Raw genomic sequence first — 44,018 nt, forward strand, 5'->3', positions numbered from 1 at the left:
CGATACATACGCTGGCCCACCACACCGAACGGGCACGCGATGAACCGCGATGCGGTCAGCCCGGGGCGGCGCCAGTACCCGACCCCCACGCCCTCGCCGGCCAGATACAGCTCGCCCACCACGCCGGCGGGGACTGGGCGCAGCCACCCGTCGAGCACACAGAGCGCGGACCCCGATGCGGGCGATCCGATCGGCGGCGCACCCGACCCCGCGATCAGGGGCACACTGTGGGACACCCACATGGTCGTTTCGGTGGGGCCATACACATTGACCATCACCCGGCCCGGCGCCCAGCGGTCCACCAGCTCCGGCGGACACGGCTCGGCCCCGACCACCAACGCCGTGAAATCCAGGCCGTCGGTGGGCAGCATCCCGGCCGCCGACGGGGTCTGGGTCAACACCGTCACACCCTCACCCACCAGCAGGGCATGAAACTCCTCAGGCGAGCGGGCCACCGCCTCGGGAACCACCACCAACCGACCACCATGCAGCAGCGCACCCCAGATCTCCCACACCGAGAAGTCAAAGGCATACGAGTGGAACTGGGTCCACACCTGCCCGGCCGACAGCTCGACACCGATATCCAGATCGTCGAACAGCTGCGCAACGTTGTGATGGGTCACCGCAACGCCTTTGGGCACACCCGTGGTCCCCGACGTGTAGATCACATGCGCCACATCAGCCGGCGCCGGCGCCGGCGGCGGGGTGCTCGGCTGGTCCGCCACCGCCGCATCGGCCACATCGATGACCACCCCACCAAACCCCTCGAGCCGATCCACCAGCTCGGCGGTGGTGACCGCGGCCATCGGGGCGGCATCGGTCAGCATGAATTCCACCCGCGCGGCCGGCAGCGCCGGGTCGATCGGCAGATACGCCGCCCCGGATTTGAGCACCGCCACGATCGCCACGATCGCCTCGGCCGACCGCGACAACAGCAGCGCCACAACCCCACCCGGGCCCGCACCGGACTCGACCAACAGATGCGCCAACCGATTGGCCGCCTCGTCAAGCTCCCGATAGGACATGGACCGGCCCTCGAACGTCACCGCCACCGCATCCGGAGTCCGCGCCACCTGCGCGGCGAACAACTCCACCACCGACACCGGCACCACCGCACGACCCAACGCCGACGCATTGCCCCACGCGGCCAGCCGGGCGTGCGCGTTCTCGTCCATCACATCCAGGGCCAGCAGCGGCCGGGTCGGGTCGGCCGTCATCGCAACCAGTAGCCGCTGCAGTAGTGCGGCAAGGTCGGGGGCGTCGAGGCCGGACCAGGGCGCCCACCTGCCCGCGGTGCTGAGGAAGAGTTGGTGGCCGTCACTGGTGAAGATGAGGCCGAAGCCGTCCGCCTGACCGGAATTCGTGTAGGAGGCCTCGGCCGTGACACCGCCGAAGGGCAACGTGAATGCCGACGGGATGAAGTTGACGCTGACCCGCTCCGGCGACTTCGTCAGGCCGCGGACCTTGCGCTCGAGAGCGTGCACCGGGAATCGCTGGTGCGCTACCGCCTCGGCGATGCGCGCCTCGACGTGTTTGCAGAACTCGGCGACCGTCGATGCCGGCGCGGCGGTGATCACCAGCGGCACAACGCCGGCAACCATTCCGGGGAGCGTCTTCAACTCCGGGCGCACGCGGCGGCTGACCGGGAAATCGAGCACCACCTCCGGACCGCCGGGGCACCAGCCGCGGACCAACAGGGCGCAGGCCGCGGTGATGACCGACGTCTGGGATACGCCCCACACGTCGGAGAACCGGTGCACCCGGCGCACCACCCCGGGGTCCAGCGCCACCGGAGCCGACGGCCACGGATTACGCTCCCCCGCGCCGTCGGAAACGCGGTGCTGCCCGTCGCGTTCGGGCGGCAGGTTCGCCAGCCAGTAGGCCTCGTCATCCCGGTACTCGGCGGATGCCTCGTAGCGAGATTCGCAGTCGACCAGCTCGCGCAGTGAGCCGAAGACGGCCGTCGGGATGGGTCCGGCGGACACGATCGCGGAGTAGATGGAGGCGATCCGATGGCCGACCAGCCCGACGCCGGTCCCGTCGATCACGATGTGGTGGCAGCAGGCGAACAAGAAGTACTCGTCGCGCCGGGTCTGAAAGAGAACGAACTTGAACAGCGGCCCGGTGAGCGGCATGGGCGTTCGCTGGATGGCCAGCGCTCTGCGCCGGGCTTCTTCGACGGGCTCGGGCAGGTCGCTCAGGTTGTCGAACGTCAGCTCGACGTTCGGGTTGTCGATCGGGCGCTGGACGACGTCGCCGTCGACCTCGACGAAGGCGACCCTGGTCGGTTCCGCTTCGTGCACGGCTTGCCGGATCGCCCACTGCAAGGCGTCGCGCTGGACCGTGCCGTTGATCCGCACGAACAGTCCCAGCTGCCACTCCGTGTCGGAGTGACCCGTCTGCTGCGCAAGCCATAGGTCTAGCTGTCCGCGAGTGAGCGGAAGCGTTCGGCCGTCAAGCTCCATCCATCTCCCCAACCACAGGGCGTTCCTTTCAACCCCCCGGTTGAGTGGGGCCGCTCGGGCGGGCGTTCGGGCCGTAGCCCGGTGCGCTGCTGCTCGAGGTAGCCCCGGCACTCGGCGCGGTCTACTTCGCGGCGCTTCACCCGGCGATCGGGCATAGCGTCGGCAAAGACCGACCGCAACCTCGGTTGCCGCTCGTCGTTGGCCGGGACGACTGGGCCGGGAAGCGCCGCCGCCACAACACGGTTGACGCTCACCCACTCCGATGACGTCGTAGTCAACATGAGTGCAACAGTTTGGAAGGCTAATAGACGACCACCCCGTTGGTCCAGGGTTATCCAAACTTGATGTCCTGTGAATCCCCCAAATGAATGGTTTTAACTCAGCCTTCAGGCCTTGATACATACCTCAAGTACTGGTTAAGATTCTCTCAGCACCATACGGTATGGCATGTTTTGGGGGGTTTCGGCGTTGGTCGCCACGCACTGCGGCATAGACCGTTATCGCCGCGTTATAGGCGATCAGGTCCCCGCCGCCGGTACCCGACCATCAAAACGAATCGCGCATGACACAAAAGCGGCGTGGCCCGGAAGGACCACGCCGCTTTCGGACTCCCCGGAGGGATTACAGCAAACCGAGCAGCTGCAGATCGGTGACGTACTTGACGATCACCGGCGCGCTGACATGCGGGATGTCGTTGTCGGACCCGACCTTCGCTTCCTGCACGGCGGCGCGGAAGCGATCCGTCGGCGCGAAGGCGCCCCGGGCCGGTTCGGCGGGTTGCAGGTTCTTCGGGTCGCGCAGCAGCAACATCAACATCTGCAGCACCGAGTTCTGCCGCTGCCGCTCCGGCAGACCCCGCAGGCCGGTCTCGAAGCGTTGCAGCCACTCGCCGAAGTCGTCGACGCGTTCGATCGGGTAGCCCGCTTCGATCAGCCAATCGACGTATTGGTCGAGGCCGATGCCGTCATCGTGCGGGTTCATCACGTGGTACGTCTCGAACCCGTCCATCACCTGGGCGCCCAGCTTGGCGATCGCCTCGGCGACGAACTCGACGGGCAGGCCGTCGAAGTGCGCGCTCTGCCGGTTGCCATCGGCGTCGAGCTGATAGAACGACTTGGGCGCGACGCCGGTGGCCACGACGCTCAGGATCATCCGGGTGAAGATGTCCGCGACGTTGAGCTGGCCGGCGTAGCTGGTGTCGGCCAGGATCATGTCGGAGCGGAACACGGAGACCGGCAGCCCGCACAGGTCGTGCGCCTCGCGCAGCAGGACCTCACCCGCCCACTTGCTGTTGCCGTACCCGTTGGCGTAACCGCCGTCGATGACGCGGGTGGCGCTGATGACCCGGATGTCGGCGTCCTCGGTGAACGCCGCCGGGTCGATCTGGCGGCCCACGTCTGAAGTCGACACGTACGCGTACGGCTTCTTCTTGGTGGTGAGCGCCAACCGGATCAGCTCCGCGGTGCCCCCGACGTTGGGGGTGAACAGCTCGTTGTAGGGCAGGACGCCGTTGACAACGGCCGCCGAGTCGACGATCAGGTCGACGGTGTCGGCCAGCCGCTGCCAGGTCGCGTCGTCCAGGCCGAGGTTGGCCTGGCCCTTGTCGCCGGCGACGACCTGCAGGTGCTCCTCGGCCAGTTCCTGGAAGTGCGCCAGCAGTTCCGGGTCGCCGCTGTTGAAGGTCTTCTCCAACCGGGCCCACGCGTCCTCGTCGGACTTGGCCCGCACCAGGCAGATCAGCTTGCCGCCCACGACTTCCAGCTGCTCGAGCCATTCGAGCACCAGGTAGCGGCCCAGGAACCCGGTGGCACCGGTCAGCAGGACCGTCCGGACCTCGGCGCTCGGCCCGGGCAGCGTCGGCGCGGTCGACAGCGTCGTCGCGTCGATGAACTTGTCCAGGGTGAGGTCGCGGGCGTGCACCTCCTTGGCGTCGGCGCCGTGCACCGCCGCAAAGCCGGGTCCGGCGGCGCCCTCGGTGTCGGCCCCACTGGTGATCCGCTGGCTCAGGCTGCGGACCGTTTGCGAGTCGAACAGGGTGCGCACCGACAGCGCGCCATCGACGGCGGTGTTGATCTCGGCGATCACCCGCATCGCGGACAGCGAGTCCCCGCCCAGCTCGAAGAAGGAGTCCTCCACCGACACCCGGTCCATGCCGAGGACGCGGGCGAAGACGTCGGCGACGATCTCTTCGGTGGGGTCGCCCGGCGCGACGTACTCGCCGCCGCGCTTCTGGTACTCCGGTGCGGGCAGGGCGCGCCTGTCCAGCTTGCCGTTGACCGTCAGCGGCAGCGCGTCCAACACCACCACCGCGGCCGGCACCATGTAGGCGGGCAGCCGGTCGGCCAGCTGGACGCGGATGCCGACCGGGTCGGCGGTTCCGGTGATGTAGCCGACCAGGCGCTTGTCGCCGGGGCGGTCCTCGCGGGCGATCACCGCGGCCTGCTCGACGCCGTCGAGCGCGGCCAGGGCGGCCTGCACCTCACCGAGCTCGATGCGGTAGCCGCGCAGCTTGACCTGCTCGTCGGCGCGGCCCAGGTACTCGAGCTGACCGTCGCGGCCCCAGCGGACCAGGTCGCCGGTGCGATACATCCGCGAACCCGGGCTGCCGAACGGGCAGGCGACGAAGCGCCCCGCCGTCAGGCCGGGCCGGCGTGAATACCCGGTCGCCACACCGTGACCGGCGATGTACAGCTCGCCGACGACACCCTCGGGTGCCGGGCGCAGCCACCGGTCCAGCACGAACAGCGCGGCGCGCGGCACCGGCGAACCGATGGGCGCCGATCCCGTGCCGCTCCTCAGCGGCGCGCTCATGGCTGCGTAGACCGTGGCCTCCGTCGGGCCGTAGGCGTTGATCATCACCCGTCCCGGCGCCCACCGGTCGACGACCTCGACCGGGCAGGCCTCACCGGCAACCACCAGCGCCGTCGACTCCAGGCCCTCGGGCGAGAGCATGCCGACCGCCGACGGGGTCTGGCTCAGCACGGTGACCTGTTCGGCGACCAACAGCGCGTGCAGCTCGTCGGGCGCGGCCGCGACCGACTCGGGCACCACCACCAGGCGGCCGCCGTGCAGCAGCGCGCCCCAGATCTCGTGCACTGAGACGTCGAAGACCAGTGAGTGCCACTGCGCCCACACCCCCGCCTCCGGCAGGTCGGCGTGCAGCGTCTCCACCAACTGCGCGACGTTCGCGTGCGTGACGGCCACACCCTTGGGGACACCGGTGGTTCCCGAGGTGTAGATGACGTAGGCGATGTTGTCCGACGACGGCATCGGCAGCGCCGTGCCGGGCTGGTTGGCCAGCGCCGGGTCGTCGACGTCGATGACCGTCGGGCTGCAGCCGTCCAGCCGCTCCCGCAGCGCCGAGGTGGTGACCACGGCGACCGGCTCGGCGTCGGTGAGCAGGAATTCGATCCGGGCGGCCGGCAGCGCCGGGTCGATCGGCAGGTACGCCGCCCCGGTCTTGAGCACCGCAAGGATGGCGACGATCGCGTCGGCGGACCGCGAGAACAACAGCGCGACCCGCTCGCCCGGCCCGGCGCCCTCTTCGGTCAGCAGGTGCGCCATCCGGTTGGCGGCCTCGTCGAGCTCCCGGTACGTCATCGTGCTGCCGTCGAAGGTCAGCGCCGGCGCGTCCGGGGTGCTGGCCACCTGGGCGGCGAACATCGCGGGGATCGACTTGGCGGTCGGCGGCTGGCTCAGCACCCCGCGGTTGCCGCGCTCGTCGAGCCAGGCGTGCTCGTGCTCGTCCACGACGTCCAGCGACATCAGCCGTCGGGTCGGATCGGCCGTCATCTCGGACAGCACCCGCTGGAACCGCTCGGTCAGCTTCTCGATGCCGGCCGCGTCGAACACGTCGGTGTCGAACTCGACGCGCAGGCCGAGTTCCCGGCCCGGCAGCGCCATCACCGACAGCGGGTAGTGGTTGTACTCGCGGTTGGTGACATCCGTGATGGCCAGCTCGTGGAAGCCCAACGGCACGCTGGTGTCGATCGGATAGTTCTCGTACAGGAACAAGGTGTCGAACAGCGCGTCGTGACCGGTCACGTGGTGGATGTCGCTCAGCGCCAGGTGCTCGTGTTCGAGGGTGTCGTTGTGGTGTTGCTGCAACTGCTCCAGCACGTCGGCGACGGTGGTCTCCGCGGTGATGCTGGCCCGCACCGGCACGGTGTTGATCAGCAGACCCACCATGGACTCGGCGCCGATCAGGTCGGCCGGCCGGCCCGACACCGCGGTGCCGAACGCGACGTCATGCTGGCCGGTCAGCCGCATCAGCAGCTGCGCCCACGCGGCCTGCAGCACGGTGTTGACGGTGGTGTGGCAGGTGCGGGCCAGCTCGCCCAGGGCGCGCGTGGTCTCCGCGGACAGCCGGTAGGACTCGACGGCCCGCCGGCCCAGCCGCATCCGGCCGGCCGGTCCCACCAGGGTGGGGGTGTCGAATCCGTCGAGCACCTGCCGCCACGCGGCTTGCGCGGCCGTGCGATCCTGGCTGGCCAGCCAGGTCAGGTAGCTGCGGTAGGTGGCCGGCGCGGGCAGCTGGTCCCCGTAGTAGTTGGCGAGGATCTCGCGCAGCAGGATGGGCAGCGACCAGCCGTCCATGACGATGTGGTGGTTGGTCAGCACGAACCGGTACCGGTTGTCCGCGGTGCGGATCAGCGCGGCGCGGAATGCCGGCCGGTTGGCCAGATCGCTGACCGCGGCACGTTCGGCGGCGCACAGCTCCTCGACCCGCTGTTCGGGGTCCAGATCCTCGGCGCCCAGCTGGATGTACCGCCAGGCCATGACCGGGTCGGCCGGGATGACCTGGACGGGCTCGCCGAACTGCGGGCAGAACCGGGCCGCCAGGTTGGGGTGGCGGTTGACCACGGTGTGCACCGCGTCGTGCAGGCGGTGCGAGTCCAGCTCGCCGGTCACGGTGATGCCGAGCTGCACCGCGTAGACGTCGTCGCCCGGGTCCTGCGCGAAGCTGGCGTGGAACAGCAGGCCCTGTTGCAGCGGGGTCAGCGGCAGGATGTCGGCGACCTGGTGCTGCTTGCTCAGCTCGTCGATCTGGCGCTGGTTCAGGCGCGCGGGTGCGATGTCGGACGGGGTCAACCCGCCGCCGCCGCCCTGCACGTGGGCGCAGATCCCGGTGAGGGCCTCGAACCACAGCTGGCTGAGCCGGCTGATCTGCTCGCGGTCCATCGCCGAGGCCGCCCACGTCCAGTTGGCGTGCAGGTGCGGGCCTTCCTCGGTGTCCATGGTGCCGGCGTTGAGGTCGACGGTGTGCATCAGCGGCATCGCGACCGCCGCGGCCGCGCCGCTCAGCGACAGGCTGTCCGGGCTCAGCCGCCACAACTCGCCGGGCAGGTCGGCGGCCGCGCCGAGCCGTCCCAGGTAGTTGAAGCCGATCACCGGGTCGGTTCCACCCAGGTCGATGTCGGGGTTCAGGTAGCGCAGCAGGCCGTAGGTCAGCCCGTCGGGCAGGGCACGCAGCTGCTCCTTGGTGGCCTTGACCGCCGCGCCCAGCGCGTGGTCGCCGGCGACCACGTTCGACCAGTCCAGGCCGTCGACCGTCAACGACACCGGGTATTTGGTGGTGAACCAGCCGACGGTGCGGGACAGGTCGACGTGCGGGCCCAGCTCTTCCTGGCGGCCGTGGCCCTCGACGTCGATGCCGATCGGCGTGCTCTTACCCAGGAACTGCGTCCAGGCCATCCCGAACGCAATCAACAGGATGTCCTGCACGCCGGCGTGGAACGCCGCGGGCACCTCACCCAGCAGCAGCCGGGTGGTCTCGACGTCCAGCGACACCGAGAGCTGCTCGGCGGTCTGGTAGGTGTCCTCCTCGGGGCGCACCGCGGGCAGCACGGCCGGGGTGGCGACGACCTCGCGCCAGGCGTCGGCCTGCTCGACCACCTCGGGGCTCAACGCGTGCTCGGCAAGCAGCGAGGACCAGCGGGCGAACGAGGTGCCGCCGGCGGGCAGCGCCACCGGCTGGCCGCTGTGGTGCTGCGCCCAGGCGATATTGAGGTCTTCGATCAGGGTCCGCCACGACACGCCGTCGACGGCCACGTGGTGGATGATCAACGCCAATTGGCTTGTCTCGCTTGCCCAGACGGCGCTCACCATGATTCCGGCGCCCGGGTTCAGTCGGGACCGGGCCGCCACCAGCGTGGTATCGGACAGCTCGTCGACGGTCTGCAGGCAGTCGCCGGCCTGCACGGTGCCCGGTTCGGGCGCGTGCAGCGACCAGCCGCCCTCGCCGTCGTCCTCGACGCGCAGCCGCAGCATGGGGTGCCGGTCCAGCAGGGCCTGCAGCACGACGACGACGACGTCGGAGGTGACGCCCGCGGGAGCGGCCAGCACCATGGTCTGGTTGAAGTCGTCGATCGGGCCTTGCACGGTTTGCAGCCAGTGCATGATCGGGGTGGCCAGCACCGGCCCGATCCCCTCGTCGACCACGTCGTCCTGGTCGGCGCCGTCGGTGGCCACGCGGGCCAGCCGGGCGACGGTCTGTTCGACGAACACGTCGCGCGGGCGGCACATCACGCCGGCCGCGCGGGCGCGGGCCACCACCTGCATCGACAGGATGCTGTCGCCGCCCAGATCGAAGAACGAGTCGTCCACACCGACCCGCTCCACACCCAGCACCTGGGCGTAGATGCCGGCCAGGATCTCCTCGGTGTGGTTGCTGGGGGCGCGGTACTGGCCGCCGCGCTTGTGGTACTCGGGCGCGGGCAGGGCGCGCTTGTCCAGCTTGCCGTTGACCGTCAGCGGCAGGCTTTCCAGCACGACGACCGCGGCCGGGACCATGTAGGCCGGCAGCCGCTTGCCCAGCTGGGTGCGCAGTTCGGTCGGGTCGGCGGTCCCGGTGATGTAACCCACCAGGCGCTTGTCGCCGGGGCGGTCCTCGCGGGCGATCACCGCCGCCTGATCCACGCCGTCCAGCGCGGCCAGCGCCGACTGGATCTCGCCGAGCTCGATGCGGTAGCCGCGGATCTTGACCTGCTCGTCGGCGCGACCCAGGTACTGCAACTGGCCGTCGGCGCCCCAGCGGACCAGGTCACCGGTGCGGTACATCCGCGCGCCCGGCCCGCCGAACGGGCAGGCCACAAAGCGCGAGGCCGTCAATCCGGACCGGCGGGCGTAGCCGGTGGCGACGCCGCGGCCGGCCACATACAGCTCACCGACCACGCCTTCCGGCGCCGGCCGCAGCCACTTGTCCAGCACGAACAACGCCGCGCCGGGAACCGGCGAGCCGATCGGCGGGGCCCCGGAGTCGCCCGCCAACGGCGTGCTCATCGCGGCGTACACGGTGGCCTCGGTCGGGCCGTAGGCGTTGATCATCACCCGTCCCGGCGCCCACCGGTCGACCACCTCGGCCGGGCAGGCCTCACCGGCCACCACCAGGGCGGTGTCGTCCAGGCCCTCCGGCGAGAGCATGCCCACCGCCGACGGGGTCTGGCTCAGGACGTTGACCTTCTCTGCGACCAGCAGGGCGTGCAGCTCATCGGGTGAGCCGGCGACGGACTCGGGCACCACCACGAGGCGGCCGCCGTGCAGGAGCGCACCCCAGATCTCCCAGACGGAGACGTCGAAGACCAGCGAGTGCCACTGCGACCAGACCTTTCCCGGCCCGGTCGGCAGATCGGCGTGCAACGTCCGCAGGAACTCGGTCACGTTGCGGTGGGTGACCGCGACGCCCTTGGGGGTTCCCGTGGTGCCCGAGGTGTAGATCATGTACGCGATGTCCTCGGGCGCCGGCCCGGGCAGCTCGCTGCTGGGCTGGCCGTCCGCCGCGGCTTCGTCGACGTCGATGACGGGCAGGTCGAATCCGTCCAGCCGGGTGCGCAGGCCGGCCGTGGTCACCACCGCGATCGGTGTGGCGTCGCCGAGCATGAATTCCATGCGCGCGGACGGCAGCGCCGGGTCGATGGGGAGGTAGGCGGCCCCGGTCTTGAGCACCGCGAGAATCGAGATGATTGCCTCGGCCGAACGCGAGAACAGCAACGCGACGCACTCACCCGGGCGCGCGCCCTGCTCGGCCAGCAGGTGCGCCAGGCGGTTGGCGGCCTCGTCGAGCTCGCGATAGGTCAGCGAGCGATCGCCGAACGTCAGCGCCACGGCCTGAGGGTCACGCGCCACCTGCGTCGCGAACACCTCGGGGATCGATTTCGGAGATTTGACCGGCTTGGTCAGGACGGCGCGGTTACCCCACTCATCGAGTCGGTCGTGCTCGCCGCCATCCAGCAGATCGATCGACAACAATCGCCGTCCCGCACCGACGGTCATGACTGCTCCTCCAAGTCCACGGTCATGGCTTCCAGCACCCGCCGAAATCGCTCAACTAGCTTCTCGATCCTCGCCTCGCCAAACACGTCCGTATCGAACTCGACGCGAAGACCTATTTCGTGGCCTGGCACAGCTTGCACCGAAAGCGGGTAGTGGTTGTATTCCCGATTCGTGAATCCACTAATAGTTAACTCGTCCACGGCCGATAGCGCGGCAGTATCGATGGGATAGTTCTCGTACACGAACATTGTGTCGAAAATTTGGTCGTGTCCCGTTACACGATGGATTTCATTCAGTGCTAAATGCTGGTGGTCCAGGGTGTTGGTGTAGGCGCGTTGCAGCTGGTCAAGCAGGTCGGCGATGGTGGTTTCGGCGCCGATCGTGGCCCGCACCGGAACGGTGTTGATCAAAAGGCCCACCATCGCGTCGGATCCGGCCAATTCCGTCGGTCGACCCGAAACCGCTGTGCCGAACACCACATCGTGCTGCCCGGTAAGCCACATCAGCAGCTGCGCCCACGCCGCCTGCAACACCGTGCTGACCGTCGTGCGGCACGAACGGGCCAATTCGCCGAGCAAACGACTGGTCTCGGCGGACACTGCGAACTCGGCGACGCCGCGCGGGCCGAGCCCGGTGCGGCCCGACGGCCCCACCAGCGTGGGGGTCTCGAAGCCCTCGAGCACCTCGCGCCACGCGGCCTGCGCGGCGGCCCGATCCTGCTCTGAGAGCCAGGTGATGAAGCTGCGATACGGCACCGGCGCCGGTAGCCGCACCCCGAAGTAGCTGGCGAAGATCTCCTGCAGCAGGAGCGGCTTGGACCAGCCGTCGAGCACGATGTGGTGGTTGGTGAGCACGAATCGGTAGGTGTTCTCCGCGGTGCGGATCAGGGTGCCCCGGAACGGGGGCTGCCCGGCCAGATCGCAGACGGCGACGCATTCGGCGGTGGACAACCGGTCCACCTGTGCTTCGACGTCGTCGCCGGCGTCCAGCTCGACGTACTGCCAGGCCAGCTCCGGGTCGGCCGAGAGAACCTGCACCGGCTCCCCGAAGTCCTCCAGGAAGCTGGCCACCACGTTGGGATGGCGCGTGATGACGGCGTGCACCGCCTGGCGCAGCCGCTCGGGGTCGATGGCACCGGTGACCGAGATGTCGAGCTGCACGGCATAGAGGTCTTCGGATTCTTCGCCACCCTGGGCGGTGCCGGTGTGGAACAACAGCCCCTGCTGCAACGGCGTCAGTGGCAACACGTCGGCGATCCGGTACCGCTGCTGCAGTTCGTCGAGGTCGCGCTGGCTCAGGCGGGCGGGCGCGACGTCGGACGGGGTCAACCCGCCGCCGCCGTTGCGCACGTGCGCGCAGATGCCGGCGAGTGCGTCGAACCACAGCTCGCTGAGCCGGCTGATCTGCTTCTCGTCCAGCGCAGAGAGCGCCCAGGTCCAGTTGGCCTGCAGGTGCGGGCCGTCCGCGGTGTCCATGGTGCCGGCGTTGAGCTCCACCGTGTGCGGCAACGGCAGCGCCACCGCGCCCGCCGCGCCGGCCATCGCGAAGCTGTCCGGGGCCAACTGCCACAGCTCGGCGGACAATTCGGCGGCGCCACCGCCGAGCCGACCCAGATAGTTGAAGCTGATGACGGGATCCGGATCATCCAGTGCCGCTTCGGGATTCAGATAGCGCAGCAACCCGTAGGTCAAGCCGTCCGGCAGGGCGCGCAGTTGTTCCTTGGCGTCCTTGACCAGCCCACCCAGCGCCGCGTCCCCGCCGACGACCTGGCCCCAGGACAGCCCACCGACCCGCAGCGACACCGGGTACTTCGCGGTGAACCAGCCGACCGTGCGCGACAGGTCCACCTGCGGGCCCAGTTCCTCGTTGCGTCCGTGACCCTCCACGTCGATGGCGATCGGCGCGCCGGTGCCCACGAACTGGGTCCAGGCCAGTCCGAACGCGATCAACAGGATGTCTTGCACACCGGCGTGGAACGCCGCGGGCACCTCGCTGAGCAGCAGCCGCGTGGTCTCGACGTCCAGCGACGCCGAGAACTGCCCGGCCGTCAGGTAGGTGTCCTCGGGCTGGGCCTGCGGCAACACCGCCGGCACGGCGGCCACCTGCCGCCACTCCTCCAGCCGCTCGACCACCTCGGGGCGCCGCGCGTACTCGTCCAGCAGCGACGACCACCGGGCGAACGAGGTCCCGCCCACCGGCAGGGCCACCGGCTGCCCGCTGTGGTGCTGCGCCCAGGCGATGTTGAGGTCCTCGATCAGGGTCCGCCACGACACGCCGTCCACCGCCAGGTGGTGGATGATCAACGCCAATTGGTTTGTCGCACTTGCCCATACGGCACGCACCAACACGCCGTCGGCCAGGTTCAGCCGCGACCGGGCGTCGACCAGCGCCGCCTCGGACAGCACATCGACCGACTCCACGCAGTCGCCGGCCTGGATCGAGCCCGCCTCGGGCACCTCGAGCGACCAGCCGCCGACGCCGTCGTCCTCGACGCGCAGCCGCAGCATCGCGTGCCGATCCAGCAGCGGCTGCACCACCACCGGCACGTCGTCGAAGGTGACCTCCGCGGGCGCCGCGAGCACCATGGTCTGGTTGAACTGCTCGACGGGGCCGTCCATGTCCTGCAGCCACCGCATGATCGGCGTGGCCACCACCGGCCCGAGCCCCTCGTCGACGACGTCGTCGTCACCGCTGGCCACCGTGGCGACCCGCGCCAACCGGGCCACCGTCTGCTCGACGAAGACGTCGCGCGGGCGGCACACCACCCCCGCCGCCCGGGCGCGGGCCACCACCTGCATCGACAGGATGCTGTCGCCGCCAAGGTCGAAGAAGGAGTCGTCGACGCCGACGCGTTCCACGCCGAGCACCTGGGCGTAGATGCCGGCCAGGATCTCCTCGATCGCGCTCACCGGGGCGCGGTAGCGATCGGCGTCGGAATATTCCGGCGCCGGCAGCGCGCGGGTGTCCAGCTTGCCGTTGACCGTCAGGGGCAGCGCCTCGAGCACCACCACCGCCGAGGGCACCATGTAGCTCGGCAACCGCTCGCCGAGCTGCGCGCGGACCTCGGCCGGGTCGGCCGTCCCGGTGATGTAGCCCACCAGCCGCTTGTCGCCGGGGCGGTCCTCGCGGGCGATCACCGCCGCGTGCTCGACCCCGGACAGCGAGGCGAGGGCGGCCTGGATTTCGCCGAGCTCGATGCGGTAGCCGCGGATCTTGACCTGCTCGTCGGCGCGGCCCATGTATTGCAGCTGACCGTCCGCGCCCCACCGGACCAGGTCACCGGTGCGATACATCCGCGCGCCGGGTGCCCCATACGGGCAGGCGACGAAGCGGGTGGCCGACAGCCCCGGCCGCCCGACGTAGCCGGTGGCCAGCCCGCCGCCGGCGACGTACAGCTCACCGACCACACCGACGGGCACCTGACGCAGCCAGCCGTCCAGCACGAAGAAGGCCAGGTTGGCCAGCGGCACCCCGATGGGGCTGATGTTGCTGTCGACGTCCCCGTCGACGATCTCCCGGAACGAGGCGTGCACCGTCGTCTCGGTGATGCCATACATATTGATCATCCGGGGCAGGCCGGGGTGGCGGTGCAGCCACGTCGACAACCGGTGCGGCTCGAGCGCCTCGCCACCGAAGACCACCGTCTGCAACTTCAGCTGCTCACCCAACTCGGGCGCCAACGCATCGGCGCTCTGCAGCGCATAGAACGCCGACGGCGTCTGACTGAGCACACTCACCTGCTCGCGAACCAACAACGCGTGCAAGTCCTCAGCCGAGCGCACCACGGCATCCGGCACGATCACCAGACGCCCGCCATACAGCAAGGACCCGAAGACTTCCCACACCGAGAAGTCAAACGCCAGCGAGTGACACTGCGTCCACACCTGGCCCAACCCGAGCTGAGCATCCAGTGTCTCCAGCAACAACGTCACGTTGTGGTGCGGGATGGCCACACCCTTGGGGGTTCCGGTGGTTCCAGAGGTGTAGATGATGTAGGCGATGTTCTCCGGGGCCGGCACCGGCAGGGCCGTCGTGGGCTGGCTGCCCACGGCGGGGTCGTCGATGTCGATGATCAGGCCGTCGAAGCCGTCCAGCTGTGGCCGCACCTCGGCGGTGGTCAGCGCGGCGATCGGCGCTGCGTCACCGAGCACGAACTCCAACCGCGCCGCCGGCACGCTCGGGTCGATCGGCACATACGCCGCCCCGGTCTTCAGGACGGCGAAGATCGCCATCACCGCTTCAGCCGAGCGTGGGATCACCACCGCGACCCGCTGACCCGGCCCGGCGCCCCGCTCGGAAAGCAAGTGCGCCAACCGGTTTGCCGACTCTTCGACCTCGCGATAGGTCCACGACCGCTCGTCGCAGGTGATCGCCACGGCGTCGGCGGCGCGGCCCACCTGGGCGGCGAACAACGCCGGAATGGACGCGGGTGCCCGCCGCCGCTGGGTCAGCATGGCTCGGTTGCCCCAGGCATCGAGCCGCTCGTGCTCGGCGGCGTCGAGCAGGTCGATCGACGAAAGCCGTTGCGCGGGGTCGGCGGCCATCGCGGCCATCACCTGACGCAACCGGTCGATCAGTGTTTCGACGGCGGACGCATCGAACACCTCGGTGTCGTACTCGACGCGCAGGCTCAGCTCGTGCCCGGGCGTGGCCACCACGGAAAGCGGGTAGTGGTTGAACTCGCGGCTGCTGAACTCGGTGACCGCCAGCTCGTTGACGCCCAGCAGCGCACCGGCGTCGATCGGGTAATTCTCGTAGAGGAACAGCGTGTCGAACAGTTGGTCGTGTCCGGTGACGCGATGAATCTCGTTGAGCGCCAAGTGTTCATGCTCGAGCGTTTCGGCGTGGGCGCGCTGCAGCTGCTCCAGCAGATCGGCGACGGTGGTCGCGGCGGCGATGTCGGCGCGCACCGGCACGGTGTTGATCAGCAAGCCGACCATGGCGTCCGCGCCGGCCAGTTCGGTGGGCCGGCCCGAGACCGCGGTGCCGAAGGCCACGTCGTGCTGGCCGGTCAGCCACGTCAACAGTTGCGCCCACGCGCCCTGCAGCACGGTGCTGACGGTGGTGCGGCTGGAGCGGGCCAGTTCGCTCAGCGCGCGGGTGGTGTCCGCCGAAACCGTGTAGGTGGCAACGGCGCGCCGGCCGATCTTGCCCGGCGGCGCCACCAGCGTGGGGGCTTCGAAGCCGGCGAGGGCCTCGCCCCAAGCCGCTTGGGCGCCAAGACGATCCTGCGCGGCCAGCCACATCAGGTAACTGCGATACGACGGCGGCGCGGGCAGCCGCTCGCCGTAGTAGCCGGCGAACACTTCGCGCATCAGGACCGGCAGCGACCAGCCGTCGATGACGATGTGGTGAATGGTCAGCACGAATCGGTGCCGGTCGGGCGCGGTGCGGATCAACGCCGCCCGGAACGGGGACTCCCCGCCCAGGTCGCAGACCGCGGTGCGTTCGGCCGCGGCCAGCTGCTCGACCTGCGCGTCGACATCGCCGCCGTCCAGCTCGATGTAGTTCCACGCCATCACCGGCTTGGCCGGGATGATCTGCACCGGCTCACCGAATTCGTCAATGAAGCGGGCCGCCAGGTTGGGGTGGCGGTTGACGACGGTCTGCACCGCCTCGCGAAGCCGTTGCGCGTCAAGGGAACCGCTTACGGTGATGGCGAGCTGCACCGCGTAGAGGTCTTCGAGTTCCTGCGCGAAGCTGGTGTGGAAGAGCAACCCCTGCTGGACGGGGCTGAGCGGCAACACGTCGGCGATCTGGTGCGCACGGCAGAGCTCGTCGATCTGCTGCTGATCCAGTCGGGCGGGGGCGATGTCGGACGGGGTCAACCCGCCACCACCGCCGCGCACGTGCGCGCAGATGCCGGTCAGCGCGTCAAACCACAACTGGCTCAACCGGTTTACCTGCTCGTCGGTTAGCGCCGACGGCGCCCACCTCCAGTTGGCGTGCAGGTTCGGGCCGGCCTCGGTGTCCATGGTGCCGGCGTTGAGTTCCACGGTGTGGGCCAACGGCATTGCCACCGCGGTGGCCACGGCCGCCGACGACAGGCTGTCCTCGCTGACCCGCCACAGGTCCTCGGAAAGGTCGGCTCCCGCGGCCAGCCGGCCCAGGTAGTTGAACCCGATCACCGGGTCTGCGCCCTGCAGGTCGACGTCGTCGTTCAGGTAGCGCAACAGTCCGTAGGTCAGGCCGTCGGGCAGGGCGCGCAGCTGCTCCTTGGCGTCCTTGATCACCGCACCGAGTGCGGCCTCACCGGCGACCACCTGCGACCACTTCAGGGGGCCGTTGATCTTCAGCGCCGCAGGGTATTTGGTGGTGAACCAGCCCACCGTGCGCGACAGGTCAACGCGTGAGGCCACCTCTTCGTGGCGGCCGTGCCCTTCGATGTCGATACCGATCGGCGCGGCCTCACCCAGGAATTCGGTGAACGCCAAGCCGAACGCGATCAACAGAATGTCTTGCACCCCAGCGTGAAACGCCGCGGGCACCTCCCCCAACAGCAGCCGGGTCGTGTCGACATCCAAAGATGCCGACAACTGACCGGCCGTCGCGTAGGTGTCCCCCGGCCCGGCCGCAGGCAATGCCGCCGGCGTGGCTGCCACCTGCCGCCACGCGTCGGCCTGCGCGGCCACCGCCGGCGTCTGCGCGTAGTCGGCCAGCAGCGAAGACCAACGGGCGAAAGACGTTCCTGGCACCGGCAGTTCCACCGGTTGGCCGTTGTGATGCTGGGCCCAGGCGATGTTGAGGTCTTCGATCAGGGTCCGCCACGACACGCCGTCGACGGCAAGGTGGTGAATGACCAACGCCAATTGGTTTGTCGCGCTTGCCCATACCGCGCTCACCAGTATCCCGTCGGCGATGTTGAGCCGGCCGCGAGCCTCGACCAAGGCCGCGTCGGACAACGCGTCGACCGCACGCACGCAGTCGCCGGCCTGCACCGACCCCGCCTCGGGCGCCTCGAGGGACCAGCCGCCGGCGCCGTCGTCCTGCACGCGTAGCCGCAACATGGAATGGCGGTCGAGCAGCGCCTGCAGCACCGCCGTCACCTCGGCTTCGGTCACGCCGGCCGGTGCCGACAGCACCATGGTCTGGTTGAACTCGTCGATCGGGCCGTCGATGGTCTGCAGCCAGCGCATGATCGGGGTGGCCACCACGGGCCCGATCCCCTCGTCGACCGCGCCGAGCTCACCGTCGGCGGCGACCTCGGACACCCGCGCCAGGCGGGCGACCGTCTGCTCCACGAAAATGTCGCGCGGGCGGCAGATCACGCCGGCCGCGCGGGCCCGCGACACCACCTGCATCGACAGGATGCTGTCGCCGCCGAGGTCGAAGAAGGAGTCGTCGACGCCGACGCGTTCCACGCCCAGCACCTGGGCGTAGATGTCGGCCAGGATCTCCTCGATGGCGTCGGCCGGGGCGCGATATTCACTCGCGGCGTACTCGGGCGAGGGCAGGGCGCGTTTGTCGAGCTTGCCGTTGCCGGTCAGCGGCAGGGTGTCCAACACCATCACCGCGGTCGGGACCATGTAGGGCGGAAGCTTGTCGGCCAACTGGGCGCGCAGCGCGGCCGGGTCGGCGGTGCCGGTGATGTAACCGACCAGCCGCTTGTCGCCGGGGCGGTCCTCGCGGGCGATCACCGCGGCCTGGTCCACTCCGTCGAGGCCAGCCAACACGGCCTGGATCTCGCCGAGTTCGATGCGGTAGCCGCGGATCTTGACCTGCTCGTCGGCGCGGCCCAGGTACTGCAGCTGCCCGTCCGGACCCCAGCACACCAGGTCGCCGGTGCGGTACATCCGCGCGCCGGGACCGCCAAAGGGGTTGGCCACGAACCGCGTTGAGGTCAGCCCGGCCCGGCGCACATAGCCGTGTCCGACGCCGCGGCCCGCCAGGTACAGCTCGCCGACCACGCCGGCGGGCACCGGCTGCAGCCATTTGTCGAGCACGAACATCGCCGCGCCGGCTATCGGGGAGCCGATCGGCACCACCGAGGACCCGGCCGTCAACGGCTTGCTGATCGACGCGCACACCGTGGTCTCCGTCGGGCCGTACGCATCGAGCATCACGCGTCCGGGCGCCGCCCACCGATCGACCACGTCGGTCGGGCAGGCCTCACCGGCCACCACCAACGCGGTGGACTCCAGGTCGTCGGCCGGCAGCATCGCCACGGCCGACGGGGTCTGGGTCAGCACGCTGACTTTCTCCGCGACCAGCAGCGCGTGCAGATCCGCCGGGGAGGACGCCACCGATTCGGGCACGATCAGCAGCCGCCTGCCCCGCAGCAGCGCGCCGAAGATCTCCCAGACCGAGAAGTCGAAGGCCGCCGAGTGGCATTGGGTCCACACGTTGCCCTTGGGCAACCCGGCGTCGAGCGACTCGATCAGCCAGGTGACGTTGAGATGAGGAATGGCAACGCCTTTGGGGGTTCCGGTGGTTCCGGAGGTGTAAATGATGTACGCGGTGTTCTCCGGCGCCGGCAGCGGCAGCGCGGTGCTGGGCTGGCTGTCGACGACCGGGTCGTGGACGTCGACGACCAGGACGTCGTGGTCGTCGAGCCGCGAGCGCAGGTCCGCGGTGGTGATCACCGCGCTGGGCCCCGCGTCGGCGAGCACGAAATCCATCCGGGACGACGCGTGTGCCGGGTCGATCGGCACGTAGGCCGCGCCGGTCTTGAGCACCGCCAGCATCGAGACGATGGCGTCGGCGCAGCGGGGGAACATCACCGCGACGCAGTCCCCCGGGCCGATGCCATGACCGGCGAGCAGATGGCCCAACCGGTTGGAGGCTTCGTCGAGTTCGGCGAAGGTCAGGGCGCGGTCACCGAAGGTGACCGCCACCGCGTCGGGCGTGTTCTGCACGTGCTCGGCGAACGCCTGGGGGATCGACACGGGGTCGGGCACCGGCTCGTGCAGCGCCGGCCGGTTGCTCCACTCGTCAATGCGGGCGGGCTCGTCGGGGGTTAGCAGGTCGATCGACGACAGCGGCCGGTCCGGATCGGCGGTCATCTCCTCGAGGATCTGCTGCAGCCGGCCGGCCAGGTCGGCGACGCCAAAGCTCGCGAACGGCTGGCCGGGGCCCGCCGTGCTGAGGAACAACTGGTCGCCGGCGCCGAGGAAGAAGAGGCCGAAGTGCCCGACCGGGCCGTGGTTGGTGTACGACGCGGTCGCCGGGGAGCCGGCGAGGTCCAGCGTCAGGCGGGACGGGATGAAGTTGATGCCGACCCGATTCGGGGCTTGCCGCAGCCCGTCACCCTCCAGGGTGTGCACCGGGAAGCGCTGGTGCTGCAAAAGCTCGCGGATCCGCTTGTCGACGTGCTTGCAGAAGTCGGCGACGCTCGACTGGGGCTCGGTCGTCAGGACCAGCGGCACCACGCCGGCGAGCATCGCGGGAAGCGTCTTCGATTCGGGACGCACCCGCCGGCTGACCGGAAAGTCGAGCGCCACCTCCGAACCGCTGCCGGACCACCCGCGCACCAGCAGGGCGCATGCGGCGGTGGTCACCGAAAACCGGCGGATGGCCAGCTTCTTCGACAGCTCCTTGATCCGGTTGGCAACCGAGGGGTCCAGCTGCACCGAGGCCGACGGCGAGTAGTGGTCTTGCTCCCCGGTGGCGGTGGGCAGCCGGTCGACGGGCCCGCTCTCCGGCGGCAGGTGCTCGCTCCAGTAGGCCTTGTCTTCGGCGTAGTCGTCGGAGGCTTCGTAGCTCGACTCGAGGTCCACCAAATCCTGCGCCGACCCGAAGTAGGCGTCGGGGATCGGCTTGCCGGCCACCATTGCCGAATAGATGGTGGCCACGCGGCGGCAGACCAGGGCCATGCCCAGACCGTCGATGGCGATGTGGTGGCAGCAACCAAACAAATAGAATTCCTCGTGCCCTGTTTGAAAGAGCACGAACTTGAACAGCTGGCCGTTCAGCGCCATCGGTGTGCGCTGGATGGCGGAAGCCCTCTCGCGGGCTTCCTGTACCGGGTCGGGCGCGTCCCTCAGGTCGTCGAGCGTCAGCTCGACATGCGGGTAGTCGACCGGCTTCTGCACCACCTGGCCGTCGACCTCGAAGAACGAGACCCTGCCCGGCTCGGCCTCGGCGACCGCCTGGGTGATTGCGCGTTCGAGGGCGTCGTGGTCAACGGTGCCGTCGATTTTGACCAGGAGACCGAGCTGCCATTGGGTGCCGGCGAACCCGGCTTCTTGGGACAACCAGATGTCAAGCTGACCGCGCGTTAGCGGAAGTGCCCGATCTTCCTCCATCGACTCCCCCAAGTCTCCGCCACCCGCCCCATACCCCTGCTGCTTACTGCTCAAAACCCCGACCCGTTGCGAGCTTGTCGCGCAGGCTCTTCGGCCGAATGTCAGGCCAATGCTGCTCGATGTACTCCAAACACGCAGCTCGGTCGGCTTCCCCGTGTACCACTCGCCAGCCAGCTGGAACATCGGCGAAGGCCGGCCACAAGCTGTGTTGCTCCTCGTCGTTCACCAAGACGAAAAAGCTGCCGTTGTCGTCGTCGAAGGGATTGATGCTCACAATTCTCCAGGATGCATAAGTGGACATGAGTGGAACAGGTCCAAACCATAGTTGAGCCCCAGAGTGCTCGTCCGTGGTTTGGACAAAGTTCCCGGTGTGGCCTAGCAGGCTGTTGACGCCATCGAGTGGGTGGTGTGCGGCGGGGCCCCGATGCCCCTAAAGCGCTGCAATGACCTGCTTCAATGGCGTTGACTGCGAGATATCGCTGTTGGGGCAGGCACGGTCTTCAGGCCGATGAAATTATTGTGCTTTGTCGCCGCTCAGCTTAGCCGACGTCGCACTGACCGGGAAAATCACCACGAGGCGAACGCGTCCGGCTCCGGCGAGGATCCTTGAACCATCTGTGCCAGTGACACGTACGGTGTGTTGTGCTTAGGTGGCGGTGCGACGGGCGGGAGTCCTCGGGCGGATTCGTGATCAGGGAGATGTCGTGCATACCCGATAGGCATTACGATCCCGCATCGCGTTGACAAAGCACTGATACGGAAGCGACTGCCGTGGTTTACTCATCAAGACCTGGTCGCGCTCCCCGAGGGCGGGACCCGCAAGAGGTGAAAGAAAAACGACTGGTCGGCGGCGGGCCTGGCATTCGGAGCGCCGTCACCCGGCGCGATTGCGGCCGATGTGTAGTTGCATGGTCGGGGGCGAACACCGCGCGGGCGCGACGGCGCGGCTAGAGGGGGTGCAGTGGTCGAATCGGAGGTACGGGCCCGGCCCGACAACACCATCGCGGAAGGACGAGACATTAGCCAACGCGGTTTCCTGGGCTTTGGTCGTCGATCGTCAAAAGAATCCGAGCAGCAAGGCGGCCCTTCCAAGACCCGTCCGACGACGAAAAGGGGCCCCGGGCTTTTCAGTTTCCTGGGCCGGCTGTGGATCCCGCTCGTCATCGTGGCCGTCGTCGTCGCCGGAGGCATGACCGTCTCGCGGTTGCATGGTGTCTTCGGCTCCGAGAAGCGCCCGAGCTACGCCGAGTCCCGGCAACAGGACACCAAGCCGTTCAATCCCAAGCACGTGAAGTACGAGGTTTTCGGACCCGCCGGCTCGATGGCCGACATCAGCTACTTCGACGCCAATGGCGAACCGAACCACATCAATGGCATCCCGCTGCCGTGGACTTTCGACATCTCGACGACGTTGCCGTCGATCGTGGGAAATGTGGTCGCGCAGGGCAATAGCGATAGTCTCGGCTGCCGCATCGTGGTCGACGGTGTCGTCAAAGCCGAGAGGATCTCGCACGAATTGAATGCCTTCACCTACTGCGTGTTGACGGCAACATGAGCGCGCCCCCATTGGAGACCCAGCCGGCCGCGCGACCACGGATCGCGCGGCTCATCCATCGTTTGTCGGTTCCCATCATCTTGGGCTGGCTGGCGGTCGCCGTCCTCATCAGCATCGGCGTTCCGTCGCTGGAGCAGGTCGAGGCGGAGAATGCGGTGTCGCTGAGCCCGTTGGGCGCGCCGTCGTTCAAGGCCATGGAACGCCTTGGCCAGGACTTCAAGGAAAGCAACTCCGGCGCCCTGGCGATGATCCTGCTGGAGGGCCAGCAGCAACTTGGCGACGACGCGCACAGGTATTACGACCGCCTGGTCAATCTGTTAGAAAACGATCACGCGCATGTGCAGCACGTCCAGAACTTCTGGGGCGACCCGCTGACCCGGGGCGCCGCGCAAAGCCAGGACGGCAAGGCCGCTTACGTCCAGGTGAACCTGAACGGTAACCAGGGTGCCGCCGCGGGTGACGAGTCCGTGGCCGCGATCCGGAAGATCGTGCAGGACGCTTCGCCACCACCTGGTCTGAAGGTCTATGTCACGGGCCCCGCGCCCATCGTCGCGGACATGAACATCGCGGGTCAAAAGACCGTCATGCTGGTGACGCTGGCCAGCCTTGCGGTGATCTTCTTGACCTTGTTGCTCGTCTATCGGTCGATCGTCACGGTCATTCTGCTGTTGTTGATCGTCGGCCTGGAACTGCAGATCGCGCGCGGGATGGTCGCGCTACTCGGTCATCTCGGGGTGGTCGGCCTCACCACGTTCGCCGTGAACCTGCTGGTAGCCGCCGTCATCGCGACGGGTACGGACTACGGCATCTTCTTCGTCGGTCGATATCAGGAGGCACGGCAGGCCGGTGAAACTCGCGAAGAGGCCTTCTATACGACGTTCAGCAGCGTCGCCAAGGTGGTGTTGGCCTCCGGCTTGACCATCGCCGGCGCGGTGCTCTGCCTCAGCTTCACCCGGCTGCCCTATTTCCAGCCGCTGGGCATTCCCTGTGCCGTCGGTATCTCGATCGCGGTCCTGGTCGCGATCACGCTGGGGCCGGCCCTCATCGCCGCCGGGGCGCGGTTCGGCCTGTTCGAGCCGCGGCGGGCGCTGTCGACCCGCAGATGGCGACGGATCGGCACGGCGATCGTCCGGTGGCCCGCGCCCATCCTCATCGCGTCCTTGGCCGTCGCGCTGATCGGGCTGTTGGCCCTGCCGAATTACCGACCCAGCTATGACGACCAGAAATTCATTCCGGCCAGCATCCCCGCCAACGTCGGGTACGCGGCCGCGGCCCGCCACTTCCCCGGTCAGCGCATGTCGATGCCCGAGATTCTGTTGATCGAGACCGATCACGATCTGCGCAATCCGACGGACATGCTGGTGATCAACAAGCTCGCCAAGGGCGTTCTGGCGGTTCCAGGAATTGCGACCGTTCAGACGGTAACCCGCCCCGAGGGAGTTCCGCTGCAGCACACCACGATTCCGTGGATCATCAGCATGGGCCAGGCGAGCCAGATGCAGAACATGGCCTTCCAAAAAGACCGCATGGACGACATGCTCACCCAGGCCAACGAGCTGGGGAAGATGATCGGCATCATGCAGCACATGCTGGACCTGATGAAAGAGCTCGTCGCCACGACGCACCACATGGTCAAGACGACGCACGAAATGCAGGACATCACATCGGATCTGCGGGATCGAGTGTCGGACTTCGAGGACTTCTGGCGCCCGATCCGCAGCTACTTCTACTGGGAAAAGCACTGCTACGACATCCCGATCTGCTTCTCGCTGCGATCCATTTTCGACGCGATCGACGGTGTTGACGAGATCAGCGACAAGCTGGGCGACCTGGTGAAGAACCTGGATCAGCTGGACGCGATCCTGCCGGAGCTAGTCATGCAGATTCCGCCGATGATCGAAACCATGTCAAGCATGCGCAACATGATGCTGACCATGCACAGCACCATGTCCGGCGTCATGGGCCAAATGGATTCCAGCTCAAAGGATCCCAGCGTCATGGGGCAGGCGTTTGACGCCTCCCGAAACGACGATTCCTTCTACCTGCCGCCCGGCATCATCAACGGCTCCGACTCCTTCAAGCGGGTCGAGAAGGTGTTCATGTCGCCGGACGGCAGGGACGTCCGCCTGCTCATCTCGCAGCGGGGTGACCCGGCGACACCGGAGGGCCTCTCGCGGGTCGAACAGATCAAGACGGCGGCCGAGGAATCGCTCAAGGGCACGCCCCTGGAAAATGCCAAGATTTACCTGACCGGTACCGCGGCAATCACCAAAGATCTGGTGGACGGTTCCAAATTCGACCTGTTGATCGCCGGCGTAAGCGCGCTCTGCCTCATCTTCATCATCATGCTGATCATGACGCGAAGCTTTATCGCCGCCATGGTCATCGTCGGCACGGTGCTCCTCTCGCTCGGCGCGTCCTTCGGGCTGTCGGTGCTGGTATGGCAGTACTTGCTGCACATGCAGCTGCACTGGACCGTGCTTTCCACCTCCGTGATCGTGCTGTTGGCGGTGGGTTCCGACTACAACTTGCTATTGGTCTCCCGCATGAAGGAGGAACTAGGTGCCGGGATCCACACCGGCATCATCCGCGCGATGGGCGGTACCGGAAAGGTCGTGACGAACGCCGGCCTGGTGTTCGCGTTCACGATGGGATCGATGGTGGTCAGCGATCTACGCAGCATCGGGCAGACGGGTACGACGATCGGGCTGGGCTTGCTGTTCGACACGCTGATCGTGCGGGCGTTCATGACGCCTTCCGTCGCCGCCTTGCTGGGACGTTGGTTCTGGTGGCCACAGCTGGTGCGCCCCCGCCCGGCCAGCACGATGCTGCGGCACACCGGCCCGCGTCCGTTGGTGCGTTCACTGCTCCTGAAGCAGCCGCAATAGGTGGCGGCTTCCACTTCAGGATGGGAACAGCAACCGTGGGGAACACTGTGACACAGGGCAATAGCGTCGTCAGCCTGTCGAGGGCACTATGACCACGCACCCACCCCGGCCTTCGCGCTTCGCGCGGTCCATCCGTCACCTTGCGGTGTTCATCATCATCGGGTGGGTGGCGCTGACCCTGCTGGTGACGTTCGGGGTGCCGCGGCTCGAGATTGTGGGCCAACAGCATTCGGTTCCGCTCGCCCCCCAGGACGCGCCGGCGGTGCAGGCCATGCAGCGCATGGGCAAGGATTTCAAAGAGTCCGACTCGGACAGCTTCGCGATGCTGGTCCTGGAAGGGCAACAGCCGCTTGACGACCAGGCACACGCCTACTACGACAAGCTGGTCGGTGAATTAAAAAGCGACACAAAGCATATCGAGCATGTGCAGGACCTCTGGGGCGATCGCCTCACCGCGGCAGGCGCCCAGAGCCCGGACGGCAAAGCCGTCTATGTGCAGCTGAACCTGGCGGGCAACCAGGGCACCACCCTGGGCCAGGAATCCGTGGCGGCGGTCCGCGATGCCATAGCGCGCACGCCACCGCCTCCCGGGGTGAAGGCTTACGTCACCGGTCCCTCGGCGCTGTTCTCCGATATGCAGCTCGCCGGTGACCGATCGATTCTGAAGATGACCATGATCGGCGCCTTGATCATCTTTGTCGTGCTGCTCATGGTGTACCGCTCGATCACGACCGTCATTCTGCTGTTGGTCACCGTTGGGATCGAGGTCTTCGCCGCCCGGGGTGTCATCGCCTTCATCGCCAATAACAATTGGATGGCGCTCTCGACGTTCGCCGTCAACCTCCTGGTGGCACTGGCCATGGCCGCCGGCACGGACTACGCGATCTTCTTCTTCGGCCGCTATCAAGAGGCGCGCCAGGCGGGTGAAGATCGGCAGACCGCGTACTTCACCACCTATCGCAGCGTCGCACCCGTCGTGTTGGGTTCCGGTTTGACCATCGCCGGAGCCATGCTGTGCCTGAGCTTCACCCGCATGCCCATCTTCCAGACCATGGGCATGCCCTGCTCGGTGGGCATGCTCATTTCGGTGTTGATCGCCCTGACACTGGTGCCGGCGGTTCTGACCGTCGGAAGCGGCTTCGGCTTGTTCGATCCGACCCGGACGATCGGGTTCGGCCGGTGGCGGCGGATCGGCACGGCGATCGTGCGCTGGCCTGCCCCCATTCTGTGCGCGACCATTGCGGTCGCCCTGGTCGGCCTGGTGACGCTACCCGGCTACCAGACGAGCTACAACAACCGGCTCTACATGCCGGACAACGTTCCCGCCAACGTGGGATACGCCGCCGCAGACCGCCATTTCAACCAATCACGCATGATGCCCGAGATCCTGATGATCGAATCCGATCACGACATGCGGAACTCGGCGGATTTCTTGATACTGCACCGACTTGCCAAGGCAGTCTTCGGGGTTCACGGCATCTCCCGTGTCCAGGGCATCACCCGCCCCGAGGGGACGCCGATCCAGCACACCTCGATCCCGTTCCTGCTCAGCATGCAACAGGCGACCATGAGTCAAGACATCAAGTACATGCAGGCGCGCATGGACGACATGCTCGTTCAGGCCGACATGATGGCCAAGCAGATCGAGATCATGAAGCGCATTTATTCGCTCCAGAAACGCATGACCGACATCACCCACGACTCGATCGTGAAGACCAAAGAAATGGCCGTCGTCCTTTGGGAACTCCGCGACAAAATGTCGGATTTCGAGGACTTCTTCCGGCCGCTACGCAGCTATTTCTACTGGGAAAAGCACTGCTACGACATCCCGATATGTTGGTCGCTGCGGCAGATCTTCGAGATTCTCGACGGTGTCGACACGCTCAGCGACAAGATGGTGGGTCTGCTCCAAGATCTCGATCACATGGACCGGCTGATGCCGCAGCTGCTCGAGCAGTATCCGCCGATGATCGCGATGTCCGAGGACATGCGGAACATGATGCTGACCAATCACAGCACCATGTCCGGAATCATCGGCCAGATGGATAGCAACGATAAGGACGCCACCGCCATGGGCCAGGCGTTCGACGATTCCAAAAATGACGACTCGTTCTATCTGCCCCCCGAGATCTTCGAGAATGCGGATTTCAAGCGCGCGATGGCGCAGTTCTTGTCGCCGGACGGAAAGGCCGCTCGCTTCATCATTTCGCACCGTGGCGACCCGGCAACGTCGGAAAGCGTGAACCGCATCGACAAGATCCGGCTGGCGGCCGAGGAGGCGCTCAAGAACACGCCGCTGGAAAACTCCAAGATCTACATCGCGGGCACGGCGTCGACATTCAAGGACTTCCGCGACGGCTCCACGTACGACCTGTTTATCGCAGGCATTGGTGCGCTGTGCCTGATCTTCATCATCATGCTGATTCTTACCCGAAGTTTCATTGCTGCCCTGGTCATCGTGGGCACCGTGACGCTGTCGTTGGGCGCATCATTCGGATTGTCCGTCCTGATTTGGCAGTACATCTTTGGCATCAAGTTGTACTGGATGGTGCTGCCGATGTCGGTCATTGTTTTGCTGGCGGTCGGATCGGACTACAACTTGCTGCTGGTGTCCCGTATGAAAGAGGAATTAGCCGGCGGCATTAACACGGGCATCATTCGTGCGATGGGCGGTACCGGTAAGGTCGTGACGAATGCCGGTCTGGTGTTCGCCTTCACCATGGCCTCGATGGTGGTCAGCGATTTGCGCATCATCGGTCAGGTCGGAACCACAATCGGCCTGGGTCTGATGTTCGACACCTTGATCGTGCGCTCGTTCATGACGCCCACCATCGCGGCGCTGCTCGGACGCTGGTTCTGGTGGCCGCAATTGGTTCGGCCGCGGCCGGCCAGCCTGCTGCTGCGCTCCGTGGGCACACGTCCGGCGGTGCGCACCCTGCTTCACCACGATGACGATATGGACGCTCCCACGGCGGAGATCCCGATCGCCCGGCCTACCGTCTAGGTGCTTTTCGTCGTTTCATTGCCCGGATAGCGGGGCGGTCGACGCCATCCGCGAAAGCGCGGCGAGAAAGATTGGAGGCCAATGATTTTGCTTGGAGCGCTCGGAGCTCCCCCGCTGCAAAACAATCGATACCGTCGGCATGCCGTTAAGCACCGTGAAATACTCGTACGGTGAGTCCACTAGCGATTGAGGTTGTAGGCCTCACAAAGACATTCGGGCGAAACACGCTCGCGCTCAACGGCGTGGACTTTTCCGTTCCGGCCGGAACGGTGTGCGGGGTGCTCGGCCACAACGGCGCCGGCAAGACCACCACGATCAACATCCTTTCCACGCTGATCCGCCCCAGCTCCGGCCGGGCCAGCGTCGCGGGGTACGACATCATCCGCCAGCCGTCCGAGGTGCGTGCCAGCATCGGGATGGCTGGGCAGTTCACCGGGATGGACCCCATGCTGACGGGCCGGGAGAACCTGGTGCTGTTCGGCCGGCTGCGCGGGCTGAACCGCAAGCGCGCTAAGGCCCGTGCCGATGAGCTGCTTGAGCAGTTCGATCTCGTCGCCGCCGCGGACCGGCGGCTGTCGACCTACTCCGGGGGCATGTTCCGGCGCGTCGACCTGGCCAGCGCCCTGGTGGTGCCGCCGCAGGTGCTCTTCCTCGACGAGCCGACGACCGGCCTGGACCCACGCAGCCGCCGCGACGTGTGGGCCCTGGTGAGTTCGCTGACGGTACAGGGCATCACCGTGCTGCTGACGACGCAGTACCTGGAAGAGGCCGATGTGCTGAGCGACTCGATCGTCGTCATCGATCACGGACAGGTGATCGCCAGCGGCACCGCCGAGGAGCTCAAACGCGCGGTCGGTACCAGCTACTGCCAGGTGACCCCGGCCAACCCCGCCGACCTGCCGCAGGTGGCGGCGGCGCTGAACGGCCTCGAGGGCGTCGACATCGACAACGACACCAATTCGGTGTCGGTGTTCGCGCCGGATGGGGTGGCCACCCTGGTCGAGGTGTTCCGCCGAGTCGACGCGCTCGGGCTCGAACTCACTGACATCTCGCTACGCAAGCCCTCCCTCGACGAGGCTTTCCTGCATCTGACCGAGCGGACCGCCTCCCGGTCATGAGCGCCCTGTCCGCCCTCACCGAGCGTTCGCTGATGTCGGCGGCTCGCGACGGCGAGATGATCTTCGAGATCCTCTCGCCGGCAGCGTATTTGGCGGGCTTCAGCGTGGCGCTGCACGGCCTGATCGACACAGGACGCATCAGTTATACGCAGTACTTCCTACCCGCGGTGGTCGCCCAATCGATGATCTTTGTCGGACTGCTCACCGCGGACCGCGCGGCCCGCGACCACGTGTCCGGGTTCGGCGAGCGAATGCGGACGCTGCCCGTCGCGGCGGTGGCCACCGTCACCGCCCGCACAGCGGCCACCCTGATGCGTGCCGTGCTTTCCCTGGTGGTGGCGCTGATCGCGGGTTATGCCTTCGGTTTCCGGATCAGCGGCGGGTGGGGTCCCGCGCTGGCGTTTTTATTCATCTCCTTGCTGCTGTGCCTGGCGGTGGCGCTGGGCGCCGACGCGCTGGGGTCGCGCGCCAAGACTGTGCAGGGGGCCAGCCATCTCTTGTTCGTCCCCCAGCTGCTGCTATTCATGCTCTCCACCGGCATCGCTCCCGAAAAGACGTTTCCGGACTGGCTGCGCCCCTACGTGCGCAACCAGCCGGTGTCACAGTTCGCCGAGACCCTGCGCGGCTTGGCCACCGGCCACCTGATCCTCAGCAACCTGACGGCCACCCTTGCGTGGTGCCTGGGCATGGTCCTGGTGTTCGGCGCAATCACCCTGCGCATGCAGAGGCGCGGCTAGTGATGCATCGCCTCGAGGCACAGGGATCTCTGTTGACCCAAAGTCGGGTGCAGGCCGGCCGCCTCCTGTTGCGATGGCGGCGCGACCAAGCGGTGCTGATGGGGTCGCTGCTGCTACCCGTGTGCCTGCTGTTGATCTACAAAATCGTGCTGGGCGAGCAGGTGCAGAAGGTCACTGGTGTCGACAGCATCTACGGCATCGTTCCCATGTGCGCGGTGATCTCGGGACTCTTCGGGTCCCTGGGCAACTCCGTCGGAATCACCATGGACCGCGAGTCACGCCTGCTCAGCCGGATGTGGGTGCTGCCGATTCACCGAGCCAGCGCGATCACCGGCTGGATCATTGCCGAAGTAGTGCGCGCATTCATCGGCACCGTTTTGATCACCGCTCTTGGGCTGGCAATGGGACTGCGCTTCCTCCAAGGTTGGCCTGCGGCAGCGCTTTTCCTGCTGATTCCGTCAATCGTGGTGACTGGGTTTACCGCTCTGGTGATGGCGATGGCGATCCGCAACAATGGCCGTACCGCGATGACTTGGGTGCTCGGCGTCACTTTTGCACTGGCGTTCGTCAACCCCGGTGCAACGCCGCTCAAGCTGTTCCCTGATTGGGCTCAGCCCTTGATCCGCATACAGCCGATTTCGCCGCCCATCGAGACGATGCGGTCGTTGGCCCACGGCGGCCCGATCATATGGCCTCTCGTGACAACTTTGACTTGGGCGGTCGTGCTGCTAGCGGTGTTCATCCCAGTGGCCGTGCGCGGCTACCGGTTGGCCGCCGAGGCAAACGCGTGACTCACGCGAACCAAGTACCGGCCAATCCACTGGTCTCGGTGTGCGTTCCGATGTACAACAACGGCACGACCATCGAGCGCAGTCTGAGAAGCGTCCTGGATCAAGACGGCGTTGAGTTCGAGATTCTGGTCGTCGATGACCAGTCGTCGGATGACGGCGCGCGCGTTGCCGCTTCGCTGCTTCGCGAAGGAGACCGGTTGATACGCAACGAATCTCGGCTGGGCCTGAACGGTAATCACAACAAGTGCCTGGAACTCGCCCGCGGCGAATATATCCAGTTCCTGCACGGCGACGACTGGTTGCTTCCGGGTGCCCTGCGGACGCTGGCCCGCTGTTTCGACGATCCCAACGTAGGACTGACCTTCGCGCCCCGGCAGGTGCAGGCCGACGACCTTCCCTGGAGCGAGCGACGAAAAGCACCAAGCAAGCTGCATGTCTACTTTGCGAGGCTGCGCGAGCACAACCGCGGGCCGTCACTGGTTCTGCAGTTGGTGGCCCTGTGGGGTGCAAGCGCCAATTTAATCGGTGAGCCGAGCTGCGTGATGTTCCGGCGTCGGCTGGCGCTGAGCGCGGGCGGGTTGCGCGACGACGTCTATCAGACCGTCGATTTGGACTTTTGGTTGCGCCTCATGCTGCGGGGGACGGTTTGCTTTGTGCCACAGGAACTCTCGGTGCGACATCACACCGCCACCACGGAGTCTGCGAACATAAAGAAGGCCCAACAGCACTGGCTCGACCAGCTGCGGATTCTGACCTGGATGATTATGGATCCGGCGTCTACCGGCCTCGTCCGCGCCGCCGCGATACCATGGTGGTTACTTGCTTGGGTGGGGTTGTTCATCAAGGTGGCATTGTCCGGGCCTCAACGATCGTCGCGACTGAAAGCGTTGCTGGCAGCGCCTTTTAGTGAGTTCGCGCGTGCGAGGCGGTTTCGGGATCAGTTGATGCGGCGATCGCGGTGATGGCAGTGAATGTAAAACCCCCCATCGCAATGCAAAAGGCTGCATCATGACGGGACAGTGGTCCGTCGACATGAGTGGGTGATCTCGGGGTGTATCGGGCAACAGAGGACGCTGCCAGCACGGCGCGAGCGCGTGTAGGCCTCCTTGGGGCCGGGGCGCAGGCCCGCGAAGTCGCCTCATACTTGCCGTCCGGTACCGAGGTTTTTTGGGCCGTTTCCGCCACCTACCTCGACCTGAATGCAACCGATCAAATCGATATCGCCTCCCCTCCCTCCGCTGCAAAAGATTCGCCAGTCGTCGGCGCTGTGGGTGCACCGGCTTTGCGTCGCGAATTTGTCACCGCGTGGCCGGGTAATCGCTTTCTGAGCGTCATCTCTACTGCGGCTTACATAGACTCGTCGTGCGTGATTGGTGACGGCGTCGTCATCGCGCCTGGCGCGGTTCTGACCGTCGATGTGGTCGTCGGCGATCATTGTCAGATAAACATTGGAGCGACGATCAGCCATGACGTGCGCCTTGGGTCATTCGTAACTGTTGGCCCTGGCGCCCACGTTTCGGGTCATGTCCACCTCGGCGACGGTGTGTTCGTCGGCGTGGGAGCAAGCATCTCTAATAACGTGTCAATAGCATCGGGTGTCGTAATTGCCGCTGGCGCGACGGTGCTGGCCGACGTGATGACACCAAACGCAGTCGTTGCAGGCGTTCCCGCATCGGTCGTGAAGACCCGCAACGGGTGGCTCGATGTCCTCTGAGATTCCGTTCATCCGTCCGAACTTTCCCGAACCCGTTAAGGTGGCTGAGGACCTAGCCGAGATTGTGCGCGCCAATTGGTATACAAACTTTGGCCCAAAAGAGCGAGAGTTCACCCTCGCCTTAGAGCGGTACCTGGGACCAAACCTGCACGTAGCGACGCTCGCTAACGGAACCCTTGCCTTGATCGCTGCGCTGCACGCCACCCTGGGGCATGGCGGCCGGGATCGCTACTTGCTATTGCCCTCGTTCACGTTCGTCGCTGTTGCCCAGGCCGCCGAGTGGACCGGATACTTGCCATTTTTCATCGACATCGACGCCGAGACTTGGCAGCCAAGCGTTGCCTCCGCAAGTGCCGTGCTGAAGACTCAACGCGACCGAGTGGCCGGAATCTTGCTTCCTAATGTCTTCGGCGTCGGCAACCCCGACATCGATTCCTGGGAGAAGCTCGCAGCCGAGTGGGACTTGCCGCTCGTGATCGACTCTGCGGCCGGGTTCGGTTCCGCCTACACAGATGGCAGGCGCGTCGGCGGACGCGGGGCATGTGAGATCTTCTCTTTTCATGCAACCAAGCCATTCGCAGTTGGCGAGGGCGGCGCGTTGGTCTCCCGCGATCCTCAGGTCGTCGAACAGACGCGCCGATTTCAAAACTTCGGGTTTAGCGAAGCACGAGAGTGCATCCAGCTCGGAATGAATGGCAAGCTGCAAGAGATTAGCGCCGCCATCGGCCTGCGCCAGCTGGTCGGGCTTGATCGCCGCCTGGCGAGCCGTCGGAAAGTTTTTGACTGCTATCGCGCCGAATTGAGCGGCATCGGCCTGCAATTCCAGCCCAATGCCGAGGCCTCGTCGCTGTGCTTTGTAAGTGCCTGCTGCAGTTCAGCGGACCACAAGGCCAAGGTTCTCGGCAGCCTGCAGGGATACTCGATCCAGGCCCGCGATTACTACAACCCACCGCTACACAAGCAGCAGTACTTCGTGGGGGACTCGCGGCTACCGTCAGCCGACTTGCCAGTCACGGAAGACATCTGCTCGCGAATCGTATCGCTGCCGGTTCATGACGACATGGCACCCGCCGACGTCGCACGCGTCGTGGCGGGTGTAAGGAACGGGAGTTAGATTGGCAAATACTTCGGCGGCGAATGCGCCCAAAGTCAGCGTTGTGTCGATCAGCTACAACCACGAAGCTTTCATCCGCGACACCCTTGACGGCTTCGTTGCTCAAAAGACCGACTTCCCAGTTGAGATCGTCATCGCTGACGATGCATCGACCGATGGGACTGCGGCGATCATCCAGGACTACGCCTGCCGATATCCGCATCTATTCCGGCCGATCTTGCGATCGACGAATGTCGGCATCCACGCAAACCTGAGCGATGCCCTGTCGGCTGCTCGGGGCGAGTACCTCGCCATATGCGAGGGTGACGACTACTGGACCGATCCGAGGAAGCTCAGCAAGCAAGTTGCCTTTCTGGATCAGCATCCCGAGACCTCGTTGTGTTTCCATCCCGTGCAAGTGCTTTGGACCGATGGCCGCAAGGGGTCCGAGTTTCCGCCGGCTGGCTGGCGCCGCGACTTGAGTGTCGATGCCCTTATCCGGCGGAACTTCATCCAAACCAACTCAGTCCTGTACCGACGTCAAGCTCGGTACGACGACATTCCGGCCGACGTCATGCCCATGGACTGGTATCTGCACGTCCGTCACGCGGCGGGCGGCGGTATCGCAATGCTGTCCGAAACGATGGCGGTCTATCGTCGTCATCCGCAGAGTTTCTGGTACGGCGCGGATGTCGACCGTGCAAAGTTCTGGGTCGCGCACGGCCGCGGGCATGCGGCCATGTTCGAGGCGATGCTCGACTTCTTCCCGGACGACCCGAATCGCGAGGAGCTAATCGCTGACAGGCTCGACTGGATCCTGCGTGAGATCGCCCGGATTCCAGGCGCCGAGGCCCGCGCCGCGCTGTTGGACACCATCACATGCCACCCACAATCCGCCATGCTGGCGCTGCAGCATCGCTGGAAATCCCCGACGCGGCGCCTTAAAGGTCTGTGGAGAAGAATCCGCTGAATGTGCGCCGGCCCTGGCGGTGGCTAAGCGTACTGTGCCGGCCGTCGTCAGCGCCCGGACGGAGAATCAGCTTCAGACTTGCGCACGATGTAGAGCACCGAGCCGACATCGATGGCATGTCGATTGAACGTCTCTTCGCCGAACGTCTGCGAGTCGAGGGCGGAAAGCTCAAACCCACTCTTGCGGACCCGCGAACACAGCGTGGAGCGGTCGTAGAGTCGCACGTGGTCACCCTGGGCGAAGCGGCGCCAGCGCTCACTTTCATCGGTGACCGTGGGGTCCTCGTCGAAGCTGCCTTCGGGGGCCACTGGGGTCATGATGATCCCACGACCGCCCGGCGCGAGTATCCGGTACAGCTCGCTTAGCGCGCGGGCATCATCCGAGACGTGCTCGAGCACATGCGAACAGATGAAGAAGTCGAATGACCCGTCCGCATAGATCGGCATGTCAGTGATGTCGACGACGTCATCAACACCGCTCATCATCAAATCGGCACTGCGGTAACGGAAATCATCGCGGCTCTTCAAGTACCCGGACAGGGGTGCCGACGGCGCAAACTCGAGCACCCTCCGCACGCCTTCGGGCGGCAAAAATCTATCGATGTAGAGCTTGTAAAGGCGGTCTCGGTCGACCGAGCCGCACACCGGACAGACGTACCTTCGATGATTGATCGTCTCCATTTGGTCGAGAGAGTATGGAAACCCGTACAGGGCGAGCTCGCCCCCCAGCCTGCGCGTCACGCTCAGGAAGCGAATTCGGCTTCCGCAAATGTTGCATTGACCTGGGCCTGCGAAGCAGACGCGGCGGATGAGGCGGCCGGCACGTTGACCGGTGTCGGAGAGCAGCATGCGTCTCATTCAATAACAGCCCCGCGGCTGACGACACCGATTGCGGCAGATGCGCAATCCTGCGCCACTTTTAGCCGCTTGGGCGGAGCTCATCAGCTTCAAGTGCACCGCCTACGCGGCCGGCCATTCGAACTACCGTGTGGCAGCTGCCCCGGCGCGGCAGTCCTGAGCGCCGCGAACCATGCGGTAGAAATGCGACATGGCGGCGTTTTCACTTTCATGAACGAGCGGCCGACTACGCGAAGCGACCGGTGTGCAAATGCTTATGCTGGCGACACCAAAGCCGCCCGCACATTTGATTCATCTAATGGCGATCGCACGAAGGGTACCAACACATAATGGCGGCAGAGAAGGAAGCTTTGGAATTCACAGCGCACAACATCCGCCTCGATGACGGAACTTTTACGAAGTCTGGATCTGCGGATTCGATAGCCGATCACCCTTGGTTCGTATCGGCGCGCGGAGTTCTGGACACCGTCTTTCCGGGCGATAAAAGCGACTTTCGCCTGGCTGATGTCGGCTGCCTCGAGGGCGGATACGCAGTCGAATTCGCGCGCATGGGTTTTCAAGTCCTCGGCATTGAAGTGCGGGAATCGAACGTGGCGGCATGCAACTATGTCAAATCGAAGACCAATCTGCCGCGGTTGGAGTTCGTCCAGGACAACGCCTTGAACATCGCACGCTATGGCGCCTTCGATGCCGTCTTCTGCTGCGGCCTCCTCTACCACCTGGACCGCCCTAAGGCGTTTCTCGAAACAGTTTCGAGCGTGACGAACAAATTGCTGATCCTACAGACACACTTCTCACTCATCAGCGATATCGACAGGCGGTTCCGGCTGTCTACTCGGGTGCATATGTTCACCGACCGCATCCGAAGAAAGACCGCGCCAACCAAGTTCGTGCTCTCGGCCCCTAGCGAGAACGAGGGCCTGCCCGGGCGCTGGTATACGGAGTTCGCCGACCACCAATCATTTAGCCGCAGAGAATCCGCAAAGTGGGCTTCGTGGGATAACCGTCGCTCTTTCTGGATCGAGCGAGAGCACTTGCTACAAACCATTCGGGAAGTCGGCTTTGACCTGGTGATGGAAGAGTACGACCATCTGAAGCCCAGCATCACGGAGAATTTACTCGGGGGCTCCTACCAAGCGGATCTTCGGGGCACATTCATCGGCATCAAGACGCGATCAGACCTGACCAGGTCGTCTGCGCCCTAGGCGCCCACACCCCTGGCATTCTGCCGGCAACGCCCAAATGGCCTCCGCGGATCAAACAACCAGACATAATGACCTCTGCCGTCGCCCACTCGCACGACCCCCGGAAGGATTCGTCGTGAAGATCGCCCTGGCCAGCTATGGAACGCGCGGCGATGTCGAGCCTTGCACGGCTCTGGGTCGCGAACTGCAGCGCCGGGGTCACGAGGTCGGCCTTGCGGTTCCGCCCAATCTGGTCCCACTGGTCGAGTCGGCCGGGCTGACGGCGGCTCCTTACGGGCCCGACCAACAGGACGGATTCTGGGATACCGATTTCCTCGGCAATTTTTGGAACTTCCCGGCGGTGAGAAGGCGGTGGCGGGAGGCCCAGGAGCTGCTTGTGCAGTCCTGGGCCGAGATGAGTGCCACCCTGATATCGCTTTCCGAGGGAGCCGACCTGGTGTTCACCGGCCCCGGCTTTCCCGGCGTGGCGGCGAACGTAGCCGAATACCGCGACGTGCCCCTGGCCACGATGCATTACTTCCCCATGCGACCCAACGGCCAGCTCGCGCCGAATCTGCCGGCCCCGCTGGTGCGCGGCGCCATGACGGCGCTTGACTGGACGCAGTGGCGGGTGACGAAAAAGGCCGAGGACGCACAGCGCCGTAACCTCGGCCTGCCGAGGGCGAAAAGCCCTGCCCCACAACGGATGGCCGCCCGCGGTGCACTAGAGATTCAGGCGTACGACGAGGTGTGTTTTCCCGGGCTGGCCGACGAATGGGCGAAATCGAATTGCCAGCGGCCGTTTGTCGGCACATTGACGATGGAGATGACGACCGACGCCGACGCCGACGTCACGTCCTGGATCGCCGCCGGCACGCCGCCGATCTGCTTCGGCTTCGGTAGCACAGCGGTCGAATCGCCGACCAATACGATCAACATGATCGCTAACGCCTGCGCACAGTTGGGTGAGCGAGCGCTGGTGTGCTCCGGCAAAACCGACTTCAGTGGCGCCCCACGGTTTGACCACGTCAAGGTGGTCGGCCCGGTGAACTACGCGACGGTCTTTCCCGCCTGCCGCGCCGTGGTGCACCACAGTGGCGCGGGCACCACGGCCGCGGGACTACGCGCTGGAGTTCCCACCTTGAGTCTGTGGAGTCTCAGTGATCAGAAGATTTGGGCTGGTCAAATCCAGCGACTGAAAGTTGGTCTGGCCAGGCCCTTTTCGGAGACCACGCAAGAATCGTTGGTCGCCGACCTGGGACAGATCCTGGCTCCGCGATACGCCACCCGGGCCCGCGAAATCGCGGCGCGAATGACCAAACCCGCTGAAAGCATCGGAACCGCCGCAGACCTTCTGGAGAAATTTTCCGCCTGAGAAGCTCGCATGTTGCCACGCAGGGCGATCGATCGTGACAGCGCGTGACGGCGTGCGGCAACGGCACCTGAGAGCGGTGGCATTCGTTTGCTGTACGAGCACCACTTGTAAAAACTGTGCGTCATACCTGTTGCCTGGCAAGCGAATCACCCGTGCAACCTTTACGATTGACGCACGGGTCAGTACCGGTGCTGTTCTCGGCCCGGGGACTGTTAGGGTCGGCAACTAGCTAAAGACATCTCCCTTCTCACGTCCCTGCTGGTCGGACTACGTACTTTCCGACGAGAGCGCAGACCAAGCAAACTGCGCAGAAGGGAGCTCGCATTGACCGCACGGCCAACGGCGAATCCCCCCAAGGTCAGCGTGGTTTCGACCACCCACAATCAGCAGGCCTACGTCCGGCAGACGTTGGACAGCTTCCTCGCCCAGCAGACCGCATTTCCGCTGGAGATCATCGTTGCCGACGACGCCTCGACCGATGCGACACCGCAAATCATCCAGGACTACGCCGACCGCCATCCGCACCTGTTCCGACCAATTCTGCGCTCCAAGAACATCGGCCTCAACGCGAACCTGACCGGTGCGCTGTCCGCCGCGCGCGGTGAGTACATCGCGCTGTGCGAGGGTGACGACTACTGGGTCGACCCGCTGAAACTGAGCAAACAAGTCGCACTGCTCGACCAAAACCCGAACACGGCAGTGTGTTTTCACCCGGTGCAGGTCGTCTGGACCCACGAGCACGCCGAAGACGAAAAGCTCATCCACGCCTTGTATCGCAAGTTCGAACAGACCTTCCTTCCGACCTTCCCACCGCCCTTTCGGGCCGGCGACCTCAGCTTCGAGACACTGATCTCACGAAACTTCATCCAGACCAACTCGGTCATGTACCGCCGCCTCCCCCGCTACGACGACATCCCGGCCGACGTCATGCCGGTGGACTGGTACCTGCACGTGCGGCACGCGGCCGAAGGCGACATCGCCATGCTGTCGGAGACGATGGCCGTCTATCGTCGCCACCCGCGCGGCATGTGGTACAAGTCCATCACCGACCCCGCAACGTTCTGGCGCATGCAGGGTCGTGCCCATGCGGCGACCTTGGACGCGATGCTCGATGTCGTCTCCGGGGACCCCACGCACGAATCGATCGTCGCCAAAAACGCCAACTGGGTGCTCCGCGCGATCGCCAAACAGGTCCCCGGCCCCGAAGGGCATGCGCTCCTGGTCCAAACCGCTGCCGAGTACCCGCGCATCGCAACGCTGGCGCTGCAGAATCGATGGACCAAGACGCTGGGCGGGCGCCTGAAAACCCTGCCCCGCAAGCTCATTCGCAGCGCCGCTCGACCGAAGCGCGGCGTCCCACAGCGAATCGACGAGCGGCTGAGCGCCTGACAATGCCCGCCGCCCCAGACCCGACCGTCGCCTACCTCGGCTGGCATGGCCTGGGCAATCTCGGCGACGACGCGATCTACGACGCGGTTCGCGGCCAGCTATCTGGGGCGACCTTCCTCGATCTGCCGCGCCTGCCCCACCAATTGATTTATGCAACCGCCACCGCCGCACTGGGTTTGAACCGTTCGCTACGGCGCAGCAGGCAAGTCGTGGGGGGCGGCACGCTCGTCGGCCGGAGCCAGTGGCGGCTCCTGGTCAACCGAGGATTGGCGCTCACCAATGACAACGGAAGCCACGCAATTGGGGTGGGCGTCGAAGATCCGGCCTTCGGCGGACGCAACAGCGGTTCGGGCAAGGGCGAGCTGAAGCGGTGGGCGCCGATACTTTCCAAATTCCGTACCGTATCCGTGCGGGGGCCGCGCAGCGCCGAACTGCTGGCCGACATCGGGTTGAGCGTCGAGGTGTCCGGCGACCCGGCGCTGCTGCTCCCCCGACCCGACGTCCGTCCCGAAGAGGACCTGATCGGCGTGAATCTCGGCTTCGGGGACGACCTTTGGGGGCACGATCCAATCATGTTGGCCGACGAAATCGCCAACGCGGTCAAACAGCTGGCCTCACACGGCTACCGCTTCATCGGGATACTGATGAATCCGGAAGACCGGCGGTGGACCGAAGCGGCGCTGAGAGATATCCCGGAAGCCCAGCTGGTGCTCCCAGCCAACCCCGACGCCGCCGCGCGGGAACTCGCCCGCTGTTCGGCAGCCATCGTCACCCGACTACACGCGAGCGTGCTGGCATCGCTCTCCGACACTCCCGTCGTTTCCCTTGAATACCAACCGAAGTGCCGCGACTTCGCACTCGCGATCGACGATGCACGGTCCCTGATCCGCACCGACGAGGTGAGCGCCACCGCCGTCGTCGACCGGGTACTCGACGCGATCGGGAACTCATCGAGCATCCGAAGCAGCAAGCGCAACGCAGTCGCAGCCCTGCGACAGCGCCTGCATAGCGAATACGCCGATCTCGCGCGTGAGTTGGGTCTGGCTTCGTGATATCGCTGCGAAAAGCATTGGAGCTGAAGTGGGTCAAACGCGGCGGGCAGATCGCCGGTCTCCCCCGACGGTTGCCGCCCGCGGCCCGCAAAGCCGACATCGAATCGTCGGCCCAGTCGACTGACAAGATCGGCGCCCTGCCATTGGCCGCGGCCTACGGTCAGCCGGGCGCGACCCGGAAACCCAAACAGGTCCGGGCCGCGTCGTGGCAGGGCGACTTGTACGCCTACCTGGTGGACTGGCGCGACCCCGGGATCGTGGTCGAGTTTGGATCGGCTTTCGGGGTGTCCGGGATGTATCTGTCCTCGGCGCTTCGCCGAGGCTGGATGTATTCGTTCGAGATCAACCCCGCCTGGGCTGACATCGCCGAGCGAAACATCCACTCCATCACCGACCGTTTCACCCTGACCAGGGGCGCCTTCGAAGACCACGTCGGCGACATCGCGGACCCGATCGATCTGGCTCTGGTGGACGGTATCCACACTCGGGATTTCGTGACCCGGCAGTGGCAGCTACTGAAGCCCCGCCTGGCCCCGGGCGGTTGGGTGCTGTTCGACGACATCGACTTCAATCCCGGAATGGGCGAAGCCTGGCTGGACATCTGCGCCGATCCCCACGTGGTAGGGGCGGTCGAGGTGTCCAAACGGCTCGGCCTCGTCGAACTGGCCTCCTAGCCACGGGACCGGTCAGCCCACCGGTTGACCCGCGCACAATGGTGATCTCCGCGCGCCCACTCCACAGCACCGGCAATAATGGCCCCGACGTTGCCGACAGGCGGGACGACTCGGAAGGCAGGATGTGTCGTGAAGTTTGCCCTGGCGAGTTACGGGACTCGCGGCGACATCGAACCGTCCGCGGCCGTTGGCCTCGAACTGCTGCGCCGGGGACACGAAGTCCGGATGGCCGTCCCACCCGAACTTGTCAGCTTCGTCGAGTCGGTCGGGCTCGCTGCGGTTCCCTACGGGCCAAAGGTGCAGGAGTTCTTGGACGAGGAATTCCTGCGCAACATGTGGACGGACTTCTTCCGCAATCCGATCAGGCAGGTGCTCAAAGTCTGGGATCCGCTGATCAAGTACTGGGGCGACGTCGGCGCGACGTTGAAGTTGCTGGCGGATGGGGCCGACCTGCTTTCCACCGGCCTGAATTTCGAGCAGGCCGCGGCCAACGTCGCCGAGCATTACGACATCCCCCTGGCCGCGCTGCACCACTTCCCCATGCGCGCGAACGGCCGGCTGATGCCGAGCATGCCGGCGCCGCTGGTGCGCTCCACGATGACGACGATCGAATGGCTGTTCTGGCAGTCGACGAAGGAAGTCGACAATGCGCAGCGCGCTGAACTCGGCCTGCCGAAGGCAACACGACGCTCGCAGCGGCGAATCGCCGAACGCCGGTCTTTGGAGATCCAGGCTTACGACGACAGCTTCTTTCCCGGCCTGGCGGCCGAATGGGCGCGTTGGGGCGACCGCCGGCCCTTTGTCGGGGCGCTGACGATGGAGCTGCCGACGGACGCCGACGACGACGTCGTGTCCTGGATCGCGTCGGGAACACCGCCGATTTGCTTCGGCTCGGGCAGCATCGCGCTCGAATCGCCCGCCGACACGGTCACGATGATCGCCGCGGCATGCGCGCGGCTGGGCGAGCGGGCGCTAATTTGCTTCGGCGGCACCGACTTCAGCGACGTGCCACAGTTCGACCACGTCAAGTCGGTAGGCCCGGTCAACTACGCGACGATCTTTCCCGCCTGCCGCGCCATCGTTCATCACGGCGGCTCGGGCACCACGGCGGCAAGCCTGCGCGCGGGCGTCCCGACCCTGGCCCTGTGGAGCTCGGCCGATCAACCGTATTGGGCCGCGTCGATCAAGCGGCTGAAATTGGGCACTGCGAGGCGCTTTTCGGCCACCTCCGACCAAACGCTGTTCGCGGACCTGCGCCAGATCCTCGCCCCGGACTACGCCGTGCGCACCCGCGAGTTCGCCGCTCGGATGACGAAACCCGCCGCCAGCATCGAGCGCACAGCCGACCTGTTAGAGGACGCCGCTCGCCGGAAAGTGTCTACCTGAGCGGCCGCTAAACCGTTGGGCGACTGCCGAGCTCACACGGCGGAAAGGCGAATCTCAGCGCGCCGGTTTGATGAGTAGGCCCTGGCCGGTGGGCAACGAGCAGATCTTCACACCCAGTTCGCCGGCCACCTCGTCCATGGCGATGCGCTGCTCGTCGCGGCCGCGGTTCGCGTAGTCATCCAGCAGCACAAAGGCCCCGGGCGTGAGGCGCGGCCAAAAGAACCGCAGCGCAGCGACTTCCGGGGGAGCGCAATTCATGTCGATGTGCAGGTAGGCCACCGACGGTGCGTCGACCTGCTCAAGGGTCTCCGGGACCGCTCCCACGATGATGCGGTGGTTTTGCCACTGCGAGAAGTTGGCGCGCACACTGTCAACCCCGTTGGCATACATCCCGTTGCGCAGGTGTCCTTCGCTCGTTTCCAGCGCCCCGGCCTTGCGTTCGTTCTCCGTGACGAACCGGGGGTCGATTCCGGCGAAGGTGTCGAGCAGGTAGAACGTCTTGCCCAGGTGATCCCAGTCGAGGTACTCCATGATCGCGCTGCTCAAAAAGCCGTAGCTGACGCCACACTCGACGAAATCGCCCTCGAGCTTGCTGGCGCTCGCCGCCGCCCACAGCCCGACGTGCACGCGCCATTGCCACTGGTACCAGTCCTCGTTGCCCAGAGATTTGGCACCGCGCCGGTAGGCGCGCTGGAAGTCGGGATCATCGAGGAATCCGTGAAAGTTGTTGAACGTGATCAACGCGTCGTTGGCGTAGACGTCGGGCAGCAGCGTACGCGCGAGCCAGTATTCGGTGCGCACCCACCACATCCTGAGGCGGGTGCCGGTCGTCAGCCCTGTTGCCACGGCGGCAACCATAACATCGGCGCGCACGGCACCCCGGGCGAACGCGATGGATGCGCCACGATCGTGCTTCTACCATCCCTCGGACGAGGGCAAACCGTTTCGTACACCTAGGGTTTCAGCTATCTCACGACTTGCGCCACAGCACGCCGGTGCCGTCGATCTCGACGATCTCGTCGGTCACGCCGTGCTTGGTGCGGTAGTCCGTCACGGCTTGGGCACACGCGTCGATGGCGTGGTAGTCGTCGATGATGCAAAACCCCCCGGGCGACAGCCGCGGGTAGAGCGCATCGAGCGCCTGAATCGTCGATTCGTACAGATCGCCATCCAGCCGCAACACCGAAATGCGCTCGATCGGGGCGTCCTGCAGGGTGTCCTTGAACCAACCCGGCAAAAACCGCACCTGAT

The 44,018-nt window shown here is 65.9% G+C and carries 22 protein-coding genes and 1 pseudogene; 16 read left to right on the forward strand and 7 right to left on the reverse strand.

The features are described 5' to 3' along the window. From A5624_RS22965 to A5624_RS22980, 4 genes are all read right to left on the reverse strand, one after another. Window positions 1-2,465 (reverse strand): amino acid adenylation domain-containing protein (locus A5624_RS22965; protein WP_156749148.1); only part of this gene is annotated, 2,465 nt, incomplete at its 3' end. Between the two features lie 621 nt (window positions 2,466-3,086). Next, window positions 3,087-10,736: a non-ribosomal peptide synthetase gene (locus A5624_RS22970; protein ID WP_066871556.1), complete on the reverse strand. Its 7,650-nt coding sequence runs from the start codon at window positions 10,734-10,736 to the stop codon at window positions 3,087-3,089. Beyond that, window positions 10,733-20,980, reverse strand: a complete 10,248-nt coding sequence (locus tag A5624_RS22975) for a non-ribosomal peptide synthetase (protein ID WP_066871559.1) — start codon at window positions 20,978-20,980, stop codon at window positions 10,733-10,735. The genes A5624_RS22970 and A5624_RS22975 overlap by 4 nt, the downstream gene beginning before the upstream one ends. A gap of 43 nt (window positions 20,981-21,023) precedes the next feature. Then, on the reverse strand, window positions 21,024-21,254 hold the full coding sequence (locus A5624_RS22980; protein ID WP_066871596.1) for an MbtH family protein: 231 nt from the start codon (window positions 21,252-21,254) through the stop codon (window positions 21,024-21,026). 861 nt (window positions 21,255-22,115) lie between these two features. Between A5624_RS22980 and A5624_RS22985 the strand changes: the two genes are divergently transcribed. The 10 genes and pseudogenes from A5624_RS22985 to A5624_RS23025 form a co-directional block, all read left to right on the forward strand. Then, on the forward strand, window positions 22,116-22,535 hold the full coding sequence (locus A5624_RS22985; RefSeq protein ID WP_066871599.1) for an MmpS family protein: 420 nt from the start codon (window positions 22,116-22,118) through the stop codon (window positions 22,533-22,535). Next, entirely contained in the window at window positions 22,532-25,423 is a 2,892-nt protein-coding gene (locus A5624_RS22990) for an RND family transporter (protein ID WP_066871562.1), read from the forward strand. Before A5624_RS22985 ends, A5624_RS22990 begins: the two co-directional genes overlap by 4 nt. 88 nt (window positions 25,424-25,511) lie before the next feature. Next, window positions 25,512-28,427, forward strand: coding sequence for an RND family transporter (locus tag A5624_RS22995; RefSeq protein ID WP_066871565.1), 2,916 nt, complete (start codon window positions 25,512-25,514; stop codon window positions 28,425-28,427). A 170-nt stretch (window positions 28,428-28,597) separates the two neighbouring features. Next, window positions 28,598-29,545, forward strand: a complete 948-nt coding sequence (locus A5624_RS23000; RefSeq protein ID WP_066871567.1) for a daunorubicin/doxorubicin resistance ABC transporter ATP-binding protein DrrA — start codon at window positions 28,598-28,600, stop codon at window positions 29,543-29,545. Continuing rightward, window positions 29,542-30,282, forward strand: coding sequence for an ABC transporter permease (locus A5624_RS23005; protein WP_066871570.1), 741 nt, complete (start codon window positions 29,542-29,544; stop codon window positions 30,280-30,282). Before A5624_RS23000 ends, A5624_RS23005 begins: the two co-directional genes overlap by 4 nt. Before the next feature lie 2 nt (window positions 30,283-30,284). Further along, entirely contained in the window at window positions 30,285-31,073 is a 789-nt protein-coding gene (locus tag A5624_RS23010; RefSeq protein WP_082990641.1) for an ABC transporter permease, read from the forward strand. Further along, on the forward strand, window positions 31,070-32,035 hold the full coding sequence (locus tag A5624_RS23015) for a glycosyltransferase family 2 protein (protein WP_066871573.1): 966 nt from the start codon (window positions 31,070-31,072) through the stop codon (window positions 32,033-32,035). The genes A5624_RS23010 and A5624_RS23015 overlap by 4 nt, the downstream gene beginning before the upstream one ends. Before the next feature lie 182 nt (window positions 32,036-32,217). Beyond that, window positions 32,218-32,787 (forward strand): hypothetical protein, encoded by a 570-nt coding sequence (locus A5624_RS27720; protein WP_197519016.1) that lies wholly within the window; start codon window positions 32,218-32,220, stop codon window positions 32,785-32,787. After that, window positions 32,777-33,901 (forward strand): DegT/DnrJ/EryC1/StrS family aminotransferase, encoded by a 1,125-nt coding sequence (locus tag A5624_RS23020; RefSeq protein WP_066871575.1) that lies wholly within the window; start codon window positions 32,777-32,779, stop codon window positions 33,899-33,901. The genes A5624_RS27720 and A5624_RS23020 overlap by 11 nt, the downstream gene beginning before the upstream one ends. A gap of 1 nt (window position 33,902) precedes the next feature. Next, a pseudogene (locus A5624_RS23025) lies at window positions 33,903-34,844 on the forward strand (glycosyltransferase); the annotation flags it as partial. Window positions 34,845-34,897: 53 nt separating this feature from the next. Here the strand turns inward: A5624_RS23025 and A5624_RS23030 are convergent. Further along, window positions 34,898-35,698, reverse strand: coding sequence for a class I SAM-dependent methyltransferase (locus tag A5624_RS23030; RefSeq protein WP_197519017.1), 801 nt, complete (start codon window positions 35,696-35,698; stop codon window positions 34,898-34,900). A 338-nt stretch (window positions 35,699-36,036) separates the two neighbouring features. Here A5624_RS23030 and A5624_RS23035 point away from each other — a divergent pair, with 338 nt between their 5' ends. The 6 genes from A5624_RS23035 to A5624_RS23060 all read left to right on the forward strand — a co-directional run bounded on the left by A5624_RS23035 (window position 36,037) and on the right by A5624_RS23060 (window position 42,767). Continuing rightward, window positions 36,037-36,912 (forward strand): bifunctional 2-polyprenyl-6-hydroxyphenol methylase/3-demethylubiquinol 3-O-methyltransferase UbiG, encoded by an 876-nt coding sequence (locus A5624_RS23035; protein WP_066871580.1) that lies wholly within the window; start codon window positions 36,037-36,039, stop codon window positions 36,910-36,912. A gap of 115 nt (window positions 36,913-37,027) precedes the next feature. Continuing rightward, on the forward strand, window positions 37,028-38,266 hold the full coding sequence (locus A5624_RS23040) for a glycosyltransferase (RefSeq protein WP_066871583.1): 1,239 nt from the start codon (window positions 37,028-37,030) through the stop codon (window positions 38,264-38,266). Between the two features lie 324 nt (window positions 38,267-38,590). Next, window positions 38,591-39,655, forward strand: coding sequence for a glycosyltransferase (locus tag A5624_RS23045; RefSeq protein ID WP_066871586.1), 1,065 nt, complete (start codon window positions 38,591-38,593; stop codon window positions 39,653-39,655). Between the two features lie 2 nt (window positions 39,656-39,657). Continuing rightward, window positions 39,658-40,707 (forward strand): polysaccharide pyruvyl transferase family protein, encoded by a 1,050-nt coding sequence (locus A5624_RS23050; RefSeq protein ID WP_066871589.1) that lies wholly within the window; start codon window positions 39,658-39,660, stop codon window positions 40,705-40,707. After that, a complete protein-coding gene (locus A5624_RS23055) occupies window positions 40,704-41,381 on the forward strand; it encodes a class I SAM-dependent methyltransferase (protein ID WP_232002309.1) in 678 nt (225 codons plus the stop codon). The genes A5624_RS23050 and A5624_RS23055 overlap by 4 nt, the downstream gene beginning before the upstream one ends. Window positions 41,382-41,510: 129 nt before the next feature. Beyond that, window positions 41,511-42,767 (forward strand): glycosyltransferase, encoded by a 1,257-nt coding sequence (locus tag A5624_RS23060; protein ID WP_066871592.1) that lies wholly within the window; start codon window positions 41,511-41,513, stop codon window positions 42,765-42,767. Between the two features lie 54 nt (window positions 42,768-42,821). Here the strand turns inward: A5624_RS23060 and A5624_RS23065 are convergent, their stop codons facing one another. Beyond that, the gene (locus tag A5624_RS23065; protein ID WP_197519019.1) at window positions 42,822-43,625 is read right to left on the reverse strand and encodes a class I SAM-dependent methyltransferase; all 804 of its coding nucleotides are present in this window, start codon (window positions 43,623-43,625) and stop codon (window positions 42,822-42,824) included. A gap of 112 nt (window positions 43,626-43,737) precedes the next feature. Continuing rightward, window positions 43,738-44,018 (reverse strand): TylF/MycF/NovP-related O-methyltransferase (locus A5624_RS23070; RefSeq protein ID WP_197519018.1); only part of this gene is annotated, 281 nt, incomplete at its 5' end.

The sequence above is a fragment of the Mycobacterium sp. 1482292.6 genome, from assembly GCF_001672995.1.
Taxonomy (GTDB): Bacteria; Actinomycetota; Actinomycetes; order Mycobacteriales; family Mycobacteriaceae; genus Mycobacterium; species Mycobacterium europaeum_A.

Excerpts from the sequence above, each read along its gene's own strand:
- A5624_RS22970 (WP_066871556.1), bottom strand. The coding sequence starts at position 10,736 with ATGACCGTCGGTGCGGGACGGCGATTGTTGTCGATCGATCTGCTGGAT.
- A5624_RS22975 (WP_066871559.1), bottom strand. The coding sequence starts at position 20,980 with ATGGAGGAAGATCGGGCACTTCCGCTAACGCGCGGTCAGCTTGACATC.
- A5624_RS22990 (WP_066871562.1), top strand. The coding sequence starts at position 22,532 with ATGAGCGCGCCCCCATTGGAGACCCAGCCGGCCGCGCGACCACGGATC.
- A5624_RS22995 (WP_066871565.1), top strand. The coding sequence starts at position 25,512 with ATGACCACGCACCCACCCCGGCCTTCGCGCTTCGCGCGGTCCATCCGT.
- A5624_RS23005 (WP_066871570.1), top strand. The coding sequence starts at position 29,542 with ATGAGCGCCCTGTCCGCCCTCACCGAGCGTTCGCTGATGTCGGCGGCT.
- A5624_RS23010 (WP_082990641.1), top strand. The coding sequence starts at position 30,285 with ATGCATCGCCTCGAGGCACAGGGATCTCTGTTGACCCAAAGTCGGGTG.
- A5624_RS23020 (WP_066871575.1), top strand. The coding sequence starts at position 32,777 with ATGTCCTCTGAGATTCCGTTCATCCGTCCGAACTTTCCCGAACCCGTT.
- A5624_RS23030 (WP_197519017.1), bottom strand. The coding sequence starts at position 35,698 with ATGCTGCTCTCCGACACCGGTCAACGTGCCGGCCGCCTCATCCGCCGC.
- A5624_RS23035 (WP_066871580.1), top strand. The coding sequence starts at position 36,037 with ATGGCGGCAGAGAAGGAAGCTTTGGAATTCACAGCGCACAACATCCGC.
- A5624_RS23050 (WP_066871589.1), top strand. The coding sequence starts at position 39,658 with ATGCCCGCCGCCCCAGACCCGACCGTCGCCTACCTCGGCTGGCATGGC.
- A5624_RS23065 (WP_197519019.1), bottom strand. The coding sequence starts at position 43,625 with ATGGTTGCCGCCGTGGCAACAGGGCTGACGACCGGCACCCGCCTCAGG.